The following is a 57,671-nucleotide window of genomic DNA, read 5'->3' as shown; positions in this document are numbered from 1 at the left end:
CGCCACGACACCGCCCGCGTATCCGAACGCGGCCAGCACGCACAGCACCACACCGAGCACCGAGGATCCCCCGCCACCGGACATCGACAGCCCGACGGTCACCGCCCCCGAGAACGACACCGCCATCCCCGCCAGCAGCCGCGGCGGCACCGAGTCCCCGAGCAGCCGTGCGCCGAGCAACGCGATCAGGATCGGCCCGATGTTCACGACCAGAGCCGCGGTCCCGGCGTCCACCTGCTGCTCGCCCCAGTTCAGGGCCACCATGTAGAAGCCGAACCACAGCACCCCGGATATCGCGATCCCGCGCCACGCCGGCCGCGGCGGCCACCCCTCCCGGCGTACGAGACAGATCGTCCCGAGGACCAGCGCCCCGGCCAGCAGCCGTCCGAGCGCCAGCGCGCCCGGGGAGTACGCGGCACCCGCGCTGCGGATCGAGACGAAGGCGGAGGCCCACAGCACCACGGTCACCGTGGCCGCACCGGCGGCGAGCAGCTCCGTACGACGGGAGGCGTTCATCATGCTCCTGAGGTGAGATAAGGAAGTCGTGCGACGTCCCGCGGATTTCGGACGGGGACCTTCGGCCGTGGATGTCGGACGGGGACCTTCGGCCGTGGATGTCGGACGGAGAGCTTTCGGCGCCTCTCAGTGCAGTGCGCCGGCCCCGATGCCCAGCAGCTCGGCCAGCGCGTGCTCACCGGCCGCCGTCACCTTCACCGCCCGTTCGGAACCGATGCGCACGCACCAGCCCGTGTCCAGGGCGTGCCGGCACAGGGCCGCGCCCGCGACGCCCGCGAGATGGGGGCGGCGTTCGGTCCAGTCGAGGCAGGCGCGGGCCAGAGGGCGGCGGCTCGTGCGGTCGAGGCGGATGCCGTGCGCGTCGAACCAGTCGATTCCGTTGTCCGTGAGCGCGAATCCGGTGTCCTGGCGCAGCAGTTCACGCCCGGTCAGCGCGTCGGTGAGGGCAATGCCGAGCCGTCCGGCGAGGTGGTCGTAACAGGTGCGGCCCCGGGCCATGGCTGCTCCGGCGCCGGCCTCCCGAAGGTTCCGGGGCCGCGGCTCATGACCGTTGGGGCTGACCTGTGCGGCGAGATCCTCCACCAGCTGAGCGACCCGTGCGTCGGCCAGCCGGACGTACCGGTGCCGCCCCTGCCGTTCCTCGGTGAGCAGTCCGCCGGCGACGAGCTTGCCCAGGTGCGCGCTCAGGGTCGACGCGGCGACGCCCGCGTGTCGCGCCAGTTCCCCGGCGGTCCACGCCCGCCCGTCGAGCAGCGCGAGCAGACACGCGGCCCGGGTCTCGTCGGCGACGAGACCGGCGAACCGGGCCAGCTCCGCCGCCCGTGGCTCCTTGGTGGTCATGCGTTCCAGCATGGGACACGAACACTTCGGTGCTCACCGAACTGTCCTTACGCTGTCCGTCCGACCTGCTCGTACTGCTGCGCCAGACCGTCCAGCAGCGCGGTCAGTCCCGTCTCGAAGGCCCGCTCGTCGATCTTCTCCTGCTGTTCGGCGAGGAGGTGGGCCTGCCCGAGGTGCGGATAGTCGGTGGGGTCGTACACGCTCGCTTCGTCCACGAAGCCGGCGGCGAAGGAGCCGAGCGCGGAGCCCATGACGAAGTACCGCATCAGCGCGCCGATGGAGGTGGCCTGCGCGGGCGGCCAACCGGCGTCGGCCATCCCGCCGTAGACGGCGTCGGCGAGCCGCAGCCCCGCCGGCCGGCGGCCGGGGCCGCGGGCCAGCACCGGGACGATGTTCGGGTGGTCGCGCAGGGCCGCCCGGTAGGAGACGGCCCAGTCGCGCAGTGCGGTCCGCCAGTCCCGGCCGTCCTCGAACATCGAGAGGTCGACCTGCGCGCTCACCGAGTCGGCCACGGCCTCCAGGATCTCGTCCTTGGTGCGGAAGTGGTTGTAGAGCGAGGGCCCGCTGACCCCCAGCTCGGCGGCGAGCCGCCGGGTGGAGACGGCCGCAAGACCCTCCGCGTCCACGAGCACCCGGGCCGTCCGGACGATCCGGTCGGTGCTGAGAAGGGGCTTGAGCGGTCGGGCCATGGCGCACATAGTAGGGCTGCGGTCCAGAAACTAGCAGCGCTAATAAGTGGACGGCTGTCCAGAAGCTGTCATCGGTCGGACACCGACCGGAGGAGTCTCGGCGTTCTGAGCCTCCCCGCTGAGGAGTACTGGGGAGCACTGAGGGCTGCTGAGGACTTCTGGGTACTTCTGAGTACTTCGACGGATGCGGCGCGGACCACGTCCGCCGATCCTTGTCCTCATGAGCGACACATCGGGCAAGCAGCAGAACACGGCCGCCTTCTACGGCCAGGCCGTCGCGTCCTTCTCGGTGGCCATGGGTGCCACCGCCGTCGGCATCTTCAAGCTGAACGCCGACGCCTGGGTGCGGGCGTTCCTGGCCATCGCCGTCCTGTACCTGGTCACCTCCGCCTTCACCCTCGCCAAGGTGATCCGGGACCGGCAGGACACGACGACGTCGACGCAGTACCACCCGTTCGAAAAGCTCTGAGCGGGCACGCTAAGCGCCCGCTCACCTTCGGCGGTATGGTGGGGCCGTGCCAGTGGAGAGAGAGCGGGCGATGAGTACGGCGGAGGAGACGGCGGACGGCGAGACGTCGGCGTGGGGCGAGGTCACGCCCGACGCGGCCCGGCGGCTGCTCATCGCCGCGGTGGAGGCCTTCGCCGAGCGCGGCTACCACGCCACCACGACCCGCGACATCGCGGGCCGCGCCGGCATGAGCCCGGCCGCGCTCTACATCCACTACAAGACCAAGGAGGAACTCCTCCACCGCATCAGCAGGATCGGCCACGAGAAGGCCCTGGAGATCCTGCGCACGGCGTCCCGGGGCGAGGGTGGCGCGACCGAGCGGCTCGTCGACGCGGTGAGCTCCTTCGTACGCTGGCACGCGGGCGGTCGTACCACCGCGCGGGTCGTGCAGTACGAACTGGACTCCCTCGGCCCCGACGCCCGCGCCGAGATCCTCGCGCTGCGCCGTCAGGTCGATGCCGAGGTGCGCGGGATCATCGAAGACGGCGTGGGGACGGGCGAGTTCGACGTGCTCGACGTGCGGGGAACCACCCTCGCCGTGCTCTCGCTCTGCATCGACGTGGCCCGCTGGTTCAACGTCGACGGCCCGCGCACCCCCGAGGAGGTCGGCGCGCTGTACGCCGACCTCGTGCTGCGGATGGTGGGCGCGAAGTAGCCGGGCTCGTCAGAGGTAGTACCGGGACACGGACTCCGCGACACACACCGGCTTGTCCCCGCCCTCGCGCTCCACGGTGAACGCGACGCTCACCTGGACGCCGCCCTGCACATCGTCGACGCCGGTGATCGTGGCGGTCGCGCGCAGCCGGGAGCCGACCGGGACCGGGGCGGGGAAACGGACCTTGTTCGTCCCGTAGTTGACGCCCATCTTCACGTTCTCGACCTTGATCAGCTGCGGCCCGAAGAGAGGCAGCAGGGACAGGGTCAGGTATCCGTGCGCGATGGTGGTCCCGAACGGCCCGGAGGCGGCCCGCTCCGGATCGACATGGATCCACTGGTGGTCGCCGGTGGCCTCCGCGAACAGGTCGATCCGCTTCTGGTCGACCTCCAGCCAGTCGGTGTACCCCAACCGCTCGCCCACCGCGGCCCTCAGGCCGTCGGCGGTCGTGAAGATCCTCGGCTCTGCCATGTCCCGGCCTCCCGGTAGCGAAGTCTGTCGCTCAATCTAAGCGACTGCTTAGCATGGTCGGCGGCGGGTCCCCTGTCAACGAACCGGGGCGGCGACGCACTGGGTAGGGTTCGAGGGGTGCCTCAGATTCCCGAGAAGATCCATGAGCTCACGGTCGGCCAGCTCGCCGCGCGCAGCGGCGCCACCGTATCCGCCCTGCACTTCTACGAGTCCAAGGGTCTGATCGGCAGCCGCCGGACCACGGGCAACCAACGTCGTTTCTCCCGTGACGCGCTACGCCGGGTGGCCTTCGTCCGCGCCGCGCAACGCGTCGGCATCCCGCTGGCCACGATCCGCGAGGCCCTCGCCGAACTCCCCGAGGAACGCACCCCGACCCGCGAGGACTGGTCCCGCCTGTCCGAGGCCTGGCGCTCCGAACTCGACGAACGCATCAAACAACTCAACCGCCTCCGCGACCACCTCACCGACTGCATCGGCTGCGGCTGCCTCTCCCTGGACACCTGCGTCCTCTCCAACCCGGACGACATCTTCGGCGAGCGGCTGACGGGGTCGAGACTGATGGTGGACCAGCGCCGAGCGCCTGAACACGGGCCGCAAGACCACCACTGACCCGCCCCCCGGCGCCCCTGGGGCTCCGCCCAGACCTCACGCTCGGCGCCCTTGCGGGCGTCCCCGGGGCTCCTGGTATCCCCGCCCGTAATCGGCGCCACCGCACCACCGGCGGCCCCCGTGGGCCCCGTGGGCCCGTTGGTACACACCTGCACCACGCCTCGACGGTGCCAACGCCCGCTGGGAACAAAACGGGGGTGCGGCATCCCCGGCGCACCCCCATGCACGGTTCCTAGGTCGCTTCGGTCGGTCCGGTCGGTCCCGTCGCTTCGGTCAGTTCGAAGCCGGTCAGTTTGGTCGGACCGGCACCAGTCGGCTCGATCAGACCGGCACCAGTCGGCTCTGTCAGGCCGACACCAACAGCCGCCCTCGCCTGGCATCCGCCAGAGCCTCGGGCGAGAGCACGGGCCGCGGTACGAGAATTCCGCAGTGCACACAGACCGGACCCGTCGAGGGTTCGTGGTCCAGTTCGTACTTCCAGACGAGCCGCTCCCCGCCGCACACCGGGCATCCCGCACCCGGCTCCCGCTCCAGCGCGGAGATCAGCCGGCGCAGTACCTCCGCCAGCGACTCATGGGGATGGAGCCGGGGATCGTCGCACCAGGCGACACCGAAACCGCCCCAGGTCAGCCGGTGCCAGTCGTCCACACTGCCCGGCCTGCGCAACCCGTCGTGCTTCTCCTTCTTGCGCCGCTCGGCGAACTCGACCTCGTAGGCCAGCCAGACCGAACGCGCCTCCTCCAACTCCTCCAGTGCGGCCACGAGCCGCGCCGGATCGGGAGAGCGGTCCTCCGGGCCGAACCCGGCCCGGGAGCACAAATGGTCCCAGGTCGCCCTGTGCCCGTAAGGAGCGAACCGCTCAAGGCACTTGCGGAGCGAGTAACGCCGCAGCGCCAGATCGCACCGTGGATCGCGAACCTGTCTCGCCAGACTCCGGAAACCGGCCATCGCCCTGCACCTCCGTCACACCTGCACCTGCGCCTGCACTTCGGTCACTTCGGCGTCGTCGAACGGACGTCGCCGAATAGACGTATCGACAAGCGATTCGGCTCCATCCGATTTCCGATGGCCTCCCATGAGTCGGCCACAGTCGACTCCAAAAGTGACGCATGTTCATCTTCCATCCCGGGGATACCGGCGGTAACGTCCGGCACCACTCCCGTCGGTAGGAGCTCACATGCCACGGCGCACCCCACGCACCGCCCTCGACAGACAGAGAACTCCCGGCAGATCTCCCGGGTTCCTGAAGGCCGCATTCGTATGCGTCCTGATTGCCGGTCTTTTGTCCCCGCTTTCCCAAGTGGCCGCAGCGCAACGTACCCAAGTGGCCGCCCAGCAGCCGCTCACGGCCGGGGCAGCCGCTCCGGACGACCACTGCGGTGGCCAGTGTTCCGACATCCTGCCGCCGGGTCAGAACGGCAACGCCACCCTGGCGCAGATCCTGCTCAACCAGGCCTTCGGTACCCAGCCCGACCACGCCGAGGACCAGCTCGCCCCGTACGCCGACCTGGCCAAGGGCTACCCCGCGCTCACCGACGGTACGATCAACAACTTCTTCAACGACGCGTCTTTCGGGGTTCCTTCCGACCAGGTCGCGTCCACGGTCAAGCCCGCCGGTCGCGGCGACGTGACGATCGTCCGCGACAAGAAGTCGGGCGTACCGCACATCACCGGTACCACCAGATACGGCACGGAGTTCGGAGCGGGCTATGCCGCGGCTGAGGACCGGCTGTGGCTCATGGACGTCTTCCGCCACGTCGGACGCGGCCAGCTGACCTCCTTCGCGGGCGGTGCTCCGTCCAACCAGGGCCTTGAACAGGAGTTCTGGCGCAATGCCCCGTACACCGAGGCCGACCTCCAGGCCCAGATCGACAACGCCGTCGCCTCGGCCGGCGCCCGCGGGCAGCAGGCCCTTGGCGACGTCAACGCCTACGTCGCCGGCATCAACGCCTACATCGACGCCTCCGACAGCGGCCGTTACTTCCCCGGTGAGTACGTCCTCACCGGCCACAAGGACTCCGTCACCAACGCCGGTACGATCGACCACTTCAAGACCACCGACCTGGTCGCGCTGGCTTCCGTGATCGGCGCGCTCTTCGGCTCCGGGGGCGGCGGCGAGGTCGACAACGCGATCTCGCTGCTCGCCGCACAGCAGAAGTACGGCGTGGTTGAGGGCACCAAGGTCTGGGAGTCGTTCCGCGAGCGCAACGACCCCGAGGCGGTCCTCACCGTCCGCAACGGGAGCTTCCCGTACGCGTCCAAGCCCGCCGACGCCCAGGGCGAGGCCCTGCCCGACGCAGGCTCGGCGGCGGAGGAACAGCTGGTCTACGACCGTACGGGCAGCGCGGGCACGGCGAGCGCCACCGGCGCCTCCACGACGGCGGCGAAGACGGCCGTCACCTCCGCCAGGCGCGGCATGTCCAACGCCCTCGTGGTGAGCGGCGACCACACGGCGAGCGGCAATCCGATCGCCGTGTTCGGCCCGCAGACCGGCTACTTCGCACCCCAACTGCTCATGCTCCAGGAGATCCAGGGCCCGGGCCTCAGTGCCCGCGGCGCCTCCTTCGCGGGCCTGAGCATGTACGTCGAACTCGGCCGCGGCCAGGACTACGCGTGGAGTGCCACGACCTCCGGCCAGGACATCATCGACACCTACGCCGTCGAGCTGTGCCAGGACGACTACCACTACCTGTACCGGGGCGTGTGCACGCCCATGGAGAAGATCGAGCGGAAGAACGCCTGGAAGCCGACGACGGCCGACGGCACCGCGGCCGGCTCCTACACGATGCGGGTGTGGCGCACCAAGTACGGCCCCGTCGAGTACCGCGCCAAGGTCGGCGGGAAGAAGGTCGCCTACACCACCCTGCGCACGTCCTACTTCCACGAGGCCGACTCGATCATCGGCTTCCAGATGCTGAACGACCCCGACTACGTGAAGGGCCCGCAGGACTTCCAGTCCGCGGTGCAGCACATCAACTACACCTTCAACTGGTTCTACGCCGACTCCGCGCACACGGCGTACTACAACAGCGGCGACAACCCGGTGCGCGCGAGTGGCGTCGACGCCGAGTTCCCGGTGTGGGCGCAGCCGGCGTACGAGTGGCGGAACTGGAACCCGACGGGGAACACGGCCGACTACACACCCGCCTCGGCGCACCCCCGCTCGACCGACCAGGACTACTACATCTCCTGGAACAACAAGCAGGCCAAGGACTACGCGACCGCGTCCTGGGGCGACGGCTCGGTGCACCGCGGCAACCTCATCGAGGACCGGGTGAAGAAACTGGTCGCGGCGGGCGGGGTCACCCGGGCCGCGCTGACCAAGGCGATGGCGGACGCGGCCCTGGCCGACCTGCGGGCCGAGGACGTGCTGCCGGACGTCCTCAAGGTGATCAACAGCTCCACGGTCACCGACCCGGCGGCCGCGGCGGCGGTGAGCAAGCTCCAGGCGTGGGTGACGGCGGGCGCCAAGCGCACGGAGACGTCGGCCGGTTCGAAGACGTACGCCGACGCCGACGCGATCCGCATCCTCGACGCGTGGTGGCCGCTGCTGGTGAAGGCCGAGTTCGAACCCGGCCTCGGCAGCGACCTGTACACCGCCTTCACCGGCAACCTCCCCGTCGACGAGGCCCCGTCGTCCGCGCACGGCCCGACCGGCGCGCACGCGGGCAGCTCCTTCCAGTACGGCTGGTGGAGCTATGTCGACAAGGACATCCGGGCGGTGCTCGGTGAGTCGGTCCGGGGGCCGCTCGGGCAGAAGTACTGCGGCGGCGGCAGCCTCAGCGCCTGCCGGGACGTCCTGGTCAGCACGTTGAAGGAGGCGGCCGGCCGGACCGCGGCCCAGGTCTACCCCGGCGACGACCTGTGCGCGGCGGGCAACCAGTGGTGCGCCGACTCGATCGTCCAGCGCACCCTGGGCGGCATCAAGCACCCCAACATCAGCTGGCAGAACCGGCCGACGTTCCAGCAGGTGGTGGAGTTCACGTCGCACCGGTGAGACATGGGTGGTGGGGGGGGGGGCGGCCCCGGGGGCCCCCCCCCCCCCCCCCCCCCCCCCGCCGCCACCCGCCGCCACCCGCCGCCACCCGCCGCCACCCGCGCCACCCGTGTCACCCGACGTGCCTGAGCACCCGGCGCACCTGAGCCCGGCCGCCACGGACGCAGGACTGCCCTGCGGCACCAGGGCCTGGCTGGGGGGCGGGATCGGTGATGGAGGAGGGGCAGGAGGTGGTCGAGGAGGGCGTCGGGGCACTCTTCGGGTTTCCCGCGCCCTCGCCCCCGAGTGGTTCCAGCCACCCTTCCTTGTTACATACCGACCGGTTAGTCTGACCGCGGGCGAAGGCAGAGCCGAATCGCGTCGCGTCGAAGGAGACCGATGGTGGGAGCCGTGCAGGATGCGGGAGTGGTCGTCACCGGAGCGGGGGGCGGGATCGGGGCCGCGCTGGCCCGCCGCTTCGGCGCCGAGGGAGCCCGGGTGGTGGTCAACGACCTGGACGCCGGTCGGGCGAAGGCCGTTGCCGAGGAGATCGGCGGCATCGCCGTTCCGGGGGACGCCTCCGCGATCGTCGCCGAGGCCCGGGAGGCGCTGGGCGGCACGGTCGACGTGTACTGCGCCAACGCGGGGATCGCCTTCGAGGCCGGGGAGCCCGGGACGCCGCTCGACGAGCAGCCCTGGGCGTTGTCCTGGGAGGTGAACGTGATGGCGCACGTGCGCGCGGCCCACGAGCTGCTGCCGGAGTGGCTGGAGCGCGGCACGGGTCGTTTCGTCTCCACCGTCTCGGCCGCCGGACTGCTGACCATGATCGGCGCCGCGCCCTACGCCGTGACCAAGCACGGGGCGTACGCCTTCGCCGAGTGGCTGTCGCTGACATACCGGCATCGTGGTCTGAAGGTGCACGCGATCTGTCCGCAGGGCGTGCGCACCGACATGCTGGCCGCCACCGGGAGCGCGGGCGACCTGGTCCTGCAGCCGACCGCGATCGAGCCGGACGAGGTGGCGGACGCCCTGTTCAAGGGCATCGAGGAGGACCGGTTCCTGATCCTGCCGCACCCCGAGGTCGCCGGGTACTGCCAGGCCAGGGCCGCTGATCCCGATCGCTGGCTGACGAACATGAACCACCTCCAGCAGAAGTGGGAGACGACCCGGTGACCGACTCCCGCTACGCCGCCAAGCCCTGGCTGGCCCTGCTCGACGACGCCCAGCGCGCCCCCATCGACCCCGCCGACTCCCTTGTGCACGCCCTGCGCCGGGCGGTCGCCGAGACACCGGACCGGACCTTCCTCGCCTACTTCGACGGCCGCCTCAGTCACCGCGAGGTCGAGGACATGATCAACGCCTCCGGCTTCAAGGTGTGGCCGCGCGAGGTCGAGGACGTGCTGTACACGCACCCGGCGGTGCGCGAGGCGGCCGTCGTCGGGGTGCCCGACGGGTACCGCGGGGAGACCGTCAAGGCGTACGTCAGCCTCCGACCCGGCGCCGAGACCGGCCCCGGTGCGCTCGCCGCGTACTGCAAGGAGAGACTGGCCGCTTACAAATACCCCCGTCAGGTGGAGATCCTGCCCGAGTTGCCGAAGACGGCGAGTGGGAAGATCCTTCGGCGGGAACTCCGTTCCCGTCCGAACGGCTAGCCCCGAAAACACCGCTGGTCCCAGAAGCAACGGATAGCACCAGACACAACGTCTAGCCCCGGAAGCAACGGCTAGCGCCAGAAACAGCAGAAAGACCCGGAAGGCAGGTGGCGGCAGTGCCCAGGACGACGGACGGTGACGGAACCCCCGTACCGCAGCGGCTGCTCGCCGCCGCCACCCGGCTCTTCGCGGAGCAGGGCTACGACCGCACCTCGGTGCAGGAGATCGTCGAGGCGGCCGGCGTCACCAAGGGGGCGCTGTACCACTACTTCGGCTCCAAGGACGACCTGCTGCACGAGGTGTACGCGCGCGTGCTGCGGGTCCAGCAGGAGAGACTCGACGCCTTCGCGGACGCCGACGAACCGGTCGAGAAGCGGCTGCGGGGCGCGGCGGCCGACGTCGTCGTCACCACCATCGACCACCTCGACGACGCGTCGATCTTCTTCCGCTCGATGCATCACCTGAGCCCGGAGAAGAACAAGCAGGTGCGTGCCGAGCGACGGCGCTACCACGAACGCTTCCGTGCGCTGATCGAGGAGGGCCAGCAGGCGGGCGTCTTCTCCAAGGCGACCCCGGCCGACCTGGTCGTGGACTACCACTTCGGCTCCGTTCACCACCTGCCCACCTGGTACCGTCCCGACGGCCCCCTCAGCCCGCAGGAGGTCGCCGACCATCTCGCGGACCTTCTGCTCCGAGCGCTGCGACCGTGAACTGCTCGCTGCGGCGGTGATCGGGGCGGCGCTGCGGCGGTGACGCGGGCGCTGTGGCGGTGATTCAGGGCGCTGCGGCCGTAAAGAGACATCTGTAAGGGGCGGTCGTCCTTGGCGACCGCCCCTTACAGATGACCTCACAGGTACTTCTTCAACTCCCGCCGCGCCAGCGACCGCTGGTGCACCTCGTCAGGGCCGTCGGCGATCATCAGGGTGCGGGCGCCGGCGTACAGCTCGGCCAGCGGGAAGTCCTGGCTGACGCCGCCCGCGCCGTGCAGCTGGATCGCCCGGTCGATGATGTCGACGACCGCGCGGGGCGTGGCGATCTTGATGGACTGGATCTCCGTGTGGGCGCCCCGGTTGCCGACCGTGTCCATCAGCCAGGCCGTCTTCAGCACCAGCAGTCGCAGCTGCTCGACTGTCACGCGTGCGTCGGCGATCCAGTTGTGGACCACGCCCTGCTGGCCCAGCGCCTTGCCGAAGGCGTCGCGCGAGACGGCCCGCCGGCACATCAGCTCGATCGCCCGCTCCGCCATGCCGATCAGCCGCATGCAGTGGTGGATACGGCCCGGGCCGAGACGGGCCTGGGCGATGGCGAAGCCGCCGCCCTCCTCGCCGATCAGGTGGGTGACCGGCACGCGCGCGTGGTCGAAGATCATCTCGGCGTGGCCGCCGTGGTAGTGGTCCTCGTAGCCGAACACCCGCATCGCGCGCTTCACTGTGACACCCGGGGTGTCGCGGGGGACCAGGATCATGGACTGCTGACGGCGGATGTCCTCCCCGTCCGGGTCCGTCTTGCCCATGACGATGAAGATCTTGCAGTCCGGGTTCATCGCCCCGGAGATGTACCACTTGCGGCCGGTGATGACGTACTCGTCACCGTCCCGCTCGATGCGGGTCGTGATGTTCGTGGCGTCGGACGAGGCCACCTCCGGCTCGGTCATCGCGAACGCCGAGCGGATCTCGCCCGCGAGCAACGGCTCCAGCCACTGCTTCTTCTGCCGCTCGTCGCCGAACTGGGTCAGCACCTCCATGTTGCCGGTGTCCGGAGCCGCGCAGTTCAGCGCCGTGGGCGCCAACTGCGGGGAGCGGCCGGTGAGCTCGGCGAGGGGCGCGTACTGGAGGTTGGTCAGGCCGGCGCCGTACTCGGAGTCCGGGAGGAAGAGGTTCCACAGGCCCTGCCTGCGAGCCTCCGCCTTCAACTCCTCGACCACGGCCGGGGTGTCCCACGGCGAGGCGAGCGCGGCGCGCTGCTCCTCCGCGACGGCCTCGGCAGGGTGGACGTACTCGTCCATGAAGGCGAGCAGCCTGGCGCGCAGTTCCTCGGTGCGCGCGTCGAACGCGAAGTCCATGTCCGGTCAGCCTTCCTGGAGGGTGGTCAGGCCGTGCTCGATGAAGACCGGGACCAGGTCGCCGATGCGGTCGAAGCCGCGGCCGACCGTCTGGCCCAGGGTGTAGCGGTAGTGGATGCCCTCCAGGATCACGGCCAGCTTGAACCAGGCGAACGCCGTGTACCAGGAGACAGCGGAGACGTCGCGCCCCGAGCGTGCGGCGTACCGCTCGATCAGCTCGGCGGGCGACGGGTGGCCGGCGGCCTCAGCGGTCGTCGACACCGGGGAGTCGGGCATGCCGAGCGGCATGCTGTACATCACCAGCAGGCCCAGGTCGGTCAGCGGATCGCCGAGCGTGGACATCTCCCAGTCGAGGATCGCCCTGATCCGGTCGCCGTCGCCGATCAGGACGTTGTCGAGCCGGTAGTCGCCGTGCACGACCGCGGGCGCGGGGGACCGGGGCAGCTGTCGGCCGAGCGCCGCGTGCAGTTCGTCGATGCCGGTCAGCTCGCGGTTGCGGGAGGCGTCCAACTGCTTTCCCCAGCGCCGCAGTTGCCGGTCCAGGAAGCCCTCGGGCCGGCCGAAGTCGGCGAGTCCCACCTCGGCAGGGTCGACGGCATGCAGCTCGACCAGCGTGTCGACCAGGGCGAGGACCGCGTCCCGGGTGCGCTCGGGGCCGAGCGGGGCCAGCTGGTCGGCGGTTCGGTACGGAGTGCCCTCGACGAACTCCATGACGTAGAAGGGCGACCCGAGCACCGCTCCGTTCTCGGGGTTCTCGCACAGCAGTACCGGACGCGGCACCGGCACGTTGGTCGGGTGCAGCGCGCTGATCACCCGGTGCTCGCGTTTCATGTCGTGCGCGGTGGCCAGGACATGGCCGAGCGGGGGCCGTCGTACGACCCACTTCGCGCTGCCGTCGGAGACCGCGTACGTGAGGTTCGACCGTCCGCCCTCGATCAGCCGGCCGGTGAGCGGGCCGTGCACCAGACCGGGCCGCTCACGGTCGAGCAGGGCGCGCAGCCGGTCGAGATCGAGTCCTGGCGGGTGGTCGGGGCTCATCAATGCTCCTACGGACGGGTGAACGCGACCCGACCAATGATGCCGACCGGTCGGTATGTCGTCCAGTGGGGGAAGAGAACGTGATCGGGGCCACCATAGGCCGACAGCTCCCCGCCGGGGGTGGCGGGAAGCTGTGACGGGTGTTCGTCCGACGTCGCCCGGAACCCAGGACGGTCGCTCCGGCGACGCGTGGAACCCGCGACGCTCGCTCCGATGTGGAACCCAGGTCACTCGCTCCGATGTCGCCTGGAACCCAGGTCGCTCGCTCCGATGTCGCCTGGGACCCAGGTCGCTCGCTCCGGCGACGCGTGGAACCCGCGACGCTCGCTCCGATGTCGTCCGGAATCCAGGTCGCTCGGTCCGATGCCGCCTGGAAGCAGTGCCGCCGGTGACTGTCACTGGCATTGCGCCTAGAAAACGAGCGCCGCCGCGCAGACGGCCAGCGCCACCGTCAGCAGCGCTCCGGTCGTCGCGTACCGGGGTGTCAGTGCCGGAGGGCTGCTCGTCGCCGACAGGGTGCGGATACGACGGTGAGCCACCAGCAGGAAGCCCAGCCACAGGGCGCAGCACAGGGCGCAGACGGTCAGCGCGGCCGCGGAGGCCCCGCCGTGCAGGCTGGTCTTCATGGCGAGCAGGGCCGCCACGGTGCTCGACAGGGTCGTACGGCGCCAGGCGAGCCGGGTCCGCTCGGGTTGCAGTCCGGGATCCCGGTCCGGGGTCGCCCCCGCGCCGGTCACCCTTCCCACCCGACGAGCACCACGAAGACCATCGCGACGGCCACGAGCGCGACCGCCAGGCCCAGCAGCGCAGGGAAGCGGGACACCGGCAGGTCCTCACCCCGGCGCATGGCCCGTTCGCAGCGCACCCAGTGGTTGACCGCCCGCAGCGAGCACAGCACGCCCGCGGCGAGCAGCGCGAGCGCGAGGCCGACCCGCCAGCCCCAGCGCAGGTCCGGCAGGAACTGGTCCACGGCGAAACCGCCGCCGATCAGCGCGAGCGCGGTGCGCAGCCAGGCGAGGAAGGTGCGCTCGTTCGCCAGCGAGAAGCGGTAGTCGGGGGTGCCGCCCTCCTGCCTGAGTTCCTGTGGGGCGAACCACAGCCGGACGTTCCGTGCGAATTCGATCACGCGCAGGACCTTATCCGGCCGCTTCGGGCGGGGGCATCCGGCGGCTCCCGCTCACGCGCCGGACAGACCGGACCGGTACGCCTTCAGCCGCTCGTACGCCGCCAGCCCGTCCGGTACCCACTCCCACTCCCGCAGACGGCGCTCCACCTGGTCCTCGGGCAGGAAGTCGTGCCAGGCCACCTCCTCGGCCTGAGGACTGACCGGCAGCTCCCAGCGGACCTCGTACACGGCCGACCACCAGGTCCGGCCGGTGCCGTCGTCGTAGAGGAACTTGAAGAGGTATTCGGGGCGGGGGAGGCCCGTGACGCCCAGTTCCTCCTCGGCTTCGCGCAGGGCCGCGTCGTCGTAGGACTCGCCCGCGCCGACGACTCCGCCGACGAACATGTCGTACAGGGAGGGAAAGACCAGCTTGGTCGGCGTGCGGCGGTGGACGAACAGCCGGCCCTCGGCGTCCCTGGCCTGGATGAAGACACAGCGGTGGCGCAGACCCTGCGCGTACGCCTCGCCGCGCGGGGACTCTCCGATGACCTGGTCGTTCTCGTCGACGATGTCGAGGATCTCGTCAGCAGCGTTCATCACCCCATCCAAGCAGGGGGCTCCGTCCCATCGTGCGGGGGTCCCGTCCGGGGGTCCCGTCCGGGTGGGGGTTGCGTCTCGGTGGTGGCTGTATCGGCGTGGGGGTGGAGGTTGCGCCTTGGCGGGGGGCCCATCCGGGCGAGGGCGAGAATCGGCGGGCGACCCCTATGGGCAGTGGCCTCATCCGGGCGGGATCCTCATCCGGGCGGGATCCTCATCCGGGCGGGGCCCGTCCGATCCGGGCAGGGGCTCGCCCGATTCGGGCAGGGATCGAGGGGGAGCCGTCAGCGTGGTTGCAGGTCCCGTGTGCGCTCGGTCTCCGTCGCGCCGGCCGGCATCGCCGGGTGCATGCCCAGCAGCACGATGCCGGTCATGATCGCCGCGAGCCCCGCCGCCTCCCAGGCCAGCGCGCCCGTGTCGGTGCGCAGCCGGTCGCCGAGGAAGCCGACACCGCAGACGATCCCGGCCAGCGGCTGGGCGGCTGTCAACGCGGGCAGCGACATCCGCAGGGGCGCGGTCTCGAACGCGCTCTGCACCAGGATCAGGCCGGTCACGCCGAGCACCAGCACGGCGTACGGCTGCCAGCCGGTCAGCACCTCCACCAGGCCGCCCTCGGAGAACCGCTGGCCGCTCACCCTCGTCAGCGCGTCCTGCACGCCGTAGAGCAGGCCAGCGGCCAGCGCCAGCAGCATCGGGGCGGCGCTCAGCCGGGAGCGTTTGGCGTAGGTCGTGAGCAGCAGGGCGATGCCGGTCATCACTCCGATGATCAGCCAGTGGCGCAGCGGATCGGTGACCGCGTTGCCGCCGCGCGGCTCGCCCGCCACGATGAACGCGGTCACCCCGCCCGCGAGCAGCAGGAGACCTGCCCAGCCCTGGCGGCCCAGTGGCTGCTTGGACTGCTTGCGGGAGAGGGCCAGGGCGAACAGCAGGTTCGTCGCGAGGAGGGGTTCCACCAGGGAGATCTCGCCTTTGCCCAGCGCGATCGCGCCGAGGGCCATGCCGGCCACCATCAGTGCGATGCCGCCGAGCCAGCGGGGCACCTTCATCAGGTCCAGGAGCAGTCGGGGCGAGAGGAAGTCGCTGAGCGGTGCCTGCCGGGCCGCGTTCTGCTGGAGCACGAACCCGAAGCCCAGACAGCAGGCCGCGCTCACGGCGAGAACAAGAACCAGTACCGACACGCTGCCTACCTCGATCATCCGGCCGGGTAAACGGGATGCGTAGGGGGCTGACTGTAGCGGCCCAGGGCCCGGCTCGCCCCTGGGAGTACCCGGATTCGGGCGGTTGAGTCGGTCACGCCGCCCGGGTCGATCAGGGACGGGACCACGACCGTACCGCCATGGTGCGATGCCGGGGCGGGCTGCGCCATGGCGTACGCCACAGTGGGACCCGCGAATCGGAGGTTCACGTTCCAAGCGTCTCGCAAGTCCCTTGTGAATCACGGGAGTTGCCGCATGTAATATTCCGGCGGCCCTTGACGGAATGTGTTGCTGGGGATTGGCTGTGTGTGATCAGCTGATAGCAAGCCGAAACGTCCGGACCAGACGGCCGGCCGATACGTCGTCTCCCTGCCGACGACGAGCCGCGTCGCGTGAGGAAGTCCCCGCGGTGTCCCCACCCCCGCCACCCCTCGGTGTCGAAGCCTGCCCGGCGGAGCCCGCGCGGGCCGAGCGGTACCCACTCACCCCGGGGCCTGTCGCGTCGTCCCTCGCGGGGTGGTCATGTGCCACCGGCCGGCCCGCCGCAGAGGAGACCACCGCCTCCCCGGCCATCTCGGCGCCGGACGCCCCGGCGCCTGCTCCCGGGGTGACCGACGCCGCCGTTGCCTCCGACGCCGCCTCCGCCGCCGTACGGCCGAACGCACCCCCAGGCCCGAACGCGCACGCCTCCGGGCGCCACCCTGACCCCTCTCCTGTGCGCTTTCAGGCGCCGTCCCTCGGAGCCGACGTGATCTGGAAGACAGGCCGCAGACGCGCCGCTGCCCATGCCTTCGACGACGCCCTCGACGACGCCGACCTCGCCTCTGCGCGGGCCGCGTTGGCGCAGGGGCGCTGGCAGGCCGCCCGTACGCTGCTCGCCCACACCGGCGACGACTGGGACGTCCGGGGGCACCGGGTCGTGGTCCTGGCCCTGGGGCCCTACTGCGCCGCCTGGGCGAACGACTGGCTGCTCGCCGAGCCCGACTCCGCCGACGCCGCCGTCCTGCTCGCCCTCGCCCAGGTCCGGCGGGCCCTACGGGGCAAGGAGAAGGCGGTCCGGGCCCGCGAGGCCTGCCGGTCCGCCGCCGCGCTCGCCCCCGCCGACCCCACGCCCTGGCTCGGCCTGCTCATGCTGGAGCACACCCTGGGCGCCGGTGACGAGGTCGTCCGGCTCTTCGGCGAGGTCCGCGCCCGGCACCCCGACCACCACCACGCCCATCACCTGATGGTCGCCCGTCTCGCCGAGCGCCGCGCCGACGCCGGCCCGGACCCGCTGCACGAGGTGTACGACTTCGCCAACCGGGCCGCCGAGCAGGCCCCCGCCGACTCCCCGCTCGCGATCCTCCCGGTCGTCGCGCACGCCGAGCGCTACCGCGTCCTCGCCACCGCCGGCCACGGGCCCCCGGACCCGGCTGCCTCCGGCCACTGGACCGGCCGCCGGGCCCGGCAGGTGATGAAGGCCGCGTTCGACTGGTGGCTGGAGTGGGAGCACGAGGACCACCCCCGCCGCCTCGTCGACCTGAACTTCCTCGCCCACGCCAAGGTCTGCGAGGGGCGGGGCGCCGAGGCCGCCGCCCTGTTCCACCGCATCGGCGAGCACCCCACCCCGGCCCCCTGGTCCTACCCGGACCGCGATCCGTACCCCGCCTTCCGCGCCGCCCGCGCCACCGCGCTCGGCACGGCGTAACCCCCAGCCCCGGATTCCGCCCGGATTCCGCCCGGAACCCATCCCGAAGCCCATCCCGGAAAGGACGGTCTCCTGTGACCACGGAGAGTTCGAGCACCAGCGGAGCCACCGGCACCAGCAGAACCAACACGCCGTGACCATCCGTGACCAGTCACCACTGTCCACGATCAGCCGTGACCAGCTGGGAGCCGGGTGGGAAGTGGTGACGGAACTCTGACGAGCGTCCGCGATCCCTGGCCCGGCGGGGGTCGCGAGTGCTCGAATGGAAGAGTGAACTCCGAACAGCCCGAGGAACGCGGCCGGCGGCACCGCGACGACCGGCGTGAGCACCCCGACGACCCGCCCGCGCAGCGGCCCGAGGAACCCGGCACGCCGATCGGCCGCCGGGTCCTGCTCGGCACCCTTGGCCTGGGCGCGCTCGGCGTGGTCGCCGCGCCCACCCTGCAACGCGGCCTGGAGTCCTTCCTCGGCGGCGCCGCCGACAGGGACCCGACCGGACTGACGGGCCTGCTCCCGAACGGCGGCGGCTTCCGCTACTACTCGGTCACGTCCTCCGTGCCGCACAAGGACGCCGCGAACTACCGCCTCACCGTCGACGGACTGGTCGACACCCCGAAGAGCTACAGCCTCGCCGAGCTGCGCGCCCTGCCGCAGACCCGCCTGGTCAAGGACGTCCAGTGCGTCACCGGCTGGCGGGTCCCCGACACCCCCTTCGAGGGGGTACGCCTGTCCCGGCTCCTGGACGCCGCGGGAGTGCGCCCCTCGGCCGGGGCGGTACGTTTCACCTGTTTCGACGGCGCGTACACCGAGAGTCTCACCCTCGACCAGGCCCGCCGCGCCGACGTCCTGGTCGCCCTGCGCATGCAGGACAAGGACATCGGTCACTCCCACGGCGGCCCGGTCCGCCTCTACGTGGCACCGATGTACTTCTACAAGTCCGCCAAGTGGCTCTCCGGCATCACGGTCACGGAGAAGGTGAAACCGGGCTACTGGGAGGACCGCGGCTACGACGTCGACGCCTGGGTCGGCCGCTCGAACGGCCGCGACGACAAGCCCACGAACTGACGAGCTGACGAACTGACGATGAGCCTACGTATCGACGTTCCCGCCCCCGAGTCGTCCCGCATCCGCCGCTTCGGCCGCACCCAGCGGTGGGTCCACCGCGCCACGGCCGCGCTGATGGGCGTGTGCGTGGTGACGGCCGCCTGCCTCTACGTCCCGCAGTTCGCCGAACTCGTCGGCCGCCGCGAGCTGGTGGTCCGCGTCCACGAGTGGGCCGGACTCGCCCTGCCCGTGCCGGTGCTGGCGGGCCTCGCCTCCCGCGCGTTCCGCGCCGACCTGCGCTTCCTGAACCGCTTCGGCCCGCACGACCGCGTATGGCTGCGTGCCGCACTGCGCCGCGACAAACGCTCCGCCGCCCGCCCGGCGGGCAAGTTCAACGCGGGCCAGAAGGTCTACGCGGCCTGGATCGCCGGTGCCACCCTGGTGATGCTCGGCACGGGTCTGCTGATGTGGTTCACCCATCTCACCCCGATCCAGTGGCGCACCAGCGCGACCTTCGTCCATGACTGGCTCGCCCTCACCCTCGGCATCGTCCTGGGCGGCCATATCGGCATGGCGCTCGGGGACCCGGAGGCCCGCCGGGGCCTGCGGACGGGAAAGGTCAGCCGGGACTGGGCGGAGCGGGAACATCCGCTGTGGCGTCCCTAGCCCGTCGCCACTGCCTCACGTTTCCTGACGGAACGTGAGACGGCCGTCATCACGGCCGACCCGGGCGCCGGCCACCAGCCACTGGTTTCCAGCCACTTTTTTCCAGGCCGCCCTCCGGGGATACTTTTCGGCCACGCTCGGAATGTGCGGAACCATGCTGCTCCTGGCTGCACTTGGCCATCTCTGACCGTTCCCGGCCCCTTTGCTGCCCGAACTGACGGCTACGGGCGGGTATGTGAGCCGCTTCGGTGCTGAAAGTAGGGGCAAGGTAAGAGGAATGTGAAGCACTTGCGCGCAAATGGGGATGTAACCCACACCGCAGTACGTTGATCCTCACCGACCTCCGGCAAGGCGGTGGCTTGATCTCGTTCCCCCAGGTCGCTCGTCACCGGTGGTGTCACCGTGCGCGCTGTGCTGTCCGCCCGGCGGGCGAGAGGGGGTTTCCCATGGGACATATGGATCACTTCAGCGCCGGATGGGCCACGCCCGTCCTGTCCTACGTCATGGCCTGCGTCGGCTCGGCGCTCGGCCTGAGGTGCACCGTCAGGGCCCTCGATGCCGACGGCGCCTCGAAACGGAACTGGCTGCTGCTGGCGTCGTTCGCGATCGGCTCCGGTATCTGGACCATGCACTTCGTCGCGATGATGGGCTTCGGCGTCGAGGGAACCCCCGTCCGCTACGACGTCCCGCTCACCGTACTCAGCCTGGTCCTCGCCATCGCCGTCGTCAGCGCCGGTGTCTTCACCGCCGGGTACGGACGCTCACGCGTGATGTCGGTGGTGTTCGGCGGGCTCGGCACCGGAGTGGGTGTCGCCGCCATGCACTACACGGGCATGGCCGCGCTCAACCTGCACGGCGCCGTCGAGTACCACCCACTCCTCGTCGCCGCTTCCGTAGCGATCGCCGTCGTCGCCGCGACCGCCGCGCTCACCCTCACCCTCATCGTGCGCGGCCCCGCCCTCACCGTCGCCGCCGCGCTCGTCATGGGGCTCGCGGTCAGCAGCATGCACTACACCGCCATGTTCGCCGTCCGTGTCCGCCTCGCGCCCAGCAGCGCGGAACTGCCCGGAGTCACGGCCACCGAGTTCCTCTTCCCGCTCGCCGTGCTGCTCGGCTCGTTCCTCTTCCTTGCCTCCGCGTACGTCGCGCTCTCCCCGACCGGCAAGCGCGCCGAGTCCGTCGCCACCGAGCTGTTGCGCGAGGTCGAGCTCTCCACCGAGACCACCTCGGAGCCCGCTGCCGCCACCATCGCGACCGGGACCGCCTGAGCCGTACGCCCGCAGAGCCGCACCGCACACACCCTCGAAGAGGTATCCCATGCGTGTCACCCCCACCACGGCACGGCTGCGCCCCAAATCGGTCCGGGCCAAGATCGTCGCCCTGCTCATGCTGCCGATCGTGTCCCTCATGGCGCTGTGGGGCTTCGCCGCGGTGACCACGGCCTCCCACATCGGCGACACCCAGCGGGTCAAGGACGTCAACTCCGTGCTCCTCGCCCCGGTCGACGCGTTCATCACCGCGCTGCAGACCGAACGGACCGCCGCCACGCGCCACGCCGCCGCGCGGGACACAGCCGACCTCGACGCTCTCAAAGCAGCGGGCAAGGCCACCGATGACGCCACCGCCGCCTTCCGTGACGGCGCCGACGCCGCCACCGCGGACGCCGAGCTCCTCGACGCAGGGCTGCCCGCGCGCATCGACCGCCTGGAGTCCGACACACGGGGACTCACAGCGCTGCGCGCGCAGACCGACGCGCAGACCGACGCGAAGAACGCCCTCCAGACGGCGTTCACGGGGTACTCGAAGGTCATCGAGGACGCCTTCGCCGTCACCGGCGCGCTCACCGGCAAGAACGCCACCGACGCCGCGTCCGAGGCACGGGTCGTCCTCGAACTCGCCCGCGTCCGCGAGGCCGTGGCCCAGGAACAGGCCCTCCTCGCCGCGGGAAGCGGGACCGGGAAGCTCACCACGGGGCAGTACACGCTGTTCGCCGGCGCCGTCGGCACCCGGCGGGAACTGCTGAACCCCGCGGTCGCCGACCTGAAGCCGGCCCACCGGGCGGCGTACAACGCGGTGCTGGGCAGCGCGAGTTACGCCGGGCTCGCGGCCGGCGAGGACCGGGTGCGCAGCGCCGGGCCCGGTACCTCGGTTCTCTCCACGGGCTTCCTGACGGACTGGAACAAGGGTGCCGACGACGTGCTGACGGGGCTCGCCGAGGCCCAGTCGGACGCCGGTACAAGGGCCACGGCCAAGACGAACCCGTTCGGCTGGGACACGCTGGGCGCCTCCGGCATCGCCGTCATCCTCGGTCTGGTGGGTGTGCTGCTGTCGCTGCTCGTGTCCGTGGGCGTCGGCCGGGGGCTCATCGTCGAACTGCTCGACCTGCGCGACGACGCCCTCGAAGTCGCCGGGCGTCGACTGCCGCAGGCCATGCGCCGACTGCACGCCGGGCAAGGGGTGGACATCGATGCCGAGGCGCCGATGCGTCGCCTCGTCGGCGACGAACTCGCCCAGGTGGGCACCGCACTCACCGCTGTGCAGCGGGCCGCGCTCACGGCCGCCTCCGAGCGCGCCGAACTGCTCAGCGGCATCTCCGGGGTGTACGTCAGCATCGCCCGCCGCGGCCAGGTGCTGCTGCACCGCCAGCTCGACCTGCTCCACCAGCTGGAGCAGCGCCCGCGCGACCCGGCCGAGGTGCAGGAGCTGTACCAGGTCGACTACCTCGCCACCCGGATGCGCCGCCACTCCGAGAGTCTGCTCATCCTGTCCGGCATCGCACCCGGACGCGGCTGGCGTGACCCCATCCCGTTGACGGACGTCCTGCGGGCCGCCGTCGCGGAGATCGAGCAGCCCGGCCGGGTCCAGGTCTGGCCGGTACCGCGCGTCTCCGTCAACGGCGGCTCCGTCGCCGACGTCATCCACCTGCTCGCCGAACTCGTCGAGAACGCGGCCTCCTTCTCACCGCCCAGCGCTCATGTCCGGCTGCGGGCCGCCCGGTTGCAGGACGGCCTCCTCATCGAGATCGAGGACAGCGGCTTCGGCATGAACGAGGAGGCGATGGCCGAAGCCAACCGCAAGATCCAGTCCGAGAACGTCGATCTGCTCGACGCCAAGCAGATCGGACTCTTCGTGGTCAACCGCATCGCCGCCCGGCAGAACCTGAGCGTCGAACTGCGCTCATCGGAGAGCGGCGGCGCCACGGCGGCCGTCCTCATCGGCGAGAACCTCATACGGGACGACATGCCGGTGCACGACGCGGCGCTCCCCGACGGCAACGCCAACGGCAACGGCAACGGCCAGGACGGCGGCCGGGCACTGGCGCCCGCGTCGGCGTTGATCACGGAGCGGCATGGGTAGGGGACGCGCCGGTGGGGACATGCCGGGACGTCTCAGGGTGTACTGAGGCCGCCGAAGTCCAGCAACACCTTGCACGACCGGCTCCGGTCGGCGGCCAGCGCGAACGCTGATTCCGCCTCCCGGACCGGGATCACCGCGCTGACCAGCCCGTCGAACGCCGGCTCGGCCGCGAGCAGTTCCAGCGCCGCGTCGAACTCACCGTCGAAGCGGAACGCGCCCCGCAGCTCGATCTCCCGGCTCACCACGAGGTTGCCCGCGAACGGGCTCGGCCCGGGCGGCAGCATGCCGAGCTGTACGACGACCCCGCCGCGCCGCACCCGACGCAGACAGGCGTCGAGCCCGGCGGCCACTCCGGATGCCTCCACGGCCACATCCACCTCCGCCGGCCACCCGGCATCGTCCGGATCGTCCGCCCGTACGACGGTGTCGGCACCCGCGGCCGACGCGTACCGCAGCGCCGCCGGGAGCAGGTCCGTCACCGTCACGTGTGCGGCGCCCGCCGCCTTCGCCGCCGCGACCACGAGGCACCCGATGGGACCCGCGCCGGTGACCAGGACATGCCGCCCGCGCACATCCCCGGCCCGCCGCACCGCGTGCAGCGCCACCGACAGCGGTTCGGCGAGCGCCGCCCGGCGCGGCTCCAGACCGGCCGGAAGCGGCCTCAACTGCTCGGCCGGTACGACCACCTGGGCCGCGAAGCCGCCCTGGACGTGCGGGAAGCGGGCCGCGCTGCCGAGGTAGCGCGTGTCCCGGCAGACGTTCCGGCGCCCGTCCGCGCACTCCGGGCACACCCCGCAGGGGCTCGCCGGGTGCACCGCGACGGCCGTACCGACAGCAGGCCCTGACGCTCCGTCGCCGTACCTCACGACCGTCCCGACCACCTCGTGGCCGAGCACCATGGGCTCCTTGAGCCGGAAGTCGCCGACCCCGCCGTGCCGCCAGTAGTGCAGGTCGGACCCGCACACGCCGCCGTAGCGGACGGCGACCAGCGCCTGGCCGGTGCCCGGCGACGGTACCGGAACCTCCTCGACCCGCAGGTCGCCCGGACCATGGATCACGCATGCCGGCATCGCCGTCTCCTCCTCGGTCACAGCACGCTCGTCATGCCGCCGTCGACATACAGCACCTGCCCGCCGACGAAGTCCGCGGCGGGCGAGGCGAGGAACAGCACCCCGCCCACCAGGTCCTCCGTACGACCCCAGCGCCCGGCCGGGGTGCGCCGCCGCACCCAGGCGCTGAACTCCTCGTCCTGGACGAGGGGTTGGGTCAGCTCGGTCTCGATGTAGCCGGGACCCAGACCGTTGACCTGCACGCCGTACGGTCCCCAGTCCGCGCACATGCCCTTGGTGAGCATCTTCAGCGCGCCCTTGGTGGCGGCGTAGGGGGCGATGCCGGGCCGGGCCACCTCGCTCTGCAGCGAGCAGATGTTGATGATCTTGCCGTGGCCGCGTTCCGTCATCCGGCGGGCGGCTTCCCGGCCGACCAGGAACGCGCTGGTCAGGTTGGTGTCCAGGATCCGGTGCCAGTCCGAGTCGGTGAACTCCAGGAGAGGGGCGCGCAGTTGCATGCCCGCGTTGTTGACCAGGATGTCGAGCGGGCCCACCCGCTGTTCGACATCCGCGATCCCGGCGGCCACCGACGGGCCGTCGGTCACGTCGAACACGGCCGTGTGGACGTCGCCGGGCAGCTCTGTGGCGGCCTCGGCGAGCCGGTCGCCGTCCCGCCCGTTGAGGACGACCCGGCAGCCCGCCTGAGCGAGTCCCCGGGCCAGCGCGAGGCCGATGCCCCGGCTGGAGCCGGTGACCAGGGCCGTGCGGCCGTTGATGTCGAAGAGAGGGTGACTCATTCCCGTACCCCTAAATGATCAGCGAGAGGAGCAGGACCAGGCCGCCGCCGACCACCGAGATGATCGTCTCCATGATGGACCAGGTCTTGAGGGTCTGGCCGACGTCCAGGCCGAAGTACTCCTTCACCAGCCAGAATCCGGCGTCGTTGACATGGCTGAAGAAGAGCGAGCCGCTGCCGATGGCCAGGACGAGCAGGGCCGTGTGGGCCGTCGACATGTCGGCCGCGAGCGGGGCGACCAGGCCGGCCGCCGAGACCGTGGCGACCGTCGCCGAGCCGGTCGCCAGTCGGATCGCCACGGCGATCAGCCAGGCCAGCAGCAGGGCCGGGATCGACCAGTCCTTGGATATCTCCAGGACCATCTGCCCCACACCGCTGTCGATCAGGGTCTGCTTGAAGCCGCCGCCCGCGCCGACGATCAGCAGGATGCCCGCGATGGGCGCGAGTCCCTTGTCGACGAGCTGAGAGACCCGGTCCTTGGCGAACCCGGCGGGCCGCAGGAGGGTGAAGATGCCCACCAGCACGGCGGCGAGCAGTGCGATCAGCGGGGAGCCGACGACGTCGAACACACGCTGCCCGGTGTTCTCGGGGTCATCGATGACGATGTCGACGAGCGCCTTGGACAGCATCAGGACGACCGGCAGCAGGATCGTGGCCAGGGTCGCGCCGAAGCTGGGACGCCGCTCCAGTTCCTCGGAGGCGCGCTGCGGGATCATGCGGTCCGGCGCCGGGACGTCCACCCAGCGGGCGGCGACCTTCGAGAACAGCGGACCGGCGATGATCACGGTCGGGATGGCGATCAGGACACCGAGCGCCAGCGTCAGGCCGAGGTTGGCCTTGACCGCGTCGATCGCGATCAGCGGGCCGGGGTGCGGCGGGACCAGGCCGTGCATGACGGACAGACCGGCGAGGGCCGGGATACCGATGCGCATCAGCGAGTAGTTGCCCCGCTTGGCGACCATCAGCACCACCGGGATCATCAGCACCACGCCGACCTCGAAGAACAGCGGCAGGCCGATCACCGAGGCGATCAGCACCATCGCCCAGGGCATCGTGCGGGGGGTGGCCTTCGCCAGGATCGTGTCGACGATCTGGTCGGCGCCCCCGGAGTCGGCGAGCATCTTGCCGAGGATCGCGCCCAGCGCGATCAGCACGCCCACACCGGCCACGGTGGTCCCGAGCCCGGTGGTGAAGCTGACGATGGCCTTGTCGAGCGGCGCCCCGGCGAACGCGCCGAGCGCCAGTGTCCCGATGGTCAGCGACAGGAACGCGTGGAGCTTGAACTTGGTGATGAGCAGGACGATGACGGCGATGCCCGCCAGAACGGCGATACCCAGCTGAGCGTGGCCGGCCGAGGTGATCGGCTCGGGTGCGTCCGCTGCCAGCATCTCGACACTGAGTCTGGTCACGGGAGGTTCCTTGCAGGTACGGGGATGGGGAGGGGTACTGCGATGGGGGTACGGAGGGGTACCGCAGTGGGGAGGGGGAGGGGGTACTGCGGGTGGGGAGGGGTACTGCGGCGACGGTGGAGAGTGATTACCGGGATGTCTCAGGAAGCGCGTCGAGCGCTTTCGCGGCCCGCTCGGTGATCTCCTCCGGGCTGCCGGAGACGTCGACGGCGACTCCGGCCTCGTCCGCCTGGAGCGGCTGGAGCGTGGCGAACTGCGAGTCCAGCAGCGCGGTCGGCATGAAGTGACCCTGCCGATGCGCCATCCGGTCCTCGATCAACGCCCGGTCGCCCGCGAGGTGCACGAAGACGGCTCCGGGAGCGGAGGCCCTGAGCCGGTCGCGGTACGACCGCTTCAGCGCCGAACAGCTCACCACCCCGCCGAGCCCGGCCCGCCCGTGCGCCCAGACGCCGATGGCGTCGAGCCATGGCCACCGGTCGGCGTCCTCGAGCGGAGTGCCGGCCGACATCTTGTCGATGTTGGCCTGCGGGTGGAAGTCGTCGCCCTCGGCGTACGGGACGCCCAGCCGGGCCGCGAGCAGGGGACCGATCGTGGTCTTGCCCGTGCCGGCGACGCCCATCACCACGACGACGTGAGGGGTACTCATCACTGCCTCGCTGTCTTCCTCGACATCCGACGTCGACATCTGACGTCGGCATACTGAAACCCACTAGGTACGACTAATTCAAGAGTCTGCAACAAATAAGTCTGACTTTTTGTTCCTGTGACCTGGCCCGTACGCTGAGTGCATGAGCGCATCGGACCGCGGGTTGCACGGCCGAGTACTGGAGGCCCTCGGCCCCGCGATCACCGCAGGGGAGTACCCGCCGGGCAGTGTCCTGCGTACCGACGAACTCGCCCAGTGTTTCGACGTCTCCCGCTCCGTGATGCGCGAGGCGGTCCGCGTACTGGAGTCCATGCACCTGGTCGAGTCACGCCGCCGGGTGGGCGTGACGGTGCGTCCCCAGAACGAGTGGAACGTCTACGACCCTCAGGTCATCCGCTGGCGTCTGGACGGCGCCGACCGCCCCCGTCAGCTGCGCTCGCTCACGATGCTGCGCTCGGCGATCGAACCGGTCGCCGCGGGTCTGGCCGCCAGGCACGCCACGGCCGAGCAGTGCGCCGAACTCACCGAGTACGCCCTGGGCATGGTGGCCACCTCACGCGGCCATCAGCTGGAGGGCTACCTCGTGCACGACATGGCCTTCCACCGCGTGATCCTCAACGCCTCCGGCAACGAGATGTTCGCCCGCCTCGGCGATGTCGTCGCCGAGGTCCTCACCGGCCGCACCCACCACGAGGTCATGTTCGAGGACCCCGACCCGGCCGCCGTCACCCTCCACGTCCAGGTCGCCGAGGCGGTCCGCGAGGGCGACGCACTCCGCGCGGAGGAACTGACCCGCGAGATCACCATGGGGGCCCTCCAGGAGCTGGACATACTGGCGCCGTAGCCCTCCTGCTCCAGAAACTCGCAGCCCTACTGGTCCAGGAACTCCCCGTCCACGTACACCCACGCCCCGTCCACCCGCTCGAACCGGCTCCGCTCATGCAGCGCACCGCCCCGGAACGAGGCCCGGAAGGTCACGGTGCCGGTGCTGTGGAAGGCGGAACCGTCCGTCGTGCCGAGGATCTCCAGGCCGGTCCAGCGCGTCCCCGGATCGAGGTCGAGCCGTGCCGGCCGGGTCCGCGGATGCCACGTCCGCAGCAGATACGGCGCGTCCCCCTTCACGAAGGCGCCGTAGCGGGACCGCATCAGCGCCTCGGCGGTGGGCGCCGCGGCAGGACCGGAGTGGTAGCGGCCGCAGCACGCCTCGTACGGCTCCGGAAGCCCGCAGGGACAGGCACCGGCGGGGCGGGAGGGGCGGGTACCGGCGGGGCGGGTACCGGCGGGGCGGGAGGGGCGAGTGCTGCGTCGGGACATGCACACCATTGTGCCGGGACCGCGCCCCGCGCCGCCCCGGCCGGTGAGCCCGGGCCCTACGCCTGCCGGGCCGGGCCGGGCCGGGCCGGGATCGTGGGGCGCGCGGTGCGGGCAGCGCACGCGGGACCATGTACGCGTCGCGCGCGGGCACCGTGACGGCGCGCTGCACTCCGCGCGAGCCCTGCACGGACCCGGCGCGGGCCCTACGCCGACCCGGCGTTGGTCGGCGGATGCGCGGGCCGGGCCGGTATCGCGGGGGCGTGCGGTGCCGGCAGCGGCGGCAGCCTCGTGCCGTACACCCATGCCTGGAACACCTGGTCCAGCGGCTCCGGCGCGAACCGGGCCGCGTGCGCGGTGAACGTCGTCGTGTTCACCGCCCCGCCCCGGTGCAGCGTCGCCCACCCGCGCAGCATCCGGAAGAACGCGTCGTCGCCCATCGCGCACCGCACCGCGTGCAGGACCAGCCCGCCGCGCTGGTAGAGCCGGTCGTCGAACATCGACTTACGCCCGGGGTCGGCCAGCGTGAGGTCCTGGGGCAGGGCGGACAGCGACCGGTGGGCCGCCACGGCGAGTTGATGCGCGCTCCGGCCACCCGACCGCTCCGACCACAGCCACTCCGCGTACTTCGCGAACCCCTCGTTCAGCCATATGTGCCGCCAGTCGGCGATGGACACGCTGTTGCCGAACCACTGGTGCGCCAGCTCGTGCGCCACCAGCCGCTCCCAACCCCGAGCCCCGTCCACATGGTTGGCGCCGAACAGCGACAACCCCTGTGCCTCGACGGGGACATCGAGCTCCTCCTCGGTCACCACGACCGCGTACTCGTCGAACGGGTACGGACCGAACAACTCCTGGAAGAGCTCCATCATCTGGGGCTGCCGCGCGAAGTCCCGCGAGAACTCGGGCAGCAGGTGCGCCGGAATGTGCCCGTGCTGCGGCACCCCGCCCGGGCCCGGATCGCCCAGCAGCACCGTCTGGTACTTGCCGATCGACAGCCCCACCAGATAGCTGGACGTGGGCGCGGCCTGCTCGTACACCCACGTGGTCGTCGACGCCTTCGTCGTCCGGGTCAGCAGCCGCCCGCCCGCCACCACCGCGTACGCGGACGGCGTGGTGATCGAGATCTGGTACGACGCCTTGTCGGCGGGCCGGTCGTTGCACGGATACCAGGACGGCGCCCCGATCGGCTGGCTCGCCACCAGCGCCCCGTCTTCCAGTTCCTCCCAGCCGAGCCCGCCCCACGGACTGCTCACCGGCTTGGGGTTGCCGGACCAGTGCACTTCCACCGTGAAGGGGGCGCCCGGACGGACCGCCTTGACCGGACGCAGGCGCAGCCTGCCGCCCCGGTGCGTGTAGTGCGGCTGCCGGCCGTCCACCCGGATCCGGCCGATCTTGAAGTCGCCCAGGTTCAACTGGAATTCGGGCAGCGGAGACCGTCCCGCTATCGCGTTGATCCGGGCCGTCCCCGACAACCGGTTGGGACCCGGGCGGTAGTCCAGCGCGAGTTCGTAGCGATGCACCCGGTAGCGGGAATCGCCGTTGGCCGGAAAATAAGGGTCCGGACCCACTGCCTGCTGAACGGTCACTGCGGTGTCTGCTCCCTGCGCTGTGCTCGAACGTCGTGCCGGTGCACCGTCCTCGGACCCCGGCTGAGCCGCGCTCAGGAACGCCATGACTCGATCGGGTTGCCCAGCCAGCGGGTGTCGTCGGGAACGGACTCCCCGGCCATCACCAGCGACGCCGGTCCCAGAGTCGTACGGGCGCCGATCGTGCTGCCGGGCAGGACGATTCCGCCAGGACCCAGCGTCGCGCCCTCACGGAGGACCACAGTATCCGTCCGCAAGATCCGGTCGTGGAAGAGGTGGGTCTGCAGCACACAGCCACGGTTCACGGTCGCCGCGTCCTCCAGCGTGACCAGGTCGGTCTCGGGCAGCCAGTAACTCTCCACCCACACGCCCCGGCCGATCCGCGCCCCGAGCCCGCGCAGCCACGCCGTCAGCACCGGCGTACCGGGCACGGAACCCGCCAGCCACGGCACCGCCAGCACCTCCACGAACGTGTCCGCCAGCTCGTTGCGCCACACGAAGGAGCTCCACAGCGGATGCTCCCCACTGCGGTGCCGCCCCACGAGCGCCCACTTCGCGACGACGGACACCAGACCCGCCACCAGCCCCACACCGAGCAGCACCAGCCCCGACAGCAGCGGCGCCCACGTGCCCAGCGCACACAGCGCGGCCACCGTCAGCACGGCCAGCCCCGCCGAGCAGAACACCGGTACGATCCGGCACAGCTCCACCAGCGCCCGGGCCCACAGCAGCCGGGCCGGCGGGTCGTACGTCCGGCTCTGGTCGCCGTCGGCCGCCGCACGCGGCAGCTTCATCGGCGGCAGCCCCAGATACGAGCTGCCCTTCTTCGCCTTCTTCGGCGTCGCCGACAGCACCCCGACCAGCCCGCCGTCCGGCACGGACCGGCCCGGCCCGGTCATCCCCGAGTTCCCGAGGAACGCCCGGCGCCCGATCTCCGCCCGCCCGATCCGCATCCAGCCCCCGCCGAGCTCGTACGGCGCGGTCAGCGTGTCGTCGGCCAGGAACGCGCCCTCGCCGACGGTCGTCAGGCTGGGCAGCGCCAGCACCGTCGAGACCTCGGCGCCCCTGCCGATCCGCATACCGAGCAGCCGCAGCCACACCGGCGTGGCCAGCCCGGCGTACAGCGGGAACAGCGTCTCCCGCGAGCGGTCCATCAGCTGCGTGACGGTCCACGCCTGCCAGCCGATCCGGCTGTGCGTCGGATGCGTGCCCTCCCGCAGGCCCACGCTGAGCAGCCGTACGGCGACCAGCAGCACCAGCGCGTACACCAGCCCGAAGGCGAGCGTCGCCGGGACGAGACCGAGCGCGACACCCGCGGCGGTCACCTCCGGCGTGACGAACCAGTAGCCCACGAACAGCGCGACCGCGCCCGCCAGCACCGGCAGCCCACTGAGCGCGAGGCCCGTGACGCCGTACATCGCCCGCCAGTACGTGCCCCGCACCGGCCGTTCCTTGGGCCAGTTGCGCTTGGCCTTGCCGAGCTTGACCGCGGGAGCGCCCGCCCAGCGCTGCCCGGTCGGAACCTGACCGGCGACCGCCGAGCCCGGCGCGACCTCCGCCCGTTTGCCCACCCGGGCGCCCGGGAAGAGCACGCTGCGGGTACCGACGACGGCATGCGCGCCCACCCGCACCGCACCGATCTCCAGCCGGTCACCGTCCAGCCACCAGCCGGACAGATCCACCTCGGACTCCACGGCCGCGCCCCGCCCCAGCCTGAGCAGGCCGGTGACCGGAGGCAGTGAGTGCAGGTCCACGTCCGGCCCGATCCGGGCGCCCAGCGCCCGCCCGTACCGCTCCAGCCAGGACCCGGTCAGCGAGGTCGCCCCGCTGAACTCGGCCAGCCGCTCGGCGGTCCACAGCCGCAGATGCACACTGCCGCCGCGCGCGTACCGGCCCGGCTCGACCCCCTTGAGGAGCAGCCGGGCCCCGCCCGTCGCGATCGCGAGCCGGCCGGGCGGACTGAAGAAGAGCACCGCTCCGGCCGCGACGAGCCACCACGGGGCGGTCGGCAGCCAGGAGTACGCGGGCAGCAGGTTGCCGAGCGCCGTCAGCGCCACGGTCCAGCGCAGCCCGATCACGGTGAACAGGGGGAGCAGGAGGAGGAGCTGGACCACCTGGGCGCGCACCGGAACCGGCGCGATGACCCGCGTGCCACCGTCGTCCTGCCTCGACTTCTCCAGATGCCGCGCGAGCTTGCGCAGCACGGGCTGCTGGTAGACGTCGAGGACGGCGGCGCTCGGGTAGCGGGTGCGCAGCCGTGTGGTCAGCTGGGCCGCGGCGAGACTGCCGCCGCCGACGGCGAAGAAGTCGTCCCGCGCGCCCGACACCGGGATGCCGAGCACCTCGCTCCACTGCTCGGCCAGCCACGCCTCGGTGCCGTACAGCTGCTCTACGGGACCGGTGCTCTGCAGCCCCTCCAACGGCCAGGGCAGGGCGCCCCGGTCGACCTTGCCGCTGGTCCGGGTCGGCAGCTCGTCGACCGGCGCGAGCAGCGGAACCAGGGCCGCGGGCAACTCGGCACGCAGCCTCTCGACGGCCGCCGCGTGATCCCAGCCGTCCTGGGTGACGACATAGCCGACGAGGAGCTGGTTCCCGCTGCGGGCAGTCCGTACGGCGGCCGCGGCGCCCGCCACACCCGGCAGGGCCTGCAACGCGGCATCCACCTCACCGAGCTCGATGCGCCGCCCGCCGAGCTTGATCTGCTCGTCGGCCCGCCCGAGGAACACCAGCCCCTCGGGCTCCGCCATGACGAGGTCACCGCTGCGGTACGCCCGCTCCCACCCGAGGGACTCCAGCGGCGCGTACTTCTCCGCGTCCTTCTCGGCGTCCAGGTACCGGGCGAGCCCGACCCCGCCGATCACCAGCTGACCGCTGGAGCCCATCGGCACGGGCTCCCCGGCCTCGTCGACGACGGCCAGCTCCCAGCCGTCCAGCGGCAGCCCGATCCGGATCGGCTCCGCACCGCTCATCAGCGAGGCACAGGCCACCACGGTCGCCTCGGTGGGCCCGTAGGTGTTCCACACCTCGCGTCCCTCGGTCACCAGCCGCTGCACCAGCTCGGGCGGGCACGCCTCGCCACCGAAGATCAGCAGACGTACGTCGTTGAGCGTCTCGGGCTCCCACAGCGCGGCCAGCGTCGGCACCGTCGACACGACGCTGATCTCCTGCTCGACCAGCCAGGGCCCGAGATCGGCGCCACTGCGGACCTGGGCACGCGGCACCGGCACCAGACAGGCCCCGTACCGCCACGCCAGCCACATCTCCTCGCAGGACGCGTCGAACGCGACCGACAGGCCCGCCATGACCCGGTCCCCGGGCCCGATCGGGTCCTCGGTGAGGAACAGCTGGGCCTCGGCGTCCACGAAGGCGGCGGCGCTGCGGTGACTGACGGCGACACCCTTGGGCTTGCCGGTGGAGCCGGAGGTGAAGATGATCCAGGCGTCGTGCCCGATGCCGGGACGCGCGGCGGGGACCTCGGAGCGGCCGTGCACGGTCAGCTCGTGCCCGGCGCCGACGACGGCCCGCACCTCGGCCTCGCCGAACACCAGCTCGGCCCGCTCGTCAGGGTCCTCGGCGTCCACGGGCACGTAGGCGGCACCGGCGGCCAGCACGGCGAGGATCGCCACGTACAGATCGTTGGTTCCGGACGGCACCCGGACCCCCACGCGGTCACCGAGACCGACCCCGGCGTCCGCGAGTCGCCGCCGCAGCTGCTCCACCTTCGCGGCCAGCGCACGGTAGGTCAGCGGTGCCCTGCCGTCGTCGAGAGCGAGCTCGTTGGGATACGACCGCACGGACGCGTCGAGGACGTCCACAAGCGTGCGGGGAGGGGCCGCCGGCCCTCCGGAGAAACGTGCCGTATCGCCGAACCGTTCGCGGATCTCGTCATCGAGCAGGCCGAGAGCGTCGCTCTCGTGTATCGCTGCCATCGGGCCCTCGCGTCTTCGTTCCCGGAAACCCCCGGGGCGCTGGCGGGCCCGCAGGTCTGCCTGGGGTTGTCCGATTCCAGCTCCGTTCCGTAACAAGCCGGAAATTTTAGTACGACGCTAGGCCCGCCCGCTTCCGTCGGCCACTCGGGACGGCCTTCCGGGGGGTCCGTACCCGCGCCGCGAAGGGCCGTGACCTGGTGATCTTCAGGGTGAGGAGAGATGCCCCACACGACGAGCGAGGGCCGTGACCGTCTGGTCACGACCCTCGCTCTTCTCGTGTGTCCGAGGGGGGACTTGAACCCCCACGCCCGATAAAGGGCACTAGCACCTCAAGCTAGCGCGTCTGCCATTCCGCCACCCGGACAAGGTGTCTGTCGTGCGCGGTTTCCCGTGCGGCGACAGAGGAAACATTACCAGGCTTTCGACAGGCTCCTGATCCACCCCGGTCGTGCGTGGACCCCGTGCGTGAACGGGGTGTGACGGGCCGGGACCGGCCTTGGGGAGAGGTCGGGAGGAGGGGGAGGATGAGGGGGGACCACCAGCAGCGACAGTGCGGGAGGAAGCGCGTGAGCGAGACGGACACGACCAGGGGCGTCACCGGCGAGGACGAGGTCGTGGACCTCTGCCGCGAGCTGATCCGGATCGACACCAGCAACTACGGCGACCACTCGGGACCGGGCGAGCGCGAGGCTGCCGAGTACGTCGCCGGGAAGCTCGCCGAGGTGGGCCTCGAACCGGAGATCTTCGAGTCGCACCCGGGGCGCGCGTCCACGGTGGCCCGCATCGAGGGCGAGGACCCGTCCCGGCCCGCGCTGCTCATCCACGGCCATCTGGACGTCGTACCGGCCAACGCCGACGACTGGACCCACCACCCGTTCTCCGGGGAGGTCGCGGACGGGTGCGTGTGGGGCCGGGGCGCCGTCGACATGAAGGACATGGACGCGATGACCCTGGCGGTCGTGCGCGACCGGCTGCGCAGCGGGCGCAGGCCCCCGCGCGACATCGTGCTCGCGTTCCTCGCCGACGAGGAGGCGGGCGGCACGTACGGCGCCCGACACCTCGTCGACCACCACCCCCACCTCTTCGAGGGGGTCACCGAGGGGATCAGCGAGGTGGGCGGGTTCTCGTTCACCGTGAACGAGCAGCGCCGGCTCTATCTGATCCAGACGGCCGAGAAGGGCATGCACTGGATGAAGCTGACCGTGGCCGGCACCGCCGGCCACGGCTCGATGATCCATCGCGACAACGCGATCACCGAGCTCTCGGAGGCCGTCGCGCGACTCGGGCGGCACAAGTTCCCGGTCCGGGTCACCAAGACGACCCGTGCCTTCCTGGACGAACTCGGCGACGCGCTCGGCACCGAACTCGATCCGGAGGACATGGAGGGCACGCTGGCCCGGCTCGGCGGGATCGCCAAGCTCATCGGCGCGACCCTCGGCAACACCGCCAACCCCACGCAGCTCAACGCCGGCTACAAGGTCAACGTCATCCCCGGCGAGGCCACCGCGAACGTGGACGGACGGTTCCTGCCCGGGTTCGAGGAGGAGTTCCTCGCCGACCTCGACCGGATCCTCGGTCCGAAGGTGCGGCGCGAGGACGTGCACTCCGACAAGGCGCTCGAGACCTCCTTCGACGGAGCGCTGGTGGACGCCATGCAGTCGGCGCTGCTGGCCGAGGACCCGGCCGCGAAGGCGGTCCCGTACATGCTCTCGGGTGGCACGGACGCCAAGTCCTTCGACGACCTGGGCATCCGGGGCTTCGGGTTCGCGCCGCTGAAGCTTCCGCCGGAGCTGGACTTCGCGGGCATGTTCCACGGCGTCGACGAGCGCGTCCCGGTGGAGGGGCTCAAGTTCGGTGTGCGGGTGCTCGACCGATTCATCGACGCGTCCTGAATTCGCCCACTTAAACGACACTTCACTATTCGAGCGCCCGTGCGGAATGAACTGAGAAGAGTGAATGCGACGATAAGCTCGTAGCTCCATTACTCCTTCCTCGTTACAGGTGGTGCGATCAACTACTTGGGATCGCATTGCCAACAAGGAGGAATAATGATCAAGAAGGTCGTCGCCGCCGCGGCTGCCACCGGTGGGCTCGTTCTCGCGGGCGCGGGCCTTGCCGTGGCCGACGCGGGTGCCCAGGGTGCTGCCGTGCACTCGCCGGGCGTCCTGTCCGGCAACGTCGTTCAGGCCCCCGTTCACGTCCCGGTGAACGTCTGCGGCAACACGGTCTCCGTGATCGGGCTGCTGAACCCCGCGTTCGGCAACACCTGCATCAACAAGTGACGTTGTGCCTCGCCCCGTGAGGGGCTGAGCCCGTCGGCCCCGGAGTGCGTGCCATGCGCTCCGGGGCCGACCGGCCTTCAGCAGCGGTTCATTTTCGGATGTCAGGACTCGGATGTCGGGACTCGGATGTCGAGTTTCGGGCGTCGGGATTTCGGGCGTCGAGATTTCGGGACAAGGTCGAAGGCAGGGATTCAGCAATGCGACAGGTCACCCGTAAGGGCCTGATGACCGTGGCCGCCGCGACCGGCGTGATCGCCGCCGCGGGCGGTGCGGCGCACGCCGGCTCGTACGCGAGCGGATCGAGCGCCGACTCACCCGGCGTGCTGTCGGGCAACTCGGTGCAGGCGCCGGTGCACGCGCCGGTGAACGTCTGCGGCAACACGGTCAACGTCATCGGGTTGCTCAACCCGGCGATGGGCAACAAGTGCGTGAACACCGACGTCAGGGCCGGTGACGGTTCCTCCGGCGGATATGGCGGAGACGGCGGATACGGTTCCTCCGGCGGCTCCGGCGGCTCCGGCGGCTCCGGCGGCTCCGGCGGGCACGGAAGCCATGGCGGTCACTCGGGGCACGGCGGCTCAGGGGGGTCCGGCGGCTCAGGGGGGTCGCACGCCGGCGGTCACACCGGTGGCTCCCCGGGCGTGGGCTCCGGCAACCACGTCGAGGTGCCGATCGACGCGCCGGTCAACGTGTGCGGCAACAGCGCCAGCGTCATCGGCGTCGGCAACGCCGCCACGGCCGACGGCTGTGCCAACGGGGACGGTTCCGGCGGCGGACACCACACCACGCCTCCGGGCGGCGGCGACGGGACGACCCCGCCCGCCCACCCCGAGCAGCCGGGCACTCCGGGGCAGCCGGGCACTCCGGGACTGCCGGGCCATCCGGGACAGCCCGGGGGGCCGGGTACTCCGGAGCACCCCGGCGGGCCGGGCAACCCGGTGGAGCCCAGCCGCCCCGGCGTTCCGAACACTCCGCACACCCCGCCCACCACGGAGGGCCGGACGCCCGGTGGCTCCGCGCAGACCGACCAGTCCGGAGCCCCGTCCGTCGTCCAGCCCCAGGGTGCCGCGCAGCTCGCGCACACCGGCAGTGGGCTGCCGCTGGGCCTCGCCCTGCCCGCGGGCGCGGGTGCACTGCTGGCGGGCGCCGTGCTCTACCGCAAGGCACGCGCCTCTGTGTGACCTTGGACAAGCCGCACACCACGGCTGAAAGCACCGCGAACCTCCCCGTCGGTGCACACGACGGCGCGGGCCCTGCTTCGGTCGGGCCCGCTTCGTCTCCGTCGCCTCAGCTCACCATGTGGCGCGGACCTGGCGGATGATCCGCCGTCGCAGCCGCACCCTGCGGCTGCCGTCGCGCAGCAGGCTCAGGCGGTCCAACTCCCAGTGACCGTACTCGGCATGGTCCGTCAGCAGACGAGTCGCGTCCTTGCGGGAAACCCCGCGCGGCACGTACACCTCGACAAATTCGTATTCCGGCATCGCATCTATTGTGCGGGCTGGGGCCCGGTACGGATAGCGTCTGCACTATGTCTGATGCTGCGCAGCCCACCGCTGCCGAGGTACGAGCCGCCGCCGAGGCGGTCAAGACCGCGCTCGACCGCCACCTGGCCGCGGTCGAACGCAGGTCGGGGGAGGACGACCCGGCCGTCTACGAAGCGTTCAACGAGCTGGCCGCGGCCGCCGAAACTTACGACGAACTGCTCTACGACCGCTACGACGAGGTCACGCCCTTCGAGATCCCTGGAGCAGACGAGTCGCTACCGCCGTATACGGGCCCCGAAGAACCGAACGCCCTCAGTGTGCTGATCCGCCGCGACTACGCCGTGCTGGAGCCGCAGCGGCTGTTGGCGCAGGCCCAGCGGATCGAGGCGGCGGACGACGATGCCGGCAGCGGCGCGGGGGCGTCCGGCACGGTCCACGGCGCCCTGGGTCTTCTGTTCGGTGAGTTCGAGCCGGATGAGATCGCCTCCCGGCACAAGGAGTTCGGCCTGGAGGAAGGCGACTCCACGCTCTGGGTGACGGCCGGCGACGAAGCGCCCGAGCCCGGCGAGTGGCTGGAAGCCCCGTTCGAGCAGGCCGACGCCCAGCGGGTGGTCTGCCGCTTCGACGTCAGCGCGGTCTTCGATGACGAGATCGACGACGACGGCGACGTCGTGGACGAACTCGACGCGGACCTGGACGAGGACGAGGACCTGGAACCTTTGGACGCGGAACGCTGAGCGCCTGCCCGCGCGGGCGGGGACAACGCATGAGATGACGGCGGCGGCCGTCCCGGAAGCTGAACCTCCGGGACGGCCGCCGCCGTCGCGCTGCACGGCGAACCTACGGACGCGGCACGAAGCGCGCCGTGCCCCGCACACACGCTCCCGCCGATCCCACGTCGACCTCCGGTTCCGGCCCGGCGGTCCTACGCCGCCTTCCGGTTCTGCCACGGCGGTCCTACGCCGCCGCCGGTTTCGGCTCCGGCGGTCGGTGACACCTCGGCCTCCGGTTCCGGACGGCGGTCCGGTTCCCACCCCGCCCTCGGGGTCGGCTCAGCCGGTCACCTCACCGGTACCTGCGGGGCCAGCAGTACGGGCAGACGGGTCGTCCGGGGCTTCGGCAGGACCTCGGCCACGGCCCTGGGCAGGGCCTGCTCCGCGCCGTGCACCACGGACAGGTGCCGCTCCGCCCGCCCGAACGCGGTGTAGACCCACGGTCGGCTGAGGGCCTGCGCCGCATCGCCGGGCAGCACCACGACCGCCGCCGGCCACCGGCCGCCCACGGCCTGGTGCGCGGTCAGCGCCCACCCGTGCCGCACGGACTGTTCCACCCGCTCCTTCGGTACGACGACGGCCTCGCCCGCGCACGACAGGTGCAGCCCCTCGGCATCGGCCTTGACCACACGGCCCGGCAGCGTACGCCCCGGAGCGGGGGAGTAGACGACCCGGTCACCGGGGTCAAAGCCGCCGAAACGGCCGGGACCGGGGTTGAGCCGCTCCTTGAGGGCCGCGTTCAGCGCGCGGGTGCCGACCGCGCCGCCGTGGCCCGGCGTGATCACCTGGGTCTCCTCGGCCGGGACGCCGATCGCCCTGGGCACCGAGTCCGCGACGAGCTGCACCGTCCGGTGCACGGCCTCGCCGGCGTCCCGCACCGGCACGATCACGACCTCCTTGCCGGGGGCCTCGACCTGGTTCAGCTCGCCGATGCCGATGCCGGACACCAGCTCGCCCAGCGGCCCGGGATCCGGCTGCCGCGAGGCGATCTGCGGGCAGACCCGTGCGGCCAGGAGATCCGCGAACACCCGCCCGGGACCGACGGACCAGAGCACCGCGGGATCCCCGGCCAGCACCAACCGGGCGCCGTCCGGCAGCGACTCCGCCAGCAGAGCCGCCGTCTCGACGTCCAGCTGGGGCGCGTCCAGGACGATGAGCAGGTCGAGGTCGAACGTGCCCTCGGCGTCCCGCCCGGGCCCCTCGGCACCGGACAGCAGCCCGGCGACGGTGGCGACCCCGGTGGTGCCGTCCCGGCTGTCGTCGGTCCGGCTGCCGTCGGCCGATTCGGTCCGGCCGTCGCGGGACGCGTGGGCCGGACCGTCGGGGGACGCGTGGGCCGGACCGCCGTACGGCGCGTCGGCCTGACCGCCGTACGACGCTGCGGGCCCGGGCCGCTCGGTCCCGCCCGTCAGCGACGCGAAGCGATCACGCCCGGCCGGACTGTGGGCGGCGGCCCAGGCACGCATCCCCAGCTGTCCGGCCGCGCGCAGCAGTGCCGCAGGCTCGGCCGACGAGGCCGCCCCGCCGGTGTGCAGCACGAGACCGTGACGGGTGACCGCATGGATCAGCTCGGCGGCCGATCCGCCGGCAGCCTCGGCGGCCCGCTCCCAGTCCGCCCCCGAACCGTCCTCCTTCGGTACGGAGTTGATCAGCCGGGCCAGACCGTCGGCGAGGCTCTCCTCGGCGAGGACGTACCGCTCCAGCCCCACGAGGACACGGACCGGCCGCTCCTCCTCGTCCTCCTCCGGTTCCGGGGCGCTCGGGTCGAGGAGGTCCTGGAAGACCAGGGCCTCACCTTCGGCGAGGGTGCCCTGGACGGCCGCGTCGGGATCCGGCACGCCTCGCTGGGACAACGCGGCGACGAGGGCCGGCATCTCCAGGGCGGTGTGCCCGGCCAGAGCGGCCTGCTCCAGCAGCCACACCGTGACCGACCGCCCCCGCCGCTCGTCGTCCGGCCCGCACTCCGCGCCCAGCAGCGCCCGCGCGAACCCGTCGGCCTGGTCGGGCCGCACACCGCCGACCCGCAGCAGTTGCCAGGGATCCGCCCGCAGCAGCTCACCGGCATTCTCACCGAGCACCGCGGCCGCCTGGGCCGCGAATGACTCCGGCGCACCCCCCTCGGCCAGCACGCCCCGTACGGCCTCGACGGCGTCCGGCGCCGGTACGGCCGCAGCGGCCTCGGCCGAGGCCGGCTGCGGCCTCGGCTCGGGCACGGACCGACGCGGGGCGGGCGCCGCCTCGAAGGCGGCCGCCACCGGCTTCTCGCCGCTCTCCACCGCACGTACGGCCGCGAGCAGATCGGCGGCCTTCCCGCTGAGCTTGGCGCCGGCGGCGATGGGCGCCTCCTTCTCGGCCTTGCGTTTCTCGATCCGCTCCCGCTCCAGACGCTGAGCCGCGAGCTCGGCCTCGGCCTCGGACACCTTCGCCGCATCCGCCCCCGCGTCATCCGCGGAGCCGCCCCCGCTCTCGGCCTCGGCACCCTCCGCCTCAGCTTCGGCGCCCTCGGCCCCGGCACTCTCCGCCTCAGCCTCGATGCCCTCCGCCGCGGCCTCGACGCCGTCCGCCGCAACGCGCTCTTCCGTGGCGCCCGGCGTCCCCGGTTCGGTGTCCTCGGCGTCCTGAGTTGGCCCCGGGTCCGTGCTCACAGCGTGCTCCAGTCGTGATCGGGATAGCGGTGCACGGGCGCCGACACATCGTCGAGCGCCCGGCAGATCTCGTCAGGAAGACTAAGCGCCTCCACTGACAACGCCGTCGTGAGCTGCTGCGCGTTGCGCGCGCCGACGATCGGCGCGGCCACCCCCGGCCGGTCCCGGACCCATGCGAGGGCCACCTGGAGCGGTGTCACGGCGAGCCCGTCCGCCGCGGTCGTCACGGCGTCCACGATCCGGGTCGCCGTGTCGTCGAGATACGGCGCGACGAACGGCGCCAGATGCTCCGAGGCGCCCCGCGAGTCCGCGGGCGTCGCGTGCCGGTACTTGCCGGTGAGCACCCCGCGCCCGAGCGGCGACGAGGGCAGCAGGCCGATCCCCAGGTCCAGCGCCGCCGGCAGCACCTCGCGCTCGATACCGCGCTGGAGCAACGAGTACTCCAGCTGCGTACTCGCCAACCGGGTCCGTGTGCCCGGCGCCGCGATCTGCCAGGTCGCGGCCTTGGCGAGCTGCCAGCCGCAGAAGTTCGACACCCCGGCGTACCGGGCACGTCCGCTGCTGACCGCCAGGTCGAGAGCCTGGAGGGTCTCTTCCAGCGGGGTGTCCGGGTCGTAGGCATGGATGTGCCACACGTCGACATAGTCCGTGCCGAGCCGGGCCAGCGAGGCGTCCAGCGCGGACAGCAGATGCCCGCGCGAGCCGTCGAACCGGCGGTCGGGATCCGGCACGCTGCCGGCCTTGGTCGAGATGACCAGGTCGCGGCGCGGTACGAGGCCTTCCATGAGTCGTCCGAGCAGATACTCGGCCTCTCCGTCGCCGTAGACGTCCGCGGTGTCGACGAGACTTCCGCCCGCTTCCCAGAACGTCTTCAAGAGGTCCGCGGCGTCATGCTCATCGGTGTCCCGACCCCAGGTCAGGGTGCCGAGCCCGATCCGGGACACACGCAGGCCGGTGCGGCCGAGATGCCTCTGCTCCATGAACGCCGAGATTACTGGCCAGAACCTGCCGTGTGGGTGCCTGTGGATAACCAGTTCCCGCGAACGGCACGGCCCTCAGGACGGGACCGGCACAACAGCCGGCACCCGCCGACGGCGGGAAGGGGACGGGGCGGGGGCATCCGCCCGCGGCGGTCGTCGCGTCAACACCGGCACCTCACCAAGAACCGATTCCGCGAGGTTCCGAGCACGGACACCCCGGCCCACGGTCCCGGCCCACGGTCCCGGCCCACCTCCCCCTACAGGCGCTACACGCACCCCCACCAAACCCGCACAGGCGTCGCAAGCATCGCCCCGCACCCGACCAAGCCCAAGAGGCACCCGCTAGGGTTCCCCTTCAAAAGACGTTACTGATCGGTAAGGGGATTCGGCATGGAGCTAGGGATCAACCTCGGCTACTGGGGTGCCGGCATGGACGCGGACAATCTCGCCGTGGCCAAGGAGGCCGATCGCCTCGGCTACGCGGTCTGCTGGGCCGCCGAGGCCTACGGCTCCGACGCGGCCACCGTACTCACCTGGGTCGCGGCCAAGACCGAGCGCATCGATGTCGGCTCGGCCATCTTCCAGATCCCGGCCCGCCAGCCGGCGATGACCGCGATGACCGCGGCCACTCTCGACTCGCTCTCCGGCGGCCGCTTCCGCCTCGGTCTCGGCGTCTCCGGCCCGCAGGTCTCCGAGGGCTGGTACGGCGTCAAGTTCGACAAACCCCTCTCCCGCACCCGCGAGTACGTCGAGATCATCCGCAAGGCGATGACCCGCGAGCGCCTCTCCCACCAGGGCGAGCACTGGACGCTCCCGCTCCCCGGCGGCCCCGGCAAGCCCATCAAGCTGACCGTGCACCCCGAGCGCGAGCACATCCCGCTGTACATCGCCGCCATCGGCCCGAAGAACCTCGAACAGACCGGCGAGATCGCCGACGGAGCCCTCCTCATTTTCGCCTCCGCCGACCACCTCGAAGACACCGCCATCAAGTACCTGCGGGCCGGTCGCGAGAAGGCCGGCAAGACCCTCGACGGCTTCGATGTCTGCCCGACCCTGCCCCTCGCCGTCGGCGAGGACAAGGACGTCACCACCCTCGCCGACACCTTCCGTCCGTACACCGCGCTCTATGTCGGCGGCATGGGCAGCCGTAAGCAGAACTTCTACAACCAGCTCGCCCAGCGCATGGGCTACGAGAAGGAAGCCGCCGAGATCCAGGACAGGTATCTCTCCGGGGACAAGCAGGGCGCCGCGGCCGCCATCCCGCACGACCTGATCGACAAGACGACATTGCTGGGCTCCGTCGACCGGATCGCCGACCGGATGAAGGCCTACGCCGAGGCCGGGGTCACCACCCTCACCCTCGCCCCCGCCGGCTTCACGCTCGACGAGCGCCTCGTATCCCTCCGAGCCGGCACCGAGGCCCTGGAACGGTCCGGGCTCGCCTGACAAGCGGCTCCGCCCGACAACCGATCACCGGCTCCGTCTGACAGCCGGGCTCACGCGACGCAGGGTTCGACCACCGGATGTTCCCGCGGCCGTGGTGGGGGCTCGGGGCCTTCCCCGCCACGGCCGGTCACGCAGAAACGCTCCGGATTCCGTACGGTCACGCCCGCACGGTCACGTCCCACGCGACCCCACTGGTCCCCCTTTTGGCGGAGTTGTCCGACACAGCTGTTGCGGCACCCCTCTCACCGCATTTGACTCGTTCTTTGCGGAACCCTGCGGAGCTTTGCAGAGAGGTGCCAAACGATGCTGTCGGCCAAAAGCCTGTTCCAAGAGATTCTCGACAACGACGAGTCCTTCCGCCTGTTCTGCTCCATTGCGGCCAGCGGGGAGTCCCAGGGCGGCTGGGAGAACGCCCGCATCGCCGCGCTCGTCCCGGCCGGCGAGCGCGCTCTGGCCCCCAAGATCACCCGGCACGGCGCGGACGAGGACAAGCACGGGCGGATCTTCGACGCCCTGATGAAGAAGCGCGGCCTCGACCCCGTTCCCGTCCCGCCCGAGACCGACTACACGATGCTCCTGGAGAAACGCGGCATCGGGCTGGCTCACGCCAAGCTGGAGGGCGACGAACCGCTCACGGTGCAGGACGTCATCACCTACCTGGCGCACAGCCGGGTCACCGAGCAGCGCGCCGCCGACCAGATGGAGATGCTGCGCAAGCACTTCGCGGATCACCCCGCGGTCGGCAAGGCCGTACGGATGATCTCCCACGACGAGGACAACCACCTCGCCTACACCCACGAGGAGTTGCTGCGCTTCGTGGCCGCCGGGCACGGACGGTTCATCCAGCGCACGCTGCGCGACTGCGCGCTCGCCGAGATCCGCGTCTACCGGAACGTCAGCCTTGCGGTCATGGCCCACATGGGCCGCATCCTCGGCTGGCCGAGGGCCAAGTCGACGCTCCTGGCCGCGGGTATCCACGCGATGTACGCGTACGAGCGGTCGGGCGGCTGGCGGACCATGGTGTCCCTGAGGATGCCGGAACGCCTAAACGCGCTCGGCGGACCCACGACCGCGGCCCCCGAGTTCGCCTGAACGCCGAACAACCCCGGACATCCCCGCCCTCTGCCCCCGGGCCTGGAGTCGTGGGCTCACGCCTCTCCGCGGGCCTACAGCCACCCCCGGCGCTTGAACAGCCGATACAGCAGCACCTCCAACGAGCCCATCAGCGCGATCACCGCCGGATACGCCCACACCCAGTGCAACTCCGGCATGTGGTCGAAGTTCATGCCGTAGATCCCCGCGATCATCGTGGGGATCGCGGCCATGGCCGCCCACGCGGAGATCTTCCGCATGTCGTCGTTCTGCCGGACGCTCATCTGCGCCAGGTGCGCGGAGAGGATGTCCGAGACCAGCCGGTCCAGGCCCTCCACCGACTCGTTCACGCGCGCGAGGTGGTCGCTGACGTCACGGAAGAAGGGCCGCGCCTTCTCGTTGACGTAGGGCACCGCCCCGCCGGACGACGTCCCCACGCTCGCCAGCCGGGTCAGCGGCACCGTCAGCGGCCCGGTAGCCCGGCGGAACTCCAGGATCTGCCGCTTGAAGGTGTAGATGCGGGACGCGGTGTGCCGTGAGCCCCCGCCGTCCGGCGAGAACACCTCCGTCTCCAGCTCCTCCAGGTCGGTCTGCAACTCGGTGGCCACCTCCAGGTAGTGGTCGACGACGGCGTCGGCGACCGCGTACAGCACGGCGGTGGGACCCTTGCCGAGCAGCTCCGGCTCCTTCTCCAGCCGTCGCCGCACGATGCCCAGGGGTGAGCCCACACCGTGGCGGACGGTCACCACGAAGGAGTCGCCGAGGAAGAGCATGACCTCGCCGGTGGACACGGAGTCGCTCTTCGGTTCGTACTCCACGGGCTTGAGCACCACGAACAGAGAGTCGTCGTAGACCTCCAGCTTGGGCCGTTGGTGGGCGTTCAGGGCGTCCTCGACCGCCAGCGGATGGAGCGCGAACTCCCGGGTGACGTGGTCGAACTCCTTCTCGGACGGCTCGTGCAGCCCGATCCAGAGGAACGCGTCCCCCGCCCGGGCCTCGGCGAGGGCGTCGGACAGGTCCTCGGGCCCCTCCGTCCGATGTCCGTCACGGTAGATGGCGCAGTCGACTATCACTGAGCGTGTACCCCCGTCGTCCACAGAGCGCGTACTCCCGTCGTCCGACGACCACCGCGCTCCGGACCCTTTCCCGCCGTACGCCTACGCTGGGCCGCATGCCCACGCTGATCCTTGTCCGGCACGGACGATCCACCGCCAACACCGAGGGACTGCTCGCCGGGTGGACGCCCGGCGTCGCACTGGACGAGCGCGGCGCCGCGCAGGCTGCCGCGCTGCCCGGCCGGCTCGCCGAGCTGCCGCTCTCCGAGATCGTCACCAGCCCGCTGCAGCGCTGCGAGGAAACCGTCCGGCCGCTGTTGGAGGCCCGGCCCGGCCTCACCGCGCACACCGACGAACGGATCGGTGAGTGCCACTACGGCGACTGGTCCGGTCGTAAGCTTGCCGAGCTCATGGACGAGCCGCTGATGGAGGTCGTACAGGCGCACCCCTCGGCGGCCGCGTTCCCCGGCGGCGAGTCGATGCGGGCGATGCAGACCCGCGCCGCCGAGGCGGTACGCGAGTGGAACGCTCGGGTGGAGCGCGACCACGGGGCCGACGCCGTCTATCTCATGTGCTCCCACGGCGACGTCATCAAGTCGCTCGTGGCGGACGCACTCGGACTTCATCTCGACCTCTTCCAGCGGATTTCTGTTGAACCGTGTTCCATCACAGCGATCCGTTACACCCGTCTGAGGCCGTTTGTCGTCCGCCTCGGCGACACCGGTGACTTCGCGTCCCTGTCACCGCGCCAGGAGCCTCCGGCCGATGACGCCCCGGTGGGTGGTGGTGCGGGCGCACCGTGATCGTCGGGCGCAGTAGGGTGAAGCGGTCCGCGCAAGCGCGTTCACGCATGAACGTTCTCGCATGAGCGTTCCCATGAGCGTTCCCATGAGTGTTCACGGACAGACGCAGGTACTCACGATTCCAATGGAGACAGGACGTGTCCCGTCAGGTGTTCCTCTACGACCCCCCGGACCGCTTCGTGGCCGGTACGGTCGGACTGCCCGGACGCCGTACGTTCTTCATCCAGGCCACGGCCGGCCCCCGGGTGACCAGCGTGGCCCTGGAGAAGACCCAGGTCGCCGCGCTCGCCGAGCGGATGGACGAGCTGCTGGACGAGGTCGTACGGCGTAGCGGTGGCAGTGCCGCCGTGCCCGCCGTGGCGCCCACCGAAGTCGCCGACACCGGCCCCCTGGACACCCCCGTCGAGGAGGAGTTCCGGGTCGGCACCATGGCCCTCGCCTGGGACGGCGACGAGCAGCGCATGATCGTCGAGGCGCAGGCCCTCGTGGAGCTCGACGCCGACTCCGAGGACGACCTCGCCGAGGCGGAGGAAAAACTCCTCCAGGACGAGGAGAACGGGCCCCCGATGCTGCGGGTCCGGCTCACCGGCGCGCAGGCGAGAGCCTTCGCCAAGCGTGCCCTGGACGTCGTCAACGCCGGGCGGCCGCCGTGTCCGCTGTGCAGTCTCCCGCTCGATCCGGAAGGACACGTATGTCCGCGCCAGAACGGATACCGCCGCGGAGCGTGACGACCGGGGCGACGCCGACGGAGCCGCTTGCCGACCTGCTCGCCGAGGGCGAGCTGACGGTACGCGGCCGCATCCAGGAGGCGTCCAACGCGGCCCTGTACTGCACGGTCTCCCACGACGGCCGGGAAGCCGCCTGTATCTACAAGCCGGTGGCGGGGGAGCGGCCCCTGTGGGACTTCCCCGACGGGACGTTGGCGCAGCGCGAGGTCGCCGCGTACGAGGTCTCCGAGGCGACCGGCTGGGGCCTCGTGCCGCCCACCGTGCTGCGCGACGGGCCGTACGGCGAGGGCATGTGCCAGCTGTGGATCGACGTGACGCCCGAGAGCGAACTGCTCGCGCTCGTCGACGCGGAGGAGCCGGAGCCCGGTTGGAAGGCGATCGGATTCGCCGAGGTCGGTGAGGGACGGACCGCGCTGCTGGTGCACGCGGACGACGAGCGGCTGCGCCGGCTCGCCGTGCTGGACGCCGTGATCAACAACGCCGACCGCAAGGGCGGCCATCTGCTGCCCACCACCGAGGGCCGTCTCCTGGGCATCGACCACGGGGTCACCTTCAACGCCGAGAACAAACTGCGGACCCTGCTGTGGGGGTGGGCCGGGGAGCCGCTGACCGGCGAGGCGGTCGACGTTCTCAAGGCCCTGAAGGGGGCGCTCGGGCCGTCCGGCGCGCTGGCCGCACGCTTGGCCTCGCTGATCACCCCGGTGGAGATCGACGCCACCCGCGCGCGGGTCGACGCCTTGCTGGAGTCCGGGAAGCACCCGGAACCCAGCGGGGAGTGGCCGGCCATTCCCTGGCCGCCGGTCTAGCGGGGTCCAGCGGCACACCGGCCGGTATCGCGCAAGAACGCCTTACCGGCCATCCGGTCCGGTCCGGTTCGTAGATGGAACTTCCGTCCGGTTAGGCTCATGACATGCATGCCTGGCCCGCTTCCGAGATCCCCGCCCTGCCTGGTCAGGGCCGCGACCTGAGGATCCACGACACCGCGACCGGTGCTCTGGTCACCCTCGACCCCGGTCCCGTCGCCCGTATCTACGTGTGCGGCATCACTCCGTACGACGCGACCCACATGGGTCACGCGGCGACCTACAACGCGTTTGACCTTGTGCAGCGCGTGTGGCTCGACACTCAGCGGCAGGTTCACTACGTCCAGAACGTCACCGACATCGACGATCCGCTGCTGGAGCGCGCCCAGCGCGACGGCCTCGACTGGTCCGCCCTCGCCGAGAAGGAGACAGCCCTCTTCCGCGAGGACATGACCGCTCTGCGCATGCTGCCCCCGCGGCACTACATCGGCGCGGTCGAGGCGATACCGGGCATCGTGCCGCTCGTCGAGCGGCTGCGGGACGCCGGCGCCGCCTACGAACTCGAGGGGGACGTCTACTTTTCGGTCGAGTCCGACCCGAACTTCGGCAAGGTGTCGGGCCTGGACGCCACCGCTATGCGGCTGCTGTCCGCCGAGCGTGGCGGCGACCCCGACCGGCCGGGCAAGAAGAACCCGCTCGACCCGATGCTGTGGATGGCCGCCCGTGAGGGTGAGCCCAGCTGGGACGGCGCTTCGCTCGGCCGCGGCCGCCCCGGCTGGCACATCGAGTGCGTCGCCATCGCCCTCGACCACCTCGGCATGGGCTTCGACGTGCAGGGCGGCGGTTCCGACCTCGTCTTCCCGCACCACGAGATGGGCGCCTCGCACGCCCAGGCCCTCACCGGTGAGTTCCCCATGGCCAAGGCGTACGTCCACGCCGGCATGGTCGCTCTGGACGGCGAGAAGATGTCCAAGTCCAAGGGCAATCTGGTGTTCGTGTCCAAGCTGCGGCACGACGGCGTCGACCCGGCCGCCATACGGCTGGCGCTGCTGGCCCACCACTACCGGGCCGACTGGGAGTGGACCGACCAGGTCCTCCAGGACGCCGTCGACCGGCTCGGCCGCTGGCGTGCCGCGGTCTCCCGCCCCGACGGCCCGCCCGCCGAGGCGCTCGTCGAGGAGATGCGCCAGGCCCTCGCCGCCGACCTGGACTCCCCGGCCGCGCTGGCCGCCATCGACCGGTGGGCGGCGCTCCAGGACGAACGAGGCGGTACGGACGAGGGTGCCCCCGGCGTCGTGTCGCGGGCGGTGGACGCACTGCTGGGCGTGGCGCTGTAATTCACGGGAGTTCACGAAAGAACGGAAGAGGGGCGTTTCCTCCCTGTGGGGGAAAGCGCCCCTCTTCCGTTCGAAGGGCGGTGCGCCACAGGCGCACCGCCCTCACTGGTTCACTCCTCGGTTCACTCCTTCGACGACGAGTCCTCGTCGCCGGGCTCGGCACCGGTCTCCGGCTCGGTCTCCGGCTCGGACTTCGGCTCGGACTTCGGCTCTGCGCCGGACTCCGGATCGGCCCCCGGTTCTCGTTCCGGTTCCGGCTTCGGTGGTTTCGGCGGCTTGTTACGACCGCCGGGGCTGTCCCGCAGATACGACGTGCTGTCGCTGCCGTCCGCCGTCGCGTGCCCACCGGAGCCGCCCGGGGATCCGTCCCGGCGCCGCAGATACCGCTCGAACTCCCTGGCGATCGCCTCACCCGAGGCCTCCGGCAGCTCCGCGGTGTCCCGGGCCTCCTCCAGCGTCTGGACGTACTCCGCGACCTCGCTGTCCTCGGCGGCCAGCTGGTCCACGCCCACCTGCCAGGCACGCGCGTCCTCGGGCAGCTCGCCCAGCGGGATGCGGACGTCGATCAGGTCCTCCAGACGGTTGAGGAGGGCCAGCGTCGCCTTCGGGTTGGGCGGCTGCGACACGTAGTGCGGTACGGCCGCCCACAGCGACACGGCCGGAACGCCCGCGTGCGCGCACGCCTCCTGAAGGACGCCGACGATGCCCGTGGGGCCCTCGTACTTGGTCTCCTCCAAGTCCATGCGGCGGGCCAGGTCGGCGTCGGACGTGGTCCCGCTGATCGGTACCGGACGGGTGTGCGGGGTGTCGCCGAGCAGGGCGCCCAGGATCACCACCAGCTCCACCCCCAGTTCGTGGGCGAAGCCCAGCAGCTCGTTGCAGAACGACCGCCACCGCATCGACGGTTCGATACCTCGGACGAGAACGAGATCCCGCGGCTTCTCGCCGCCGACCCGGACCACCGACAACCTTGTCGTCGGCCAGGTGATCTTGCGTACGCCGTTGTCCAGCCACACCGTGGGGCGGTTCACCTGGAAGTCGTAGTAGTCCTCGGCGTCCAGCGCCGCGAACACCTCGCCCTTCCACTCACTGTCCAGATGCGCGACCGCGGTGGAGGCGGCGTCGCCGGCATCGTTCCAGCCCTCGAACGCGGCCACCATGACCGGGTCGATCAGCTCGGGAACCCCCTCGAGCTCGATCACCCAGTGCCTCCTTCCGACGTGCTCTCGCTTAACGACCCAACCTTACGGCGTGCGGCGGGGGCGCCCGACTCCCTCTTGCACGGGGGAGTGAACGGATCACTGCCCCGTTCATCCCCCCGGAACACCCTGAGTCGTCCGAGCTGCCCGGCATCGGCGGCGACCCGCTGTCCCTGCCGCCGGACCGATGTCCTGCGCGCCCGCGTCGGGACATCGGTCCAAGGGCGCGTCAGAGGGTGGACCGCAGCCACTGCTCCACGCTCGCGATGTGCACGGTCGCCCACGAACGGGCCGCCTCCGCGTCCCGGTCGCGCAGGGCGGCCAGGATCGCCCGGTGCTCGCGCAGGGTGCCGGTGACGGCGTCCTCCTGGGTCAGCCCGCGCCAGATCCGGGCCCGGGTGGTGGGCCCGGACAGACCGTCGAGGAGGGAGCACAGCACCGAGTTCCCGGAGCTCTGCACGATCCCGCGGTGGAAGTCCAGATCGCAGGCGACCAGTTCCTCCACCGAGGGGCTGTCGCCGAGCTTGTCCAGCTGGGCCGAGAGCGCGTCCAGTTGCTGTTCGCTGATCCGCTGGGCCGCCATCGCGGTCGCGGCCGGCTCCAGGATGCGGCGCACCGCCAGGAACTCCAGAACCGTGTCGTCACGATGGAAGTCGACGACGAAGCTGAGCGCCTCCAGCAGCAGCTGCGGGTCCAGGCTGGTGACGTACGTGCCATCACCCTGCCGCACGTCCAGGATCCGGATCAGCGACAGGGCCCGCACCGCCTCCCGCAGGGAGTTGCGGGACAGGCCCAGCTCGGCGGCGAGCTCGCTCTCCTTGGGGAGCCGGTCGCCGGGGCGCAGCGCGCCCGAGACGATCATGCCCTTGATCTTCTCGATCGCCTCGTCGGTGACTGCCATGACCGGCCTCCCTGTCGCCCGAAGTGTGCCGAGACATCGGATGTCTCAGCACATTATGTAGGGCCTGTCCAGATGAGCGCGCCCAGATCGGCGATCACGTCGGCCTTGTCCAGTGTGGTCAGTGGCCGGTTCCACACGAGAACCCGCCCCTCGATGCCCTACGACGCCCTACCACGTCCCGGGCGGCCTCGTGGGCGTGGAGCCGCCCGGGTCCCGTCGTACCGCCTGCGGTCCCGTCGAACCGCCTGCTTCTCACCGCCTACTCCTTGTCGAGCAGGTCCTGTACCTTCGCGCGGACGTCGTCCGTCGCCAGGCCCCGGATCGTCAGCGTCGTACGCCGACGCAGCACGTCGTCCGGCGTCTCGGCCCACTCGTTGTCGCGGGCGTAGACGACCTGGGCCAAGATCTCGGGGGCGTCCGGGTGGACGCGGTGAGCCAGCTCCGGGTTGTCGTTCGCCAGGCGGGCGATGTCGAAGGCCAGCGAACCGTAGTGCGTGGCCAGGTGCTTGGCCGTGTCCGCGGCCATCCGCGGGCCGGACGACGGGTGGTCGGCCAGCAGTCGGTGGGCGACCGCGCGCGGGTTGGCGACCCCCGGCAGCGGCAGCTTCTTCGGCAGTGAGGAGACCGGCTCGAAGTCGTCACCCAGCGGGTGGCCCGGCAGCTCCTCCAGCTTCTGCATGACCGTGCGGCCGATGTGCCGGAACGTCGTCCACTTGCCGCCCGCGACGGAGAGCATCCCGCCCCGGCCCTCGGTCACCACCGTCTCGCGCTTGGCCTTGGACGTGGCGCCGGGGCCGCCCGGCAGTACCCGCAGCCCCGCGAAGGCGTACGTGATCAGATCACGGTCGAGCTGCTGGTCGCGGATGGAGAACGCGGCCTCGTCGAGTATCTGCGCCGTGTCCTTCTCGGTGACGGCGACGTCCGCCGGGTCGCCCTCGTACTCCTCGTCGGTGGTGCCGAGCAGCAGCATGTCCTCCCAGGGGAGGGCGAACGTGATCCGGTACTTGTCGATCGGGGTGGCGAGCGCGGCCTTCCAGGGGGCGGTCCGCTTCAGGACCAGGTGCGCGCCCTTGGACAGACGGATGGACGGAGCCGCGTTCGCGTCCTCCATCCTGCGCAGGTGGTCGACCCACGGGCCGGTCGCGTTGAGCACCAGACGGGCGTTCACACCGAACTCGTCGCCGGACAGCCGGTCGCGCAGGTCCGCGCCCGTCACCCGGCCCCCGGTGAAGCGCAGGCCGGAGACCTCGGCGTGGTTCAGCACGACCGCGCCCGCCTCGACGGCCGCGCGGACCGTCATCAGCGCCATGCGTGCGTCGTTCATCTGGTCGTCGCCGTACACGGCCACGGCCTTGAGGTTCTCGGTGCGCAGCTCGGGCACGTCCCGCTGGGCCTTCGCCGGTGACAGCAGGTGGCCGACGCCGTCACCGAACGCCGACAGCATCGAGTACGCGAAGACACCGGCTCCGAGCTTCGCCGCGCCGTGCGGCCCGCCCTTGTACACGGGGAGGTAGAACGTGAGCGGGTTCGCCAGGTGGGGGGCCACCTGGCGGGAGACCGCACGGCGCTCGAAGTGGTTCTCCGCCACCAGCTTCACCGCGCCGGTCTGCAGATAGCGCAGACCGCCGTGGAGCAGCTTGGAGGAGGCGGAAGAGGTGGCACCGGCGAAGTCGCCGGCGTCGACCAGAGCCACCCGCAGGCCCGACTGCGCGGCGTGCCAGGCGGTGGAGATGCCCAGAATGCCGCCGCCGATGACGAGAAGGTCGTACGACGCCTTGGAAAGCTGCTCCCGGGTCTCGGCGCGGCTCGGGTTCGAGCCGAAAGCCGGGCGCGTACCCAGGGCAGGTACGGACTGCAGGGTGGACTCACTGGTCATTTCGGGTTCGTGCTCCTCGTCAGTTTTCGTCCTCGAGCCAGCCCATGGTCCGTTCTACGGCCTTGAGCCAGCTCTTGTACTCACGGTCGCGTTTGTCCGCGTCCATGCGGGGGGTCCACTCGGCGGCTCGGCGCCAGTTGGCGCGCAATTCGTCGGTGCTGGTCCAGAAGCCGACGGCGAGACCGGCGGCATAGGCGGCGCCCAGGCAGGTGGTCTCGGCGACCATCGGGCGCACCACGGGGGCGTCCACGAAGTCCGAGAGGGTCTGCATCAGCAGGTTGTTGGAGGTCATTCCGCCGTCGACCTTGATCGCCGCGAGCTCGACGCCGGAGTCCTTCGTCATGGCGTCGGTGATCTCACGGGTCTGCCAGGCCGTGGCCTCCAGAACGGCCCGCGCGAGGTGCGCCTTGGTGACGTACCGGGTCAGGCCGGCGATCACACCGCGGGCGTCGGAGCGCCAGTACGGGGCGAACAGACCGGAGAAGGCCGGCACGAAGTACGCGCCGCCGTTGTCCTCGACCGAGAGTGCGAGCGTCTCGATCTCGGCTGCGGTGGAGATCAGGCCCATCTGGTCGCGCATCCACTGCACCAGCGAACCGGTGACGGCGATCGAGCCCTCGAGGGCGTAGACCGGCTTCTCGTCGCCGATGCGGTAGCCGACAGTGGTCAGCAGGCCGTTGTACGAGTTGACCGGCTTCTCACCGGTGTTCATCAGCAGGAAGGTGCCGGTGCCGTACGTCGACTTGGCCTCGCCCTCGGCGAAACAGGTCTGGCCGAACAGGGCCGCCTGCTGGTCGCCGAGCGCGGACGCGACGGGAATGCCACCGAGGATGCCGCCGAGCCGGCCGCCGGTGACCTCGCCGTACACCTCGGCGCTGGAGCGGATCTCGGGCAGCATCTGCTTCGGCACGCCGATGGACTCGCAGATCTTCTCGTCCCACTGCATCGTGTGCAGGCTCATGAGGAGGGTGCGGGAGGCGTTGGTGACGTCGGTGACGTGCCGGCCGCCGTCGACACCGCCGGTCAGGTTCCAGATGACCCAGCTGTCCATGGTGCCGAAGAGGATGTCGCCGGCCTCGGCGCGCTCGCGCAGGCCCTCGACGTTGTCCAGCAGCCAGCGGGCCTTGGGACCGGCGAAGTAGGAGGCGAGGGGCAGGCCCGTCTCGCGCCGGAAGCGGTCCTGGCCGACGTTGCGGCCGAGCTCCTTGCACAGGGCGTCGGTGCGGGTGTCCTGCCAGACGATGGCGTTGTGGACGGGCTCACCGGTGGTCCTGTCCCAGAGCAGAGTGGTCTCGCGCTGGTTGGTGATGCCGATGGCCTTGATGTCGTCGCGGGTGATGCCGGCCTTCTCGATGGCTGAGGCGACGACCTCCTGGACGTTGGTCCAGATCTCGGTGGCGTTGTGCTCCACCCAGCCCGGCTTCGGGAAGATCTGCTCGTGCTCCTTCTGGTCGACGGAGACGATACGGCCGTCCCGGTCGAAGACGATGCAGCGGCTGGAGGTGGTGCCCTGGTCGATCGCCGCTATGAAGGGGCCGGCGGTGTGGGCATCGGTCACTGTGTGCTCCTGGGAGGTTCCGTGGTGAGAGGGACTGGTTCTACTGCTGCTCACGTGCTTCGAAGCGCTGTTCTCAGCAGTTCTAGGCGAAAGCGACGTTGTAGATGCCTGCCGCGATGGCACCGCCGATCAGCGGACCCACCACCGGGATCCAGGCATAGCCCCAGTCGGAGCCGCCCTTGTTGGGCAGAGGCAGCAGAGCGTGCACGATGCGCGGACCGAGGTCACGGGCCGGGTTGATCGCGTAGCCGGTCGGGCCGCCGAGGGACAGACCGATCGAGACCACCACGAGCGCCGTGATCAGGGCACCGAGGGTACCGAGGCCCTTTCCGCTGTCGTTCAGGCCCTGGGTGAGGATGGCGAGCACCAGCACGACGGTGCCGATGATCTCCGTGGCGAGGTTCTGCCACACGATCCGGATCTCCGGGCCGGTGGAGAAGATGCCCAGCACCGGGCCGGCGCCCTTCTCCTGGGCCTCCACGGCCTTGGCCGAGGTGGCCTGCGCGCCGGGACCGCCGACGATCTCCTTGTCGGTCAGGTGCGCCTGGAACTGGCCGTAGTAGGCCACCCAGACCAGGGCCGCGCCGATCGCGGCGCCGAGCAGCTGACCGGCCCAGTAGACCGGGACGTTGCTCCAGTCGTCGTCCTTGATGGCGAGGGCGAGCGTCACGGCCGGGTTGAGGTGGGCGCCGGAGAGCGGCGCCGAGGTGTACACGGCCGTCAGAACGGCGAAACCCCACCCGAAGGCGATGGCGAGCCAGCCGGCGTTACGGGCCTTGGAAGCCTTGAGCGTGACGGCGGCGCAGACACCACCGCCGAGCAGGATGAGTATGGCGGTACCGATGGTCTCGCCGATGAAGATGTCGGAGCTGGACACCCGCGACTCCTTTGTCCTTCGTCCAGGGGAAGAGCTGCCGGCCCTTGGCGTTGTCACACTCTAACGCCTATTGCCGGTCGGTGTTCGACAATGTCGACCGATGGACGGGAGTCTTGCCCTGGGGTTACGGGCACGTCAAGGGTTCTGTTCTCGAAAACACGATCGTTATTGATCGCCGCGCCCGGTGTATCGATCTTGCGCCCCTGCGGACGCGGGGCGGTTCGGGCGCGCGACGAGACCCCGGAACGCTCTGGCGCCCGGCTTTTCCCGTCCTGCCCTGTCCTGCCCTGTCCGGACCTCGCCGGACCTCGTCCTGCCTCGTCCCGCACCGGCTCAGAACCGCCCGCACCGGCTCGGAACCGCCCGGACCTCGTCCTGCGCCTCGTCCCGCACCGGTTGAGAACCACCCAGCGCCGGCTCAGAACCGCCCGGCGACGGCTCAGAACCGCCCGGCGCCCAGGTCCCGCGAGACCGCGCGGGCGCAGTCCCGCACCGCCGCGATCAGTTCGGGGCGCATTTCGCCGTCCTGGCCCAGCCGCTCCACGGCCCCGGTGATGCCGACCGCGCCGACCGGCATCCGTCGCCTGTCGTGGATGGGCGCGGCGATGGACGCGACGCCCTCCCAGGTCTCCTCGATGTCGGCCGCGTACCCACGCGCGCGTGTGAAGTCGAGGATCCGCTCGAAGTCGTCGAGGTCGCAGACGGTCCGCTCGGTGAAGGGCTTACGGTCGCTCTCCAGGGCCTCGCTGTGCGCCACCGGGTCGTACGCGGACAGCACCTTGCCCAGGGCGGTGGAGTGCAGCGGCTGCATGGCCCCGATCTCCAGGACCTGCCGGCTGTCGTCGGGCCGGAAGACGTGGTGCACGATCAGCACGCCGTGCTGGTGCAGGACGCCCAGGTGGACACTTTCACCGCTGGAGCGGGCCAGGTCGTCGGTCCACACCAGGGCGCGCGCCCTGAGCTCGTGCACGTCGAGATAGGTGGTGCCCAGGCGCAGCAGTTCGGCGCCCAGCTGGTAGCGCCCGGAGGCATCGTCCTGCTCGACGAAGCCCTCCTGCTGGAGGGTGCGCAGGATGCCGTGCGCGGTGCCTTTGGCGAGGCCCAGCGAGGAGGCGATGTCGGACAGGCCGAGCCGCCGCTCGCCACCCGCGAGAAGCCGCAGCATCGCGGCCGCGCGTTCCAGCGACTGGATGTTCCGTGCCATCGCCGACTGCCTCCGTCCCTTCGTCCGGCCGACCACGACGGCCGCTTCCGTCGTTCGGCAATGTCGAACACTACCGGTCCATGCCGACCTCCCGCTAATAGTTGGTCAGGATCCGTCACGTCACCCGTATCCCACAGGTGTGCGCCCGCCATCCTGGTCCGTCCCGTGGACGCGCCCGACCATCGGAGCCGGGACCCGGCTACCCTGGCGAGGTGCGCCCCGCGCGGGACGTCTCGCGGGCGCCGCAGAAGCCGACAGCCGTCGCACCTCAAGGGAGCCCTTACATGGCCTCGTCGCCACCGACCCCTTCCGCCGACAGCCGGACCCGTGTGTCCGCGCTCCGCGAGGCACTCGCCACCCGTGTGGTGGTGGCCGACGGAGCCATGGGCACGATGCTTCAGGCGCAGGATCCGACGCTGGAGGACTTCCAGCAGCTGGAGGGCTGCAACGAGATCCTCAACGTCACCCGCCCCGACATCGTGCGCTCCGTCCACGACGAGTACTTCGCGGTGGGCGTCGACTGTGTGGAGACCAACACCTTCGGGGCCAACCACACGGCCGCGGCGGAGTACGACATCGCCGACCGCGTGCACGAACTGTCCGAGGCGGGAGCCCGCATCGCCCGCGAGGCGGCCGACGAGTACGCCGCCCGCGACGGTCGCACCCGCTGGGTACTGGGCTCGATCGGCCCCGGCACCAAGCTGCCGACCCTCGGCCACGTCGGCTACCCGACGATCCGAGACGGTTACCAGGCCAACGCCGAAGGACTGCTCGCCGGCGGCGCCGACGCCCTGATCGTCGAGACCACCCAGGACCTGCTGCAGACCAAGGCCTCCGTGATCGGCGCCCGGCGCGCGATGCAGGCGACCGGCGTCGACGTGCCGCTGGTGGTGTCGATGGCGTTCGAGACGACCGGCACGATGCTGCTCGGCTCGGAGATCGGCGCCGCGCTCACCGCGCTGGAGCCGCTCGGTATCGACATGATCGGCCTGAACTGCTCCACCGGCCCCGCCGAGATGAGCGAGCACCTGCGCTACCTCACCCGGCACTCCCGCATCCCGCTGCTGTGCATGCCGAACGCGGGCCTGCCGATCCTCACCAAGGACGGCGCGCACTTCCCGCTCGACCCCGAGGGCCTGGCCGATGCGCAGGAGGGTTTCGTCCGGGACTACGGCCTGTCCCTGATCGGTGGGTGTTGCGGTACGACGCCGGAGCATCTGCGTCAGGTGGT

General features: G+C 71.0%; 51 protein-coding genes, 1 tRNA gene and 1 pseudogene (1 of these 53 running past the window's edge). 24 read left to right on the top strand and 29 right to left on the bottom strand.

The genetic code is table 11. The features are described 5' to 3' along the window. The 3 genes from M2271_RS25630 to M2271_RS25620 form a co-directional block, all read right to left on the bottom strand. On the bottom strand, window positions 1-516 hold the 5' portion of the coding sequence (locus M2271_RS25630) for a DMT family transporter (protein ID WP_280889765.1). The gene continues 438 nt to the left of window position 1, outside the view; the window shows 516 of its 954 coding nt (coding positions 1-516); the start codon lies at window positions 514-516; its stop codon lies off the left edge, out of view. 126 nt (window positions 517-642) lie between these two features. Then, the gene (locus tag M2271_RS25625; RefSeq protein ID WP_280889680.1) at window positions 643-1,356 is read right to left on the bottom strand and encodes a winged helix-turn-helix domain-containing protein; all 714 of its coding nucleotides are present in this window, start codon (window positions 1,354-1,356) and stop codon (window positions 643-645) included. A gap of 47 nt (window positions 1,357-1,403) precedes the next feature. Then, window positions 1,404-2,045 carry a TetR/AcrR family transcriptional regulator gene (locus M2271_RS25620; protein WP_280889679.1) on the bottom strand — a complete coding sequence of 214 codons (642 nt, stop codon included), beginning with the start codon at window positions 2,043-2,045 and terminating at the stop codon, window positions 1,404-1,406. A gap of 220 nt (window positions 2,046-2,265) precedes the next feature. Between M2271_RS25620 and M2271_RS25615 the strand changes: the two genes are divergently transcribed. Both M2271_RS25615 and M2271_RS25610 read left to right on the top strand, forming a co-directional pair. Beyond that, window positions 2,266-2,514 (top strand): YiaA/YiaB family inner membrane protein, encoded by a 249-nt coding sequence (locus M2271_RS25615; protein ID WP_280889678.1) that lies wholly within the window; start codon window positions 2,266-2,268, stop codon window positions 2,512-2,514. A 70-nt stretch (window positions 2,515-2,584) separates the two neighbouring features. After that, complete coding sequence (locus M2271_RS25610; RefSeq protein WP_280889764.1) at window positions 2,585-3,208, top strand: TetR/AcrR family transcriptional regulator; 624 nt, start codon at window positions 2,585-2,587, stop codon at window positions 3,206-3,208. Between the two features lie 9 nt (window positions 3,209-3,217). On the opposite strand, the gene M2271_RS25605 is transcribed toward M2271_RS25610, so the two are convergent. Then, window positions 3,218-3,679, bottom strand: a complete 462-nt coding sequence (locus M2271_RS25605; RefSeq protein WP_280889677.1) for a MaoC family dehydratase — start codon at window positions 3,677-3,679, stop codon at window positions 3,218-3,220. Between the two features lie 117 nt (window positions 3,680-3,796). On the opposite strand from M2271_RS25605, the gene soxR reads away from it, so the two are divergent. After that, window positions 3,797-4,288, top strand: coding sequence for a redox-sensitive transcriptional activator SoxR (gene soxR, locus M2271_RS25600; protein ID WP_280889676.1), 492 nt, complete (start codon window positions 3,797-3,799; stop codon window positions 4,286-4,288). 345 nt (window positions 4,289-4,633) lie between these two features. On the opposite strand, the gene M2271_RS25595 is transcribed toward soxR, so the two are convergent. Continuing rightward, the gene (locus M2271_RS25595; RefSeq protein ID WP_280889675.1) at window positions 4,634-5,236 is read right to left on the bottom strand and encodes a hypothetical protein; all 603 of its coding nucleotides are present in this window, start codon (window positions 5,234-5,236) and stop codon (window positions 4,634-4,636) included. Window positions 5,237-5,465: 229 nt separating this feature from the next. Here M2271_RS25595 and M2271_RS25590 point away from each other — a divergent pair, with 229 nt between their 5' ends. The 4 genes and pseudogenes from M2271_RS25590 to M2271_RS25575 all read left to right on the top strand — a co-directional run bounded on the left by M2271_RS25590 (window position 5,466) and on the right by M2271_RS25575 (window position 10,626). Continuing rightward, window positions 5,466-8,285 (top strand): penicillin acylase family protein, encoded by a 2,820-nt coding sequence (locus tag M2271_RS25590; RefSeq protein ID WP_280889674.1) that lies wholly within the window; start codon window positions 5,466-5,468, stop codon window positions 8,283-8,285. A 378-nt stretch (window positions 8,286-8,663) separates the two neighbouring features. Continuing rightward, complete coding sequence (locus M2271_RS25585; RefSeq protein WP_280889673.1) at window positions 8,664-9,437, top strand: SDR family oxidoreductase; 774 nt, start codon at window positions 8,664-8,666, stop codon at window positions 9,435-9,437. 170 nt (window positions 9,438-9,607) lie between these two features. Beyond that, a pseudogene (locus M2271_RS25580) lies at window positions 9,608-9,916 on the top strand (long-chain fatty acid--CoA ligase); the annotation flags it as partial. Window positions 9,917-10,032: 116 nt separating this feature from the next. After that, the gene (locus M2271_RS25575; RefSeq protein WP_280889672.1) at window positions 10,033-10,626 is read left to right on the top strand and encodes a TetR/AcrR family transcriptional regulator; all 594 of its coding nucleotides are present in this window, start codon (window positions 10,033-10,035) and stop codon (window positions 10,624-10,626) included. 137 nt (window positions 10,627-10,763) lie between these two features. On the opposite strand, the gene M2271_RS25570 is transcribed toward M2271_RS25575, so the two are convergent. The 6 genes from M2271_RS25570 to M2271_RS25545 all read right to left on the bottom strand — a co-directional run bounded on the left by M2271_RS25570 (window position 10,764) and on the right by M2271_RS25545 (window position 15,896). After that, entirely contained in the window at window positions 10,764-11,978 is a 1,215-nt protein-coding gene (locus M2271_RS25570) for an acyl-CoA dehydrogenase family protein (RefSeq protein WP_280889671.1), read from the bottom strand. Between the two features lie 6 nt (window positions 11,979-11,984). After that, complete coding sequence (locus tag M2271_RS25565; protein ID WP_280889670.1) at window positions 11,985-13,016, bottom strand: phosphotransferase family protein; 1,032 nt, start codon at window positions 13,014-13,016, stop codon at window positions 11,985-11,987. 410 nt (window positions 13,017-13,426) lie between these two features. Further along, complete coding sequence (locus M2271_RS25560; RefSeq protein WP_280889669.1) at window positions 13,427-13,753, bottom strand: DUF202 domain-containing protein; 327 nt, start codon at window positions 13,751-13,753, stop codon at window positions 13,427-13,429. Beyond that, window positions 13,750-14,142 carry a DUF202 domain-containing protein gene (locus M2271_RS25555; RefSeq protein ID WP_280889668.1) on the bottom strand — a complete coding sequence of 131 codons (393 nt, stop codon included), beginning with the start codon at window positions 14,140-14,142 and terminating at the stop codon, window positions 13,750-13,752. The genes M2271_RS25560 and M2271_RS25555 overlap by 4 nt, the downstream gene beginning before the upstream one ends. Before the next feature lie 51 nt (window positions 14,143-14,193). Continuing rightward, a complete protein-coding gene (locus M2271_RS25550; RefSeq protein ID WP_280889667.1) occupies window positions 14,194-14,718 on the bottom strand; it encodes an NUDIX domain-containing protein in 525 nt (174 codons plus the stop codon). Window positions 14,719-15,002: 284 nt separating this feature from the next. Continuing rightward, window positions 15,003-15,896, bottom strand: coding sequence for a DMT family transporter (locus tag M2271_RS25545; protein ID WP_280889666.1), 894 nt, complete (start codon window positions 15,894-15,896; stop codon window positions 15,003-15,005). A 766-nt stretch (window positions 15,897-16,662) separates the two neighbouring features. Here M2271_RS25545 and M2271_RS25540 point away from each other — a divergent pair. The 5 genes from M2271_RS25540 to M2271_RS25520 all read left to right on the top strand — a co-directional run bounded on the left by M2271_RS25540 (window position 16,663) and on the right by M2271_RS25520 (window position 22,668). Then, window positions 16,663-17,601, top strand: coding sequence for a hypothetical protein (locus tag M2271_RS25540; RefSeq protein ID WP_280889665.1), 939 nt, complete (start codon window positions 16,663-16,665; stop codon window positions 17,599-17,601). Between the two features lie 375 nt (window positions 17,602-17,976). After that, on the top strand, window positions 17,977-18,666 hold the full coding sequence (locus M2271_RS25535; protein ID WP_280889763.1) for a molybdopterin-dependent oxidoreductase: 690 nt from the start codon (window positions 17,977-17,979) through the stop codon (window positions 18,664-18,666). 18 nt (window positions 18,667-18,684) lie between these two features. Continuing rightward, window positions 18,685-19,311 (top strand): cytochrome b/b6 domain-containing protein, encoded by a 627-nt coding sequence (locus tag M2271_RS25530; RefSeq protein WP_280889664.1) that lies wholly within the window; start codon window positions 18,685-18,687, stop codon window positions 19,309-19,311. A gap of 446 nt (window positions 19,312-19,757) precedes the next feature. After that, a complete protein-coding gene (locus M2271_RS25525) occupies window positions 19,758-20,579 on the top strand; it encodes an MHYT domain-containing protein (protein ID WP_280889663.1) in 822 nt (273 codons plus the stop codon). A gap of 49 nt (window positions 20,580-20,628) precedes the next feature. Next, on the top strand, window positions 20,629-22,668 hold the full coding sequence (locus M2271_RS25520; RefSeq protein WP_280889662.1) for a nitrate- and nitrite sensing domain-containing protein: 2,040 nt from the start codon (window positions 20,629-20,631) through the stop codon (window positions 22,666-22,668). A 32-nt stretch (window positions 22,669-22,700) separates the two neighbouring features. Here M2271_RS25520 and M2271_RS25515 read toward each other — a convergent pair whose 3' ends face one another. From M2271_RS25515 to M2271_RS25500, 4 genes are all read right to left on the bottom strand, one after another. After that, entirely contained in the window at window positions 22,701-23,738 is a 1,038-nt protein-coding gene (locus M2271_RS25515; protein ID WP_280889661.1) for an L-idonate 5-dehydrogenase, read from the bottom strand. 17 nt (window positions 23,739-23,755) lie between these two features. Continuing rightward, complete coding sequence (locus tag M2271_RS25510; protein ID WP_280889660.1) at window positions 23,756-24,514, bottom strand: SDR family oxidoreductase; 759 nt, start codon at window positions 24,512-24,514, stop codon at window positions 23,756-23,758. A gap of 10 nt (window positions 24,515-24,524) precedes the next feature. Further along, entirely contained in the window at window positions 24,525-25,922 is a 1,398-nt protein-coding gene (locus M2271_RS25505; protein ID WP_280889659.1) for a gluconate:H+ symporter, read from the bottom strand. Between the two features lie 127 nt (window positions 25,923-26,049). Beyond that, a complete protein-coding gene (locus tag M2271_RS25500) occupies window positions 26,050-26,568 on the bottom strand; it encodes a gluconokinase (protein ID WP_280889658.1) in 519 nt (172 codons plus the stop codon). Window positions 26,569-26,710: 142 nt separating this feature from the next. On the opposite strand from M2271_RS25500, the gene M2271_RS25495 reads away from it, so the two are divergent. Next, window positions 26,711-27,412 (top strand): FadR/GntR family transcriptional regulator, encoded by a 702-nt coding sequence (locus M2271_RS25495; RefSeq protein ID WP_280889657.1) that lies wholly within the window; start codon window positions 26,711-26,713, stop codon window positions 27,410-27,412. Window positions 27,413-27,438: 26 nt separating this feature from the next. Here M2271_RS25495 and M2271_RS25490 read toward each other — a convergent pair whose 3' ends face one another. From M2271_RS25490 to M2271_RS25475, 4 genes are all read right to left on the bottom strand, one after another. Beyond that, a complete protein-coding gene (locus tag M2271_RS25490; RefSeq protein ID WP_280889656.1) occupies window positions 27,439-27,882 on the bottom strand; it encodes a YchJ family protein in 444 nt (147 codons plus the stop codon). Window positions 27,883-28,085: 203 nt separating this feature from the next. After that, window positions 28,086-29,468, bottom strand: a complete 1,383-nt coding sequence (locus M2271_RS25485; protein ID WP_280889655.1) for a M1 family metallopeptidase — start codon at window positions 29,466-29,468, stop codon at window positions 28,086-28,088. Window positions 29,469-29,542: 74 nt separating this feature from the next. Further along, on the bottom strand, window positions 29,543-33,397 hold the full coding sequence (locus M2271_RS25480) for a Pls/PosA family non-ribosomal peptide synthetase (RefSeq protein WP_280889654.1): 3,855 nt from the start codon (window positions 33,395-33,397) through the stop codon (window positions 29,543-29,545). Window positions 33,398-33,676: 279 nt separating this feature from the next. Then, window positions 33,677-33,761, bottom strand: a tRNA-Leu gene (locus M2271_RS25475). Window positions 33,762-33,963: 202 nt separating this feature from the next. Here M2271_RS25475 and M2271_RS25470 point away from each other — a divergent pair. The 3 genes from M2271_RS25470 to M2271_RS25460 all read left to right on the top strand — a co-directional run bounded on the left by M2271_RS25470 (window position 33,964) and on the right by M2271_RS25460 (window position 36,860). Beyond that, window positions 33,964-35,289 (top strand): M20/M25/M40 family metallo-hydrolase, encoded by a 1,326-nt coding sequence (locus M2271_RS25470; RefSeq protein ID WP_280889653.1) that lies wholly within the window; start codon window positions 33,964-33,966, stop codon window positions 35,287-35,289. A 156-nt stretch (window positions 35,290-35,445) separates the two neighbouring features. Continuing rightward, window positions 35,446-35,679 (top strand): chaplin ChpH, encoded by a 234-nt coding sequence (chpH, locus tag M2271_RS25465; RefSeq protein WP_280889652.1) that lies wholly within the window; start codon window positions 35,446-35,448, stop codon window positions 35,677-35,679. A gap of 197 nt (window positions 35,680-35,876) precedes the next feature. Next, entirely contained in the window at window positions 35,877-36,860 is a 984-nt protein-coding gene (locus tag M2271_RS25460) for a chaplin (RefSeq protein WP_280889651.1), read from the top strand. Between the two features lie 111 nt (window positions 36,861-36,971). Here M2271_RS25460 and M2271_RS25455 read toward each other — a convergent pair whose 3' ends face one another. Continuing rightward, window positions 36,972-37,160: a DUF5703 family protein gene (locus tag M2271_RS25455; protein WP_280889650.1), complete on the bottom strand. Its 189-nt coding sequence runs from the start codon at window positions 37,158-37,160 to the stop codon at window positions 36,972-36,974. Window positions 37,161-37,207: 47 nt separating this feature from the next. Between M2271_RS25455 and M2271_RS25450 the strand changes: the two genes are divergently transcribed. Then, a complete protein-coding gene (locus M2271_RS25450) occupies window positions 37,208-37,900 on the top strand; it encodes a hypothetical protein (RefSeq protein ID WP_280889649.1) in 693 nt (230 codons plus the stop codon). 323 nt (window positions 37,901-38,223) lie between these two features. On the opposite strand, the gene M2271_RS25445 is transcribed toward M2271_RS25450, so the two are convergent. Next, on the bottom strand, window positions 38,224-40,581 hold the full coding sequence (locus M2271_RS25445; RefSeq protein ID WP_280889648.1) for a helix-hairpin-helix domain-containing protein: 2,358 nt from the start codon (window positions 40,579-40,581) through the stop codon (window positions 38,224-38,226). Further along, window positions 40,578-41,561: an aldo/keto reductase gene (locus M2271_RS25440; protein WP_280889647.1), complete on the bottom strand. Its 984-nt coding sequence runs from the start codon at window positions 41,559-41,561 to the stop codon at window positions 40,578-40,580. Before M2271_RS25440 ends, M2271_RS25445 begins: the two co-directional genes overlap by 4 nt. 390 nt (window positions 41,562-41,951) lie before the next feature. Between M2271_RS25440 and M2271_RS25435 the strand changes: the two genes are divergently transcribed. After that, window positions 41,952-43,007 carry an LLM class F420-dependent oxidoreductase gene (locus M2271_RS25435; RefSeq protein WP_280889646.1) on the top strand — a complete coding sequence of 352 codons (1,056 nt, stop codon included), beginning with the start codon at window positions 41,952-41,954 and terminating at the stop codon, window positions 43,005-43,007. A 303-nt stretch (window positions 43,008-43,310) separates the two neighbouring features. Further along, window positions 43,311-44,099 carry a ferritin-like domain-containing protein gene (locus tag M2271_RS25430; RefSeq protein ID WP_280889645.1) on the top strand — a complete coding sequence of 263 codons (789 nt, stop codon included), beginning with the start codon at window positions 43,311-43,313 and terminating at the stop codon, window positions 44,097-44,099. Window positions 44,100-44,173: 74 nt separating this feature from the next. Here M2271_RS25430 and corA read toward each other — a convergent pair whose 3' ends face one another. Further along, on the bottom strand, window positions 44,174-45,172 hold the full coding sequence (gene corA / locus M2271_RS25425; protein WP_280889644.1) for a magnesium/cobalt transporter CorA: 999 nt from the start codon (window positions 45,170-45,172) through the stop codon (window positions 44,174-44,176). A gap of 98 nt (window positions 45,173-45,270) precedes the next feature. Between corA and M2271_RS25420 the strand changes: the two genes are divergently transcribed. The 4 genes from M2271_RS25420 to mshC all read left to right on the top strand — a co-directional run bounded on the left by M2271_RS25420 (window position 45,271) and on the right by mshC (window position 48,825). After that, window positions 45,271-45,957, top strand: a complete 687-nt coding sequence (locus M2271_RS25420) for a histidine phosphatase family protein (RefSeq protein WP_280889643.1) — start codon at window positions 45,271-45,273, stop codon at window positions 45,955-45,957. Between the two features lie 137 nt (window positions 45,958-46,094). Next, entirely contained in the window at window positions 46,095-46,685 is a 591-nt protein-coding gene (locus M2271_RS25415; protein WP_280889642.1) for a DUF3090 domain-containing protein, read from the top strand. Further along, a complete protein-coding gene (locus tag M2271_RS25410; RefSeq protein ID WP_280889641.1) occupies window positions 46,649-47,491 on the top strand; it encodes an SCO1664 family protein in 843 nt (280 codons plus the stop codon). Before M2271_RS25415 ends, M2271_RS25410 begins: the two co-directional genes overlap by 37 nt. A gap of 104 nt (window positions 47,492-47,595) precedes the next feature. Further along, window positions 47,596-48,825, top strand: coding sequence for a cysteine--1-D-myo-inosityl 2-amino-2-deoxy-alpha-D-glucopyranoside ligase (gene mshC, locus M2271_RS25405; protein ID WP_280889640.1), 1,230 nt, complete (start codon window positions 47,596-47,598; stop codon window positions 48,823-48,825). A 122-nt stretch (window positions 48,826-48,947) separates the two neighbouring features. On the opposite strand, the gene M2271_RS25400 is transcribed toward mshC, so the two are convergent. The 6 genes from M2271_RS25400 to M2271_RS25375 form a co-directional block, all read right to left on the bottom strand. Beyond that, complete coding sequence (locus M2271_RS25400; protein WP_280889639.1) at window positions 48,948-50,027, bottom strand: PAC2 family protein; 1,080 nt, start codon at window positions 50,025-50,027, stop codon at window positions 48,948-48,950. A gap of 226 nt (window positions 50,028-50,253) precedes the next feature. Further along, window positions 50,254-50,925 carry a FadR/GntR family transcriptional regulator gene (locus tag M2271_RS25395; RefSeq protein WP_280889638.1) on the bottom strand — a complete coding sequence of 224 codons (672 nt, stop codon included), beginning with the start codon at window positions 50,923-50,925 and terminating at the stop codon, window positions 50,254-50,256. A gap of 259 nt (window positions 50,926-51,184) precedes the next feature. After that, a complete protein-coding gene (locus M2271_RS25390; protein ID WP_280889637.1) occupies window positions 51,185-52,801 on the bottom strand; it encodes a glycerol-3-phosphate dehydrogenase/oxidase in 1,617 nt (538 codons plus the stop codon). Between the two features lie 19 nt (window positions 52,802-52,820). Next, on the bottom strand, window positions 52,821-54,359 hold the full coding sequence (glpK, locus tag M2271_RS25385) for a glycerol kinase GlpK (RefSeq protein ID WP_280889636.1): 1,539 nt from the start codon (window positions 54,357-54,359) through the stop codon (window positions 52,821-52,823). Between the two features lie 82 nt (window positions 54,360-54,441). Continuing rightward, on the bottom strand, window positions 54,442-55,236 hold the full coding sequence (locus tag M2271_RS25380) for an MIP/aquaporin family protein (RefSeq protein WP_280889635.1): 795 nt from the start codon (window positions 55,234-55,236) through the stop codon (window positions 54,442-54,444). A gap of 439 nt (window positions 55,237-55,675) precedes the next feature. Further along, a complete protein-coding gene (locus M2271_RS25375) occupies window positions 55,676-56,440 on the bottom strand; it encodes an IclR family transcriptional regulator (RefSeq protein ID WP_280889634.1) in 765 nt (254 codons plus the stop codon). Window positions 56,441-56,724: 284 nt separating this feature from the next. On the opposite strand from M2271_RS25375, the gene M2271_RS25370 reads away from it, so the two are divergent. Then, window positions 56,725-57,671: homocysteine S-methyltransferase family protein (locus tag M2271_RS25370; RefSeq protein ID WP_280889633.1), on the top strand; the 947-nt coding region annotated here is incomplete at its 3' end.

The organism is Streptomyces sp. LBL, assembly GCF_029893585.1.
In the GTDB taxonomy this organism is placed as follows: domain Bacteria; phylum Actinomycetota; class Actinomycetes; order Streptomycetales; family Streptomycetaceae; genus Streptomyces.
Note: the sequence above shows the minus strand (reverse complement) of the source record. Positions and strands in the feature narration are given on the sequence as shown.

Coding starts and splice junctions, on each gene's coding strand:
- M2271_RS25625 (WP_280889680.1), bottom strand. CDS start 1,356: ATGACCACCAAGGAGCCACGGGCGGCGGAGCTGGCCCGGTTCGCCGGT.
- M2271_RS25620 (WP_280889679.1), bottom strand. CDS start 2,045: ATGGCCCGACCGCTCAAGCCCCTTCTCAGCACCGACCGGATCGTCCGG.
- M2271_RS25615 (WP_280889678.1), top strand. CDS start 2,266: ATGAGCGACACATCGGGCAAGCAGCAGAACACGGCCGCCTTCTACGGC.
- M2271_RS25610 (WP_280889764.1), top strand. CDS start 2,585: ATGAGTACGGCGGAGGAGACGGCGGACGGCGAGACGTCGGCGTGGGGC.
- M2271_RS25605 (WP_280889677.1), bottom strand. CDS start 3,679: ATGGCAGAGCCGAGGATCTTCACGACCGCCGACGGCCTGAGGGCCGCG.
- M2271_RS25595 (WP_280889675.1), bottom strand. CDS start 5,236: ATGGCCGGTTTCCGGAGTCTGGCGAGACAGGTTCGCGATCCACGGTGC.
- M2271_RS25590 (WP_280889674.1), top strand. CDS start 5,466: ATGCCACGGCGCACCCCACGCACCGCCCTCGACAGACAGAGAACTCCC.
- M2271_RS25585 (WP_280889673.1), top strand. CDS start 8,664: ATGGTGGGAGCCGTGCAGGATGCGGGAGTGGTCGTCACCGGAGCGGGG.
- M2271_RS25570 (WP_280889671.1), bottom strand. CDS start 11,978: ATGGACTTCGCGTTCGACGCGCGCACCGAGGAACTGCGCGCCAGGCTG.
- M2271_RS25565 (WP_280889670.1), bottom strand. CDS start 13,016: ATGAGCCCCGACCACCCGCCAGGACTCGATCTCGACCGGCTGCGCGCC.
- M2271_RS25550 (WP_280889667.1), bottom strand. CDS start 14,718: ATGAACGCTGCTGACGAGATCCTCGACATCGTCGACGAGAACGACCAG.
- M2271_RS25530 (WP_280889664.1), top strand. CDS start 18,685: ATGAGCCTACGTATCGACGTTCCCGCCCCCGAGTCGTCCCGCATCCGC.
- M2271_RS25525 (WP_280889663.1), top strand. CDS start 19,758: ATGGGACATATGGATCACTTCAGCGCCGGATGGGCCACGCCCGTCCTG.
- M2271_RS25520 (WP_280889662.1), top strand. CDS start 20,629: ATGCGTGTCACCCCCACCACGGCACGGCTGCGCCCCAAATCGGTCCGG.
- M2271_RS25515 (WP_280889661.1), bottom strand. CDS start 23,738: ATGCCGGCATGCGTGATCCATGGTCCGGGCGACCTGCGGGTCGAGGAG.
- M2271_RS25510 (WP_280889660.1), bottom strand. CDS start 24,514: ATGAGTCACCCTCTCTTCGACATCAACGGCCGCACGGCCCTGGTCACC.
- M2271_RS25500 (WP_280889658.1), bottom strand. CDS start 26,568: ATGAGTACCCCTCACGTCGTCGTGGTGATGGGCGTCGCCGGCACGGGC.
- M2271_RS25495 (WP_280889657.1), top strand. CDS start 26,711: ATGAGCGCATCGGACCGCGGGTTGCACGGCCGAGTACTGGAGGCCCTC.
- M2271_RS25490 (WP_280889656.1), bottom strand. CDS start 27,882: ATGTCCCGACGCAGCACTCGCCCCTCCCGCCCCGCCGGTACCCGCCCC.
- M2271_RS25480 (WP_280889654.1), bottom strand. CDS start 33,397: ATGGCAGCGATACACGAGAGCGACGCTCTCGGCCTGCTCGATGACGAG.
- chpH (WP_280889652.1), top strand. CDS start 35,446: ATGATCAAGAAGGTCGTCGCCGCCGCGGCTGCCACCGGTGGGCTCGTT.
- M2271_RS25460 (WP_280889651.1), top strand. CDS start 35,877: ATGCGACAGGTCACCCGTAAGGGCCTGATGACCGTGGCCGCCGCGACC.
- M2271_RS25455 (WP_280889650.1), bottom strand. CDS start 37,160: ATGCCGGAATACGAATTTGTCGAGGTGTACGTGCCGCGCGGGGTTTCC.
- M2271_RS25450 (WP_280889649.1), top strand. CDS start 37,208: ATGTCTGATGCTGCGCAGCCCACCGCTGCCGAGGTACGAGCCGCCGCC.
- M2271_RS25440 (WP_280889647.1), bottom strand. CDS start 41,561: ATGGAGCAGAGGCATCTCGGCCGCACCGGCCTGCGTGTGTCCCGGATC.
- M2271_RS25435 (WP_280889646.1), top strand. CDS start 41,952: ATGGAGCTAGGGATCAACCTCGGCTACTGGGGTGCCGGCATGGACGCG.
- M2271_RS25430 (WP_280889645.1), top strand. CDS start 43,311: ATGCTGTCGGCCAAAAGCCTGTTCCAAGAGATTCTCGACAACGACGAG.
- M2271_RS25420 (WP_280889643.1), top strand. CDS start 45,271: ATGCCCACGCTGATCCTTGTCCGGCACGGACGATCCACCGCCAACACC.
- M2271_RS25410 (WP_280889641.1), top strand. CDS start 46,649: ATGTCCGCGCCAGAACGGATACCGCCGCGGAGCGTGACGACCGGGGCG.
- mshC (WP_280889640.1), top strand. CDS start 47,596: ATGCATGCCTGGCCCGCTTCCGAGATCCCCGCCCTGCCTGGTCAGGGC.
- M2271_RS25395 (WP_280889638.1), bottom strand. CDS start 50,925: ATGGCAGTCACCGACGAGGCGATCGAGAAGATCAAGGGCATGATCGTC.
- M2271_RS25390 (WP_280889637.1), bottom strand. CDS start 52,801: ATGACCAGTGAGTCCACCCTGCAGTCCGTACCTGCCCTGGGTACGCGC.
- M2271_RS25375 (WP_280889634.1), bottom strand. CDS start 56,440: ATGGCACGGAACATCCAGTCGCTGGAACGCGCGGCCGCGATGCTGCGG.